59 protein-coding genes (1 of these 59 running past the window's edge) are annotated in these 57,671 nt (G+C 45.3%); 12 read left to right on the forward strand and 47 right to left on the reverse strand.

The features are described from left to right. Window positions 1-215: 215 nt before the first annotated feature. From QZ942_RS02185 to QZ942_RS02210, 6 genes are all read right to left on the reverse strand, one after another. Window positions 216-1,364 carry a hypothetical protein gene (locus QZ942_RS02185; protein WP_292992989.1) on the reverse strand — a complete coding sequence of 383 codons (1,149 nt, stop codon included), beginning with the start codon at window positions 1,362-1,364 and terminating at the stop codon, window positions 216-218. Continuing rightward, entirely contained in the window at window positions 1,361-1,864 is a 504-nt protein-coding gene (locus QZ942_RS02190) for a DUF4365 domain-containing protein (protein WP_292992991.1), read from the reverse strand. The genes QZ942_RS02185 and QZ942_RS02190 overlap by 4 nt, the downstream gene beginning before the upstream one ends. 281 nt (window positions 1,865-2,145) lie before the next feature. Next, complete coding sequence (locus QZ942_RS02195) at window positions 2,146-2,316, reverse strand: AIR synthase-related protein (protein ID WP_366835938.1); 171 nt, start codon at window positions 2,314-2,316, stop codon at window positions 2,146-2,148. Window positions 2,317-2,530: 214 nt separating this feature from the next. Continuing rightward, window positions 2,531-2,761, reverse strand: coding sequence for a hypothetical protein (locus QZ942_RS02200; RefSeq protein WP_292992993.1), 231 nt, complete (start codon window positions 2,759-2,761; stop codon window positions 2,531-2,533). A gap of 63 nt (window positions 2,762-2,824) precedes the next feature. Beyond that, a complete protein-coding gene (locus QZ942_RS02205) occupies window positions 2,825-3,355 on the reverse strand; it encodes a hypothetical protein (protein ID WP_292992995.1) in 531 nt (176 codons plus the stop codon). After that, window positions 3,352-3,951 (reverse strand): glycoside hydrolase family 19 protein, encoded by a 600-nt coding sequence (locus tag QZ942_RS02210; protein WP_292992997.1) that lies wholly within the window; start codon window positions 3,949-3,951, stop codon window positions 3,352-3,354. The genes QZ942_RS02205 and QZ942_RS02210 overlap by 4 nt, the downstream gene beginning before the upstream one ends. Window positions 3,952-4,055: 104 nt before the next feature. On the opposite strand from QZ942_RS02210, the gene mutL reads away from it, so the two are divergent. Next, window positions 4,056-5,849: a DNA mismatch repair endonuclease MutL gene (gene mutL, locus QZ942_RS02215; protein ID WP_292992999.1), complete on the forward strand. Its 1,794-nt coding sequence runs from the start codon at window positions 4,056-4,058 to the stop codon at window positions 5,847-5,849. A 20-nt stretch (window positions 5,850-5,869) separates the two neighbouring features. Here mutL and QZ942_RS02220 read toward each other — a convergent pair whose 3' ends face one another. Beyond that, window positions 5,870-6,649 carry a hypothetical protein gene (locus QZ942_RS02220; protein ID WP_292993001.1) on the reverse strand — a complete coding sequence of 260 codons (780 nt, stop codon included), beginning with the start codon at window positions 6,647-6,649 and terminating at the stop codon, window positions 5,870-5,872. Between the two features lie 271 nt (window positions 6,650-6,920). On the opposite strand from QZ942_RS02220, the gene QZ942_RS02225 reads away from it, so the two are divergent. Both QZ942_RS02225 and QZ942_RS02230 read left to right on the forward strand, forming a co-directional pair. Then, window positions 6,921-8,234 carry a hypothetical protein gene (locus QZ942_RS02225; RefSeq protein ID WP_292993002.1) on the forward strand — a complete coding sequence of 438 codons (1,314 nt, stop codon included), beginning with the start codon at window positions 6,921-6,923 and terminating at the stop codon, window positions 8,232-8,234. A gap of 297 nt (window positions 8,235-8,531) precedes the next feature. Next, the gene (locus QZ942_RS02230; RefSeq protein ID WP_292993003.1) at window positions 8,532-10,124 is read left to right on the forward strand and encodes an ATP-binding protein; all 1,593 of its coding nucleotides are present in this window, start codon (window positions 8,532-8,534) and stop codon (window positions 10,122-10,124) included. Window positions 10,125-10,276: 152 nt separating this feature from the next. On the opposite strand, the gene QZ942_RS02235 is transcribed toward QZ942_RS02230, so the two are convergent. From QZ942_RS02235 to QZ942_RS02245, 3 genes are all read right to left on the reverse strand, one after another. After that, on the reverse strand, window positions 10,277-11,107 hold the full coding sequence (locus QZ942_RS02235) for a pyruvate, water dikinase regulatory protein (protein WP_292993005.1): 831 nt from the start codon (window positions 11,105-11,107) through the stop codon (window positions 10,277-10,279). Next, a complete protein-coding gene (gene ppsA / locus QZ942_RS02240) occupies window positions 11,107-13,482 on the reverse strand; it encodes a phosphoenolpyruvate synthase (protein ID WP_292993007.1) in 2,376 nt (791 codons plus the stop codon). The genes QZ942_RS02235 and ppsA overlap by 1 nt, the downstream gene beginning before the upstream one ends. Window positions 13,483-13,544: 62 nt before the next feature. After that, window positions 13,545-14,504, reverse strand: a complete 960-nt coding sequence (locus tag QZ942_RS02245) for a LysR family transcriptional regulator (RefSeq protein WP_292993009.1) — start codon at window positions 14,502-14,504, stop codon at window positions 13,545-13,547. Between the two features lie 194 nt (window positions 14,505-14,698). Here QZ942_RS02245 and QZ942_RS02250 point away from each other — a divergent pair, with 194 nt between their 5' ends. The 5 genes from QZ942_RS02250 to QZ942_RS02270 all read left to right on the forward strand — a co-directional run bounded on the left by QZ942_RS02250 (window position 14,699) and on the right by QZ942_RS02270 (window position 19,398). Further along, complete coding sequence (locus QZ942_RS02250; RefSeq protein ID WP_292993065.1) at window positions 14,699-16,159, forward strand: ribulose-bisphosphate carboxylase large subunit; 1,461 nt, start codon at window positions 14,699-14,701, stop codon at window positions 16,157-16,159. Between the two features lie 20 nt (window positions 16,160-16,179). Then, the gene (locus QZ942_RS02255; protein WP_292993010.1) at window positions 16,180-16,614 is read left to right on the forward strand and encodes a ribulose bisphosphate carboxylase small subunit; all 435 of its coding nucleotides are present in this window, start codon (window positions 16,180-16,182) and stop codon (window positions 16,612-16,614) included. Window positions 16,615-16,797: 183 nt separating this feature from the next. Next, entirely contained in the window at window positions 16,798-17,739 is a 942-nt protein-coding gene (gene cbbX / locus QZ942_RS02260; protein WP_292993011.1) for a CbbX protein, read from the forward strand. 22 nt (window positions 17,740-17,761) lie between these two features. Further along, window positions 17,762-18,106: a hypothetical protein gene (locus QZ942_RS02265; RefSeq protein ID WP_292926478.1), complete on the forward strand. Its 345-nt coding sequence runs from the start codon at window positions 17,762-17,764 to the stop codon at window positions 18,104-18,106. Between the two features lie 38 nt (window positions 18,107-18,144). Next, on the forward strand, window positions 18,145-19,398 hold the full coding sequence (locus QZ942_RS02270) for a class II fructose-bisphosphate aldolase (protein ID WP_292993012.1): 1,254 nt from the start codon (window positions 18,145-18,147) through the stop codon (window positions 19,396-19,398). Between the two features lie 100 nt (window positions 19,399-19,498). Here the strand turns inward: QZ942_RS02270 and QZ942_RS02275 are convergent, their stop codons facing one another. The 4 genes from QZ942_RS02275 to QZ942_RS02290 form a co-directional block, all read right to left on the reverse strand. Continuing rightward, a complete protein-coding gene (locus QZ942_RS02275; protein WP_292993013.1) occupies window positions 19,499-22,360 on the reverse strand; it encodes a BPTD_3080 family restriction endonuclease in 2,862 nt (953 codons plus the stop codon). Then, window positions 22,360-22,749, reverse strand: coding sequence for a hypothetical protein (locus QZ942_RS02280; protein ID WP_292993014.1), 390 nt, complete (start codon window positions 22,747-22,749; stop codon window positions 22,360-22,362). Before QZ942_RS02280 ends, QZ942_RS02275 begins: the two co-directional genes overlap by 1 nt. Continuing rightward, window positions 22,679-25,393 (reverse strand): DNA methyltransferase, encoded by a 2,715-nt coding sequence (locus QZ942_RS02285; RefSeq protein WP_292993015.1) that lies wholly within the window; start codon window positions 25,391-25,393, stop codon window positions 22,679-22,681. Before QZ942_RS02285 ends, QZ942_RS02280 begins: the two co-directional genes overlap by 71 nt. 80 nt (window positions 25,394-25,473) lie before the next feature. Beyond that, entirely contained in the window at window positions 25,474-26,052 is a 579-nt protein-coding gene (locus QZ942_RS02290; RefSeq protein ID WP_292993016.1) for a plasmid pRiA4b ORF-3 family protein, read from the reverse strand. 450 nt (window positions 26,053-26,502) lie between these two features. Here QZ942_RS02290 and QZ942_RS02295 point away from each other — a divergent pair, with 450 nt between their 5' ends. Then, the gene (locus QZ942_RS02295; RefSeq protein WP_292993018.1) at window positions 26,503-27,228 is read left to right on the forward strand and encodes an RNA methyltransferase; all 726 of its coding nucleotides are present in this window, start codon (window positions 26,503-26,505) and stop codon (window positions 27,226-27,228) included. Window positions 27,229-27,351: 123 nt separating this feature from the next. Here the strand turns inward: QZ942_RS02295 and argB are convergent, their stop codons facing one another. Together argB and QZ942_RS02305 are read right to left on the reverse strand one after the other, a co-directional pair. Continuing rightward, window positions 27,352-28,239 (reverse strand): acetylglutamate kinase, encoded by an 888-nt coding sequence (gene argB / locus QZ942_RS02300; RefSeq protein WP_292993020.1) that lies wholly within the window; start codon window positions 28,237-28,239, stop codon window positions 27,352-27,354. Window positions 28,240-28,306: 67 nt separating this feature from the next. Next, the gene (locus QZ942_RS02305; RefSeq protein WP_292993022.1) at window positions 28,307-28,813 is read right to left on the reverse strand and encodes a chemotaxis protein CheW; all 507 of its coding nucleotides are present in this window, start codon (window positions 28,811-28,813) and stop codon (window positions 28,307-28,309) included. Between the two features lie 113 nt (window positions 28,814-28,926). On the opposite strand from QZ942_RS02305, the gene QZ942_RS02310 reads away from it, so the two are divergent. Both QZ942_RS02310 and QZ942_RS02315 read left to right on the forward strand, forming a co-directional pair. Further along, a complete protein-coding gene (locus QZ942_RS02310; RefSeq protein ID WP_292993023.1) occupies window positions 28,927-29,505 on the forward strand; it encodes a BON domain-containing protein in 579 nt (192 codons plus the stop codon). A 4-nt stretch (window positions 29,506-29,509) separates the two neighbouring features. Continuing rightward, entirely contained in the window at window positions 29,510-30,892 is a 1,383-nt protein-coding gene (locus tag QZ942_RS02315) for an FAD-linked oxidase C-terminal domain-containing protein (protein WP_292993024.1), read from the forward strand. Between the two features lie 92 nt (window positions 30,893-30,984). Here QZ942_RS02315 and cyoE read toward each other — a convergent pair whose 3' ends face one another. The 29 genes from cyoE to QZ942_RS02460 form a co-directional block, all read right to left on the reverse strand. Continuing rightward, entirely contained in the window at window positions 30,985-31,878 is an 894-nt protein-coding gene (gene cyoE / locus QZ942_RS02320) for a heme o synthase (protein WP_292993025.1), read from the reverse strand. Between the two features lie 84 nt (window positions 31,879-31,962). Beyond that, a complete protein-coding gene (locus tag QZ942_RS02325; RefSeq protein WP_292993026.1) occupies window positions 31,963-32,544 on the reverse strand; it encodes a hypothetical protein in 582 nt (193 codons plus the stop codon). Next, a complete protein-coding gene (locus QZ942_RS02330) occupies window positions 32,516-33,235 on the reverse strand; it encodes an SURF1 family protein (RefSeq protein WP_292926772.1) in 720 nt (239 codons plus the stop codon). Before QZ942_RS02330 ends, QZ942_RS02325 begins: the two co-directional genes overlap by 29 nt. A gap of 225 nt (window positions 33,236-33,460) precedes the next feature. Then, window positions 33,461-34,318, reverse strand: a complete 858-nt coding sequence (locus QZ942_RS02335) for a cytochrome c oxidase subunit 3 (RefSeq protein ID WP_292993027.1) — start codon at window positions 34,316-34,318, stop codon at window positions 33,461-33,463. Window positions 34,319-34,345: 27 nt separating this feature from the next. Continuing rightward, window positions 34,346-34,558, reverse strand: coding sequence for a DUF2970 domain-containing protein (locus QZ942_RS02340; RefSeq protein ID WP_292993028.1), 213 nt, complete (start codon window positions 34,556-34,558; stop codon window positions 34,346-34,348). A 10-nt stretch (window positions 34,559-34,568) separates the two neighbouring features. Further along, window positions 34,569-35,114 (reverse strand): cytochrome c oxidase assembly protein, encoded by a 546-nt coding sequence (locus QZ942_RS02345; RefSeq protein WP_292926778.1) that lies wholly within the window; start codon window positions 35,112-35,114, stop codon window positions 34,569-34,571. A gap of 120 nt (window positions 35,115-35,234) precedes the next feature. Continuing rightward, on the reverse strand, window positions 35,235-36,821 hold the full coding sequence (gene ctaD, locus QZ942_RS02350; protein ID WP_292993029.1) for a cytochrome c oxidase subunit I: 1,587 nt from the start codon (window positions 36,819-36,821) through the stop codon (window positions 35,235-35,237). A 12-nt stretch (window positions 36,822-36,833) separates the two neighbouring features. Further along, a complete protein-coding gene (gene coxB / locus QZ942_RS02355; protein ID WP_292993030.1) occupies window positions 36,834-37,655 on the reverse strand; it encodes a cytochrome c oxidase subunit II in 822 nt (273 codons plus the stop codon). A gap of 607 nt (window positions 37,656-38,262) precedes the next feature. Continuing rightward, window positions 38,263-38,526 carry a hypothetical protein gene (locus QZ942_RS02360; protein ID WP_292993031.1) on the reverse strand — a complete coding sequence of 88 codons (264 nt, stop codon included), beginning with the start codon at window positions 38,524-38,526 and terminating at the stop codon, window positions 38,263-38,265. 15 nt (window positions 38,527-38,541) lie between these two features. After that, complete coding sequence (locus QZ942_RS02365; RefSeq protein ID WP_292926786.1) at window positions 38,542-39,213, reverse strand: Bax inhibitor-1/YccA family protein; 672 nt, start codon at window positions 39,211-39,213, stop codon at window positions 38,542-38,544. A 114-nt stretch (window positions 39,214-39,327) separates the two neighbouring features. After that, entirely contained in the window at window positions 39,328-39,768 is a 441-nt protein-coding gene (locus tag QZ942_RS02370) for a hypothetical protein (protein ID WP_292993032.1), read from the reverse strand. Between the two features lie 25 nt (window positions 39,769-39,793). Further along, window positions 39,794-40,840, reverse strand: coding sequence for a Holliday junction branch migration DNA helicase RuvB (gene ruvB / locus QZ942_RS02375; protein ID WP_292993033.1), 1,047 nt, complete (start codon window positions 40,838-40,840; stop codon window positions 39,794-39,796). Between the two features lie 25 nt (window positions 40,841-40,865). After that, window positions 40,866-41,450 carry a Holliday junction branch migration protein RuvA gene (gene ruvA, locus QZ942_RS02380; protein ID WP_292993066.1) on the reverse strand — a complete coding sequence of 195 codons (585 nt, stop codon included), beginning with the start codon at window positions 41,448-41,450 and terminating at the stop codon, window positions 40,866-40,868. Then, window positions 41,447-41,980 carry a crossover junction endodeoxyribonuclease RuvC gene (ruvC, locus tag QZ942_RS02385; RefSeq protein WP_292993035.1) on the reverse strand — a complete coding sequence of 178 codons (534 nt, stop codon included), beginning with the start codon at window positions 41,978-41,980 and terminating at the stop codon, window positions 41,447-41,449. The genes ruvA and ruvC overlap by 4 nt, the downstream gene beginning before the upstream one ends. Window positions 41,981-41,988: 8 nt before the next feature. Beyond that, a complete protein-coding gene (locus tag QZ942_RS02390; RefSeq protein WP_292993036.1) occupies window positions 41,989-42,714 on the reverse strand; it encodes a YebC/PmpR family DNA-binding transcriptional regulator in 726 nt (241 codons plus the stop codon). A 152-nt stretch (window positions 42,715-42,866) separates the two neighbouring features. Next, complete coding sequence (glmS, locus tag QZ942_RS02395) at window positions 42,867-44,723, reverse strand: glutamine--fructose-6-phosphate transaminase (isomerizing) (RefSeq protein WP_292993037.1); 1,857 nt, start codon at window positions 44,721-44,723, stop codon at window positions 42,867-42,869. A 61-nt stretch (window positions 44,724-44,784) separates the two neighbouring features. Continuing rightward, entirely contained in the window at window positions 44,785-46,161 is a 1,377-nt protein-coding gene (gene glmU / locus QZ942_RS02400; RefSeq protein ID WP_292993038.1) for a bifunctional UDP-N-acetylglucosamine diphosphorylase/glucosamine-1-phosphate N-acetyltransferase GlmU, read from the reverse strand. 241 nt (window positions 46,162-46,402) lie between these two features. Next, window positions 46,403-46,825 (reverse strand): F0F1 ATP synthase subunit epsilon, encoded by a 423-nt coding sequence (locus QZ942_RS02405; protein ID WP_292993040.1) that lies wholly within the window; start codon window positions 46,823-46,825, stop codon window positions 46,403-46,405. Window positions 46,826-46,842: 17 nt separating this feature from the next. Next, window positions 46,843-48,222, reverse strand: a complete 1,380-nt coding sequence (gene atpD / locus QZ942_RS02410) for a F0F1 ATP synthase subunit beta (RefSeq protein ID WP_292993042.1) — start codon at window positions 48,220-48,222, stop codon at window positions 46,843-46,845. Between the two features lie 31 nt (window positions 48,223-48,253). Then, window positions 48,254-49,138 carry a F0F1 ATP synthase subunit gamma gene (atpG, locus tag QZ942_RS02415; RefSeq protein ID WP_292993044.1) on the reverse strand — a complete coding sequence of 295 codons (885 nt, stop codon included), beginning with the start codon at window positions 49,136-49,138 and terminating at the stop codon, window positions 48,254-48,256. Between the two features lie 2 nt (window positions 49,139-49,140). Next, complete coding sequence (atpA, locus tag QZ942_RS02420; RefSeq protein ID WP_292993045.1) at window positions 49,141-50,682, reverse strand: F0F1 ATP synthase subunit alpha; 1,542 nt, start codon at window positions 50,680-50,682, stop codon at window positions 49,141-49,143. Window positions 50,683-50,694: 12 nt separating this feature from the next. Further along, on the reverse strand, window positions 50,695-51,231 hold the full coding sequence (locus QZ942_RS02425; protein WP_292993046.1) for a F0F1 ATP synthase subunit delta: 537 nt from the start codon (window positions 51,229-51,231) through the stop codon (window positions 50,695-50,697). Then, a complete protein-coding gene (locus QZ942_RS02430) occupies window positions 51,231-51,704 on the reverse strand; it encodes a F0F1 ATP synthase subunit B (RefSeq protein WP_292993048.1) in 474 nt (157 codons plus the stop codon). The genes QZ942_RS02425 and QZ942_RS02430 overlap by 1 nt, the downstream gene beginning before the upstream one ends. A 40-nt stretch (window positions 51,705-51,744) precedes the next feature. Next, the gene (gene atpE, locus QZ942_RS02435; protein ID WP_013646518.1) at window positions 51,745-52,017 is read right to left on the reverse strand and encodes a F0F1 ATP synthase subunit C; all 273 of its coding nucleotides are present in this window, start codon (window positions 52,015-52,017) and stop codon (window positions 51,745-51,747) included. A 56-nt stretch (window positions 52,018-52,073) separates the two neighbouring features. Next, complete coding sequence (gene atpB / locus QZ942_RS02440) at window positions 52,074-52,883, reverse strand: F0F1 ATP synthase subunit A (RefSeq protein ID WP_292993050.1); 810 nt, start codon at window positions 52,881-52,883, stop codon at window positions 52,074-52,076. A 29-nt stretch (window positions 52,884-52,912) separates the two neighbouring features. After that, the gene (locus QZ942_RS02445; protein WP_292993051.1) at window positions 52,913-53,287 is read right to left on the reverse strand and encodes an ATP synthase subunit I; all 375 of its coding nucleotides are present in this window, start codon (window positions 53,285-53,287) and stop codon (window positions 52,913-52,915) included. A gap of 150 nt (window positions 53,288-53,437) precedes the next feature. After that, entirely contained in the window at window positions 53,438-54,616 is a 1,179-nt protein-coding gene (locus QZ942_RS02450) for an acetyl-CoA C-acyltransferase family protein (protein WP_292993053.1), read from the reverse strand. Window positions 54,617-54,982: 366 nt separating this feature from the next. Beyond that, window positions 54,983-55,504, reverse strand: coding sequence for a cytochrome P460 family protein (locus QZ942_RS02455; RefSeq protein WP_292993055.1), 522 nt, complete (start codon window positions 55,502-55,504; stop codon window positions 54,983-54,985). 93 nt (window positions 55,505-55,597) lie between these two features. Then, the gene (locus QZ942_RS02460) at window positions 55,598-55,963 is read right to left on the reverse strand and encodes a DUF6164 family protein (protein ID WP_292993056.1); all 366 of its coding nucleotides are present in this window, start codon (window positions 55,961-55,963) and stop codon (window positions 55,598-55,600) included. Between the two features lie 139 nt (window positions 55,964-56,102). Between QZ942_RS02460 and QZ942_RS02465 the strand changes: the two genes are divergently transcribed. Beyond that, the gene (locus QZ942_RS02465) at window positions 56,103-56,939 is read left to right on the forward strand and encodes an SDR family oxidoreductase (protein ID WP_292993057.1); all 837 of its coding nucleotides are present in this window, start codon (window positions 56,103-56,105) and stop codon (window positions 56,937-56,939) included. Between the two features lie 11 nt (window positions 56,940-56,950). Here the strand turns inward: QZ942_RS02465 and QZ942_RS02470 are convergent, their stop codons facing one another. Then, the gene (locus tag QZ942_RS02470; RefSeq protein WP_292993058.1) at window positions 56,951-57,451 is read right to left on the reverse strand and encodes a hypothetical protein; all 501 of its coding nucleotides are present in this window, start codon (window positions 57,449-57,451) and stop codon (window positions 56,951-56,953) included. 62 nt (window positions 57,452-57,513) lie between these two features. Continuing rightward, a protein-coding gene (locus QZ942_RS02475; protein ID WP_292993060.1) for a DUF3460 family protein crosses the window boundary here: on the reverse strand, window positions 57,514-57,671 show its 3' portion. 31 nt of this gene lie beyond the right edge of the window; only the last 158 of its 189 coding nucleotides appear in the window; its start codon lies beyond the right edge, outside the window; the stop codon is at window positions 57,514-57,516.

The following is a 57,671-nucleotide window of genomic DNA, read 5'->3' on the forward strand; positions in this document are numbered from 1 at the left end:
GACAGATTGAGTGATGCCGGATTGGCTCCAAAGGCCGTAATAGGAGCTGTCATGCGTAAACTGGCACATTTGATTTATGGGGTCATTAAATCAGAGCGGCCATTTGATGCAAACTTTAATCATTCAGCACTTGCAATTCAAGACGGTATCTGACCCCTTTCTGCGTGACCCCTTTTTGCTCGCGGCTTTGACCCGATCAATGACCGCGTCATAGACTAGAAAAGGTCTTCCATCTCGATTACGCCGAAGCTCTTCGGATTCAGGAGTTCAGCGGCCTTTGGCTTGATGTGCACGTCTCCCTGCACCCGAACCAATTTTCCCTGGTCATGGGCGATAACTGCCAAGTGATAGTCATCACCTTTCAACTCGACTCGAACCTTGCGCTCTACATCACCAATCATGGAATCCAGCGTGATAGTGCCGGCAGTCTCATCCTTTGGTCGAACTAGCTTCGTGATGTGGCCGGTTAGGACTCGATCAGGCAAGACGTAGTCGTCCTTGTAGTAGCTGGAGACTTGCTCCAGTACCTCGACATGGTTTCCATCAAACTCGAACTTGCGAGGCACGTTCTCGAACATCGGACCAGCCGCAGCTGTGACGGTAATCTCGAATGTTCGGTTGTGCTTCTCGCCACTGAAACCGAGCAACGCATCGCAGAGATTCGCACTAACGCCTGAGAGTACAGCGTCATCAAACGCTTTGAGGTTCCCTGTCTTCTCATACGTCGTGCTCGCTTTCGCAAGAGCATCTAGCCCAGTTACAAGACTCCACGTGATCGCCTGCGAGAGAGGTACGGCATCAGCGGTCTCTTGATCCGCAACAACTTGGTCGACAACAAAGTTCGCCTGGTTCGGCACGATCACATTGACAACGTAGCTGCCAATCTCTGTTTGTCCAAGCAGGAGCGTGTCGAGACATTCTCGAGCATCCTTCGGCGCGGGCCCGGAGAAATGCCTGCGCTTGGCGTAGATGGCCTGGGCGGCAGCTGACAGCATATCCTTTGCCTTTGAGATAAGTAGTACGCCATCGTTAATCGGGATAGTGCCGTCTTCCGTATCCGCGTGAATAACTCTGACGGTGATGGCGTTTAAGAAAAGTCTTTTGACGTCGCCAATAGCCTCAAAAACATCGCGCTTCTCAAACGATGCGAGGGCAATGAGCGCATCACGAACTCGTTGCTGAAAGTCCTTGGCATTTGAGGCCGGCAGCACGACCTCTGCATCCTCATCTTGGTGCCGATGCCAGATCGTCGCGACGTTCCGAATCTTGCCATCTTCGAACCATTGCTTTGACTGCAGATAGGCCTGCAGCTGCTCAACGGACACCGGCGGAGTATGACGATTGTGGCGCTCGTTTTCGCTCATAGCGACTCTCCCGCACTCGCACGGTCCATCATCTGCAAAAGTGTCGCGCTAGTCAGGCGTTGCGTAAGGGGTACGTCAATTGTGACTGAAGCTTCGTTATCGGTCGGTCCATAGTGTCGGAGCGACAACCAATGGCACGACTTGAACAAGGCGATGTGGTCATCGTGGTTGGCGATCCACTGATCCAGATCATCTGGCACAAGCAACACTGCAAGGTAACGCGGCACGACTACCTCCTCGCCGCGAAGGTCATTGTAGTTTTTGATCTTCAGCGGAAATTTGATGACGTCATCCGCAATTAGGTCTTGCGACGAGCACTTGAGTTGGATCTGAATCATTGGGCTGCGTATTCTGCCCAGGCCGAAGTGCCCCTTCGCTTGAAAAGTGATATCGATGCTGTCGTTATCAACCCGAAAGTCGCCACGGTTCAGCCCTGCATGAGCCGCTAGCGCACACACGTAAGCATACTGGAACTCCTCTTTTTGCCTTTGTTGATCCATACGTTCTCTAGCACCCCTCCAGAGAGTCTAATGTTACACGAGGTTGTCCGGAGTTTCGCGCAAAGCAGCCATTTTCATCATCTGTTGAATATGTCCGAAAAGGCCGAAAAGAAGCCTCTCGTGGCAAACGAAATGACCGACTCCAATGTGTCGCGAGCAGCCCTTGGCGAACGACTACCCCCGCAAAGTAGCAGAAATAGCGCTGGCGCATACCATTGGCGACAATGTAAACAACCCAGCGGGGTGTTAATCAGCCTCCAACAATTAGCATTCAGAATCTATCAGCGCACCGTTACTTGCGCATCCCCAGTCTGCATTGCGCCGATAACTGCGGCTTGGCCGAAACCATCAGAATTGAAAGCAGCCACTACTGCATCCGCACTTTCTGGCGCACAACTGACTAATAAGCCACCACTGGTTTGCGGGTCGCATAGCAGTTTGTGCTGACGCATAGGAAAAATAAACGCTCTTTTTTGCTAAAGTTCATTATACGCAAACCGGATGTTTAGGCAAATATGCTGCTGAACGATCAAAAAAGCATCTGATTTTGCTTAAAGGCACAATAAAAATCCTGGCAATTAGAAGCATTTTTGCCTTTCACGCGAAAGGCGCCCAAGCAGTATGCTCAGCTCAATCAAGAAGAGAGCTGAGAAAGAAGAGTTGGAATCAACTGGGATCGGAAAGACCCTGGACCTTCGCAGGTGATCGTGGCGGCGCCCGGGCAGATAAGCCGAAATGGTTAAGAATTTTAGTGATTGCGGTTCTCTCCAGGATGGCGGCGATGATTTTCATATTCCCGCCACAATGCGGGCAGTGCTCAATGTCGATCTTAAACACCCGTCTGAGCAAACGTGCCCGGCTGATACGCACGGAAGCCGAGGAATGCGGAACAGCCATGATCTCTGAGCGCAAATTCCATTCTCAAAGTATCGACTTCTCCGACTAGGTGAGCTGCTACAATCAGTCAAGACCGGGAATCTGGAATTCATTCTGATCAGCCGATAAACCGGCATGCGTGAAAAATGCTTCGTTCAACTTTGAAACCGGAATATCCTGGCATTCCAGATTGGCAATCAATTGGTTGTTCTTCTCAACGGCAACACCGTCTTTTGCGCCCCAACCCTTACCAATTGCGGTATACACAATGTAATGGTGTTGCCCGTTGATAAAGCGGAGATAACCCCCGCCACCGCCTGCAAACATCAGAGTTCGCGCTTGAACGGATTGAGCAGCCGGAGCTGATTCGGTCAAATTCGGAAATGCCAGTTCGAGCGCATCTTTTTGCCCGAATCGATACTGCAGATAACCGCTGTTGGCTGAGAAATCATTGGAAGCACACACTGAAACCGTTTTTTTATCGAGCGAGCAAGAAAAGATAACTTGCTCCTGCGCATGACAAAGCGATTCTGTCGCCCAAACAGGTAAGGCGGTCAGCGCGAGCAGACCGCCTAGGCAGGTAACAGCACTTAGCCTCACAGCAGCTCGCTTCAAGCCAACAGCGGATAATAATTTTTAAAATGTTTGATACGGTCATCTAAACCGATGACTCCGCCATTCACTTTTTTAGTTATCTTTGTCACCACGTCGTCGCTTGCCCCTTCATCGGCCAATTGATTGAGTAAACGAGAATTCCAGAACCAGGCTGCTGACAACAAAGGATATTTTGAAGCCACCAAATCGGGATTATTCAAAATATCATCACTGACAGTCTGAGCAAACTTGCTGTAATTGTCTTTTCCAGTCAGTTGAATATAACCTCTTCCCCGGTATTTATAGCCTTCTTTGCTGGCTTCGTCGCCATTCCCCATTCTGCCGCCATAGACCCTTGATGCAATCTTTTCTGGTTGGCGCGCATAACTATCCGCCAAATTATCAGGAAAGTATTTTGGAAAGATCTTTTTTAACCCATCAGCAGAATAGTTTAAATTCTCCTCGCGCGCTTTAAAATCCATACTTTCATGCGCACATTGCGCCAGAAAGTGCGCCAGGCGTAGTGGTGTATTGATAGCAAACTTCTCGGCGCAATCAGGGATTTGATCGAGCACGGCATCCGGAATGCTGGTTTTCAATCCATCTATTGATAACATTATGACTCCTCCAATGATTTAATAGAGTTAAGTAACCTACCCAAGTACAATTGAAGCATAGGTCCCAATAATATAATAGCAATCTTTAAAACTACAGTTTTCCTATGTCCACGATTAAGCCGCTCCCCGAGTTATTGATTAATCAGATCGCCGCCGGTGAAGTAGTCGAACGCCCTGCTTCGGCGCTCAAGGAGATTCTGGAAAATAGTGTCGATGCAGGCGCAAAGAAAATTACCGTGCAACTTCTGCAAGGCGGCGTCAAGCAGATTCGCGTCATGGATGACGGTATGGGCATCGCCAAAGAGGAATTGCTGCTGGCCTTGACACGCCATAGCACCAGCAAAATCAGCACGCTGGAAGATTTACACAAAATCACCAGCCTGGGTTTTCGCGGTGAAGCGCTGGCAAGTATCGCCGCCGTGTCGAGACTGACATTAGCCAGCCGCCAAGCCGGGCAAAGTCATGCCTGGCAGATACAGGTCGATGGTAAATCGATCTCGCAGCCAGAGCCTTCTTCGCTGACAAGTGGAACAACTCTAGACGTGAACGATTTATATTTCAATATCCCCGCACGGCGCAAATTCCTAAAATCGGAAGCCACCGAACTCGCGCACTGTGACGAAGTATTCAAGCGTATTGCGCTATCCCAAGCCGGTATCGAGTTTGTATTACAACATAATGGTAAGGTGCGCCGCCAGTTACGCGCAGCCAACTCAGCACAACGAATCCAATCGATATTGGGTGAAGAATTTGGCCAAACCGCTGCATTTGTTGATGAGCGGTCTATAGATATTTCTCTGCATGGCATGGTAGCGCTACCGGCCTATGCACGTTCATCACGGGATGCACAATATTTTTTCGTGAATAACCGTTTTGTCAGCGACAAGCTGATCTCGCACGCTCTGCGCGAAGCCTATCGGGATGTATTGCATTTGGACAAACATCCGGCTTTTGTTCTGTTTCTGGATATCGACCCGGAAGGCGTTGATGTGAATGTGCATCCGACGAAAACAGAGGTCCGTTTCCGTGAGTCACGCGCGCTGCATCAATTCATTTTTCATGCAATCAACAAGGCACTGGCTTCGCCCAACAAAGGAATGGAAACCGGCGAATCAATGCAAGCAACGCGGTCATTCCCTGCTTACCCCAGAGCCGCCCCTACACAGCCTAATACCGTGTCGCAACCGGCAAGCTTTTATCGCACGTTATTTGGTACGGAAGTTAATTCATACCAACCGGCGCCGATAAACACAGCGCCTGTCACACCCGTTGAGAAATCGGATCAACCCGGCATAGCGAAAGAAGAACAGGATAGCCATCCACTCGGTTTCGCGCTGGGACAACTGCACTGTGTTTATATTCTGGCGCAAAATACGCGCGGCCTGGTGGTTGTGGACATGCACGCCGCACATGAGCGGATTATGTACGAAAAGCTCAAGCAGGCGCTTGATCGTCATGAAATACCGATGCAGCCGTTGCTGATTCCGGTCACTTTTTACGCCGATGGGCTGGAAGTCGCTGTCGTGGAAGAAAATCAGACAACGCTGGATCAATTGGGATTCGAAATCGCAATCCTGTCACCCACCACACTGGCAGTCCGCGCAGTCCCGGCGACGCTACAACACGCCGACATTGCGCAGCTCACGCACGATATCTTGCGCGAAATCCGTGAATACGGCGCCAGTCAGATTCTAACCGCAAAACGCAACGAAATACTTGCCACCATGGCCTGCCACGGCGCAATCCGCGCCAACCGCAAACTGACGATCGAAGAAATGAACGCCTTGTTGCGCGAAATGGAAATTACTGAGCGAGCAGACCAATGCAACCACGGCAGACCGACCTGGTTTGAGACCAGCTTGGCTGATCTGGATAAGTTATTTATGCGTGGGAAGTAAAAGTGATATTTTTAGATTCTTCACTGCATGCTCTCGCGCAGCTCAATCAACACTTGATCAGCCGCATCTACCCGGATGATGCCAAACCGCGGATATTCTATGTCGAGGATGACATACACTGTGATGGCTGCCATTGCAGCAAATACGATAGGATGAACCCATCGATGCGGATTACTCCTGGCCATGCTATAGCCGCCTATAAACGAGCAACCGAATCCGAATACAAACAGTAGAACGAAGATAATCATTGGCGGATGCATCATCATAGCCATCTTCCGCGTCGTGGTGATATCAATCATCTCATTCAATGCAGGAAGGAGCACAACACAGGTAGACGGATTAGCCTGCATACGGCAAGCTGCTACCGCCTGAGTCCAAATCGTATTCTGCAGCACCACGCCTTTGGCCCATTCTTGTTGTGCCGCTTCCACATCGGGAAGCTTCTTATAAACTTCTAGCCGGGAATCCAAATATTGACGGAATAATTCTTGTAATGCCGCTTGCGCATCAGGAGCAACCAAATCTAACCTAAGGTAGGCAGTACCGATTGCATTGGTTTCCTCGGAAATCAGATGCCGTCGTTCGTCGAACCGTGATGCTGCACCGGAAAAGGTGAATGCAATCAGCAAGCCGAATAGCGCGAAAATGGCAGCTTCCATCGTTCCACTACTTGTCGCGTCTGCTTCTTCTGGATTCTTCGTTATCTGGCGAATGCCTATGCGTCGGCCAATTTCCTGGAATAGGAGCATGCCGAGAAACAAACCAATGCCAACCAGGATGGGAGTAAAAGTGTAGTTCATGATTTTATTCTTCTCTCCATAAAGATTGCGTCAGTTGAAGGAGATACTGGTAATGCGTTTAAAAGTGCTTTAAGCTCACTTAATTCTCGCAGCGGCTTTATTCGTAACTGCCAATTTTACAAATATAACAAATACTGTATCGCCAATTCCGCATAAATACGAGCTAACCTTAATAATCAGTTTAAAATTGTATCAGTTACGGGAAAGTTAAATCGCTCAGCAGTCATTAAGTTTCTTTTACCCCCATTAAATTTGCGAAAGGGTTAATACGATGAATACGGATAAAACACCTGATAGCGCTCAGACTACAGCCAGTCAACCCGATCAGCCTCCTGTTGTAAATACCGGTGTTGAGAATACAAAATCCCTATCTGGCAATCCGGGTTTGTTTGACCGTTTGATATCATCGATTCCTGAGCAAATAAAAAAGAGTTGGTTTTGGATTCTTGCCTATAGTTTTAATTTCGTGTATTTCATAGTGGCTCTGATACGTGCCAGTCAGGAAGCCGATGTTTCATTCACCATCCCGATGCTTCCTGGAATCATCTTTACCTGCATCATTTTCGTACAAATCTACGCAGATCCAATTGAACCGATTCCGGCCGATGGACTCAGTCGGGACGAAAGAGAGACGCTGGAAAAGAAAAGGTCGCACCAGCGGTATAAATGGATGATATTCGCATACAGCTTCATGCTGCTGTCATTAATGCTGACCTTCTATCCTTTCATCAATCCTTTTCATGACAAGAAGACTGAAACACTCCGTGATCAACCGATCGCGGTGTTTATTGGCTGCTCCTTAGATAACAAAGACAAGCATTTAAGTTGTTTCAAATCCAAATTGGCTAGCGAAGGAGAAAAACAACACGATGAACAGGTGATCGGAACATGGGTGATCAATATTGGCGGCTATATTAACCAATGCAAAGAGGAAAACGGAAATGCGGCGGCTTGTCAGGTCAGCGACGGCTTGCTGGTTCCACTCTATTTCATTATCCTGGCGCTGATGGGCGGCAGCATCAGCTTAACCCGGAGGCTCCCGGAACTGCAAAAACAGGTTAGCTCAGAGCATATCGCAACAGAACAGCAACCCAGGCTCACACAATATGAATTCCGTGAGCATTTGATTTTTCAGATCGTGCAGTTCATCTCGGCGCCTTTTCTTGCGATTCTTGCTTATTATCTGATTGAACCCAGCAACCTCACCAATTCAGTCGCCCTGGCATTCACAGCCGGATTTGCATCGGAAACAATTCTGCTCATGGTACGATCCATTGCCAACAAAGTCACCCCGGGAAGCGGCGAAGTACCGCAGTATGGCGCCGTCGCAGGTGTCGTTACCTTTAAAGACATAACGGCGAAAAAAGCGGAAGTATTCCTTTCCGAATCACCTCAAATCCACTCGATTACCGACGAGCAAGGATTTTATGTGCTGAGTAACGTACCGGTCGGTGAACATAGCATCAGCATCAAATCGGTCGACAATGAAGAAATTCTTAAAAAAGACACGGTAAAAATTGACCGCGCTCAGGCGATTGTTAAAAAGAATGTAATGATTATTGCGGAAGATTTGGTGCAAAAGTAATGCAAGTATCTTAGCCTTGCACGCACAATTTGACTAAACGCTTCACTGCATCATGCGGCTGGAAGAATGAAATCTGCGTATCAATAGAGGCCTCTGAATAACTGTCATTTCGAGCATAGCGAGAAATCTATGCAGCTGATTGCCAAAGATTCCTTTATGATTTTAAACTTTAAGAAATAAAGATCTTCTTGCTTGGCAATTCACTCATTTGGATAAATCGAACCACTGATTTACTATGATTCTTATTTAAAACTTTATGCTCATTAGAAACTCGGCTTCCGCCCATTGCTGTTACCTATGACAGTTATTTTAGTCGCATTCTCTCTCGCCTGTATCGGATACATTACGTATCTTCACAGCCGAAGTCATCGAGACTCTATTCGTACCCGGGCAATTGAAGCTATTATTGAAACAACGCGCTACGGTGTCATCGAAACAGATTTAAATGGGATTATTCTTATCTTTAATCCCGCTGCCGAGAAAATGCTGGGCTACCAAGCAGAAGAAATTATCGGAAAGGTGACACCGGCAATTCTCCATGCTGATGATGAAGTCATAGCCCGAGCTATGGAATTGGGTATAGCGCCTGGTTTTGATGTTTTTGTCAAAAATCCGCGAGAAAAAAGAGAAGTTGAAACCAAGGAATGGACTTATATTCGCAAGGATAAATCAACCTTTACCTCATTTCTATCGATTAGTGCGCTGAGAGATGCCAGTGATCATTTAATCGGTTATGTGGGTGTTTTTGAAGATATCACTAACTTAAAAGAGTGGCAGCAGGCTCAAAAAATGAAAGATGAGTTTTTAGCCAATGTCAGCCATGAGCTTCGCACGCCACTGAATGCCGTGATGGGACTATCAAAGCTAATTGAGGCGGAGATGGAATCCAATCCAGAAAAAATCAAAGATTATGCGCATGATATTCATTTATCTGGAAAACATCTATTAAATATCGTCAACGAGTTGCTCGATTTCTCAAAGATTCAGGCCGGTAAATTTCAAATTGAAAAAATGCAAATCTCCCTGAGAAGAGTCTTTAAGGATTGCTATGCAATTTTGCTCAGCTCTGCAAAGGAAAAATGCGTCACGCTTCACTGTAATTACCAGCAAATTGACGAAGATCAACACGTAGAAGGCGATGAGATCCGGTTAAAGCAGGTAATCAGTAACATTATCTCCAATGCGATCAAATTCTCTGAAAATGGAATCGTTGACATTGACGCGCAATATCAAGATCAGGTACTCGTTGTTGTCATTAAAGACAACGGTATCGGAATGAATGAAGAAGTAATCAAAAATCTCTTTAAACCCTTTTATCAGGGCGATGGTTCAATTACCAGAAAGTTTGGAGGCACCGGTTTAGGTCTGGCTATTTCTAAAAACATTATTGATATGATGGGAGGATTCATTGAAGTTGAGTCAGAGGCAGGAAAAGGATCCACCTTCAGATTAACCATCCCGCTTAAGCCAGTCAACCGCAAGGAAAATCCAGCCTCTCGAACTATCACAACTTTGCAAACGTTTGGTCATCGCTACCATGTATTGGTGGCGGAAGACAATCCAGTAAATCAATTAGTATTGGAGCAGATTTTATATAAATTTGAGTTAAATGTGACTAAAGTCACCAATGGAAAAGAAGCTTTTGATTTAGCACTGAAGAATAAGTTTGATCTTATCCTGATGGACATGCAAATGCCCGAAATGGATGGTATGCAGGCTACTCGAATATTAAGAGCCCATGGCGTGCTGGTCCCAATCATTGCCATTACTGCGAATGCGTATCAAGATGATAGAAATGCGTGCCTCGAATCGGGTATGAATGATTTTATTACCAAGCCAGTAGATCTCAATGCACTCAATACGATTCTAATGAAATACCTTAAGGCTTAGCACTTCCTGCTTTATTCCAGTTATTCAGCCCTTTCTTAACATATCACGCCAATACACAGGCACTTCAGATTTTCTGATACTCCCTAGAGGTTAATGGAAAGTAGCTTTAGAACATTCGTTGATTGAGGTTTATTTAACGCGTCAAGCCTGGATCATCCATACAACTGCCGCTTCAATCCGCAACGATTCAATAGGGTCGCGCTGATTTCCTCAATCGAAATGCGTGTCGTGTCCAGATAGGGAATATTGAATAATTGGAATAGCGATTCCTGCCATTGAATTTCCCGCTGACATTGCGCCAGTGATGCGTATTGGCTATTTGGACGGCGCTCCTGCCGGATGAAGTGTAGTTGTGCGGCACTGAGTGTCAATCCAAATAACTTGCTTCTGACATTTTCCAATACCTTCGGTAGTTGCAGAACAGGCATATCTTCTTCCGTCAGCGGATAATTCGCCGCGGCGATGCCGTATTGCAGCCCCAAATAAAGGCAGGTGGGCGTTTTACCGGAACGTGAGACACCGATCAAAATGATGTCAGCTTCGGCAAAATTCTTCGGATTGACGCCGTCATCATGCGCCAACACGTAATTGATGGCGGCAATCCTTTTGAAATACGACAAGTGATGTTGCAAGCCATGAGAACGTCCAGCCATGCGGGCAAAGGGCTGGTGCAATTCTTCTTCAATTGAGCGGACAAATGTCTCAAAGAAATCGAATAGGCGACAGTTCGCATGTTTGATGACTTCCAGAATTTCCGGTTTCAGCAAAGTACTAAACACCAGAGGCCGATACCCGTCGCACTCGGCAGCGTGATTAATCTGCGCTAACACGGTTTGGGCATTCTCGATATCGTCGAGAAAAGGTACGTTGATCGTCTCCCATTCGATACCGTCAAACTGCGTCAACAAACTGTGCCCGAGTGTTTCCGCAGTGATACCGGTGCGATCGGATAAATAGAAAACAGTTCTTTTTTGCTTGGTCATTATTTTTTCATGCTGGCGAGATGAAGCCACGTTTCCATGACGGAATCCGGATTGAGTGATAAGCTGCTGATCTCCTGCTCATAGAGCCAGGCAGCAAAATCCGGGTAATCCGAAGGTCCCTGTCCGCAGATACCAATATATTTCCCTTGCTTGTGGCAAGCATCAATAGCCATTTTCAGTAATTTCTTGACGGCTGGATTGCGCTCATCGAACACATGCGAAACCAAACTGGAATCGCGATCAATTCCGAGCGTGAGTTGGGTCATATCGTTGGAGCCAATGGAAAAGCCATCGAAGTACTGCAGAAATTCTTCCGCGAGTAACGCATTGGAAGGAATTTCGCACATCATGATCAAGCGTAAGCCGTTTTCTCCGCGCACCAGTCCTTGCGACGCCAGTAACTCGACTACTTGCTCGGCTTCTTCGAGTGTACGGCAGAAGGGGATCATGATCTCAACGTTGGTCAGTCCCATGTCATCACGCACTTTGCGTAAAGCACTGCATTCGAGCTCAAAACAATCCCGGAAAGCCGCTGCAAGATAGCGCGATGCGCCCCGGAAACCGATCATCGGGTTTTCCTCCTGGGGTTCGTAGCGGCTGCCCGCAATCAGATTCGCATACTCATTGGACTTAAAATCGGATGTGCGCACAATCACAGGATGCGGATAGAAAGCGGCCGCTAATGTGGCAATGCCCTCAACCAACCTTTCCACATAAAAGCGAACGGGATTCTCATAACCCGCGATACGGCTACTAATTTCAGCTTTCAGCACATCGGGTAACTGATCAAACTCCAAAAGCGCTTTGGGATGGATGCCAATCATGTTGTTAATGATGAATTCCAGCCGGGCCAACCCGACGCCCTGATTGGGAATGCGGGAAAATGTAAAGGCATGCGACGGATTGCCAATATTCATCATGATTTTTACCGGCAAGTCAGGCAATTGGCCAGTATCCGCCGAGGTATGCTCGAATGGCAATAGCCCTGCATACACATAACCCGTATCGCCTTCGGCACAAGAGACCGTGACTTGCGCACCTTCCACGATATGTGCTGTCGCATCACCACAACCCACCACGGCGGGAATTCCCATTTCCCTTGCGATAATGGCCGCATGACAGGTGCGGCCGCCTCGATTGGTAACAATCGCAGATGCCCGCTTCATGATCGGCTCCCAGTCCGGATCGGTCATATCGGTGACCAACACATCGCCAGATTGAACTTCGTGCATCTGGTCGACCCCCCTGATCAAGCGCGCTGTTCCCTGGCCAATTTTATGTCCAATCGCCCGGCCTTCTGCCAGCACTTCTCCTTTGTCACTGAGTTTAAATCGTTCTATGACTTGGTTAGCACGGCTTTCCACAGTTTCCGGGCGAGCCTGTACGATGTACAACTGGCCATCCAGTCCATCCAGCGCCCATTCGATGTCCATCGGGCGACTATAATGCTGCTCAATAATCAGCGCTTGACGCGCCAATGCCTCCACCTGGCTATCCGATAACGAAAAGCGCATGCGGCGATCCATTTCTACATCGCGCGTAAGCGTGAGCGCATCGTTGGCGATTTTTTGATCGGCATACACCATTTCTATGGCTTTGGTGCCTAAACGCCGCGAGAGAATGGCCGGACGACCGGCAGTCAACCCGCGCTTGTACACATAGAATTCATCTGGATTAACGGTACCCTGCACAATGGTTTCGCCTAGCCCATACGCGGCGGTGATAAAAATCGCATCGCGGAAACCGGATTCGGTATCCAGCGTGAACATCACGCCACTGGCGCCTAAGTCGCTGCGCACCATTTTCTGAATCCCGGCGGACAGATACACCTTATCGTGAGGAAAATGTTGATGAACCCGATAAGCAATGGCGCGATCGTTATACAGTGAAGCGAATACCACTTTGATCGCCGCAATAATCTGATCCAACCCGTGAACGTTCAACAACGTTTCCTGCTGACCGGCAAACGAAGCATCGGCCAAATCCTCAGCCGTTGCTGATGAACGTACCGCAAAGGAAACTTCATCATTATCACTGCTGGCCGCCAGTTTTTCATAGGCTTGCGACACCGCGTGCAAAATCGCATCCGGTAGCGTGGCGCTCAGCATCCAACCGCGAATGGTCTTACCGGCGGTGGTTAGCGCATTGATGTCGTCAATATCCAGCCCACCCAACACATGATTGATACGATCAACGAGCCCATTGGCAACCAGAAACTCTCGATAAGCTTCTGTCGTGGTCGCAAAACCTGCCGGCACATTCACACCTGCCTGTGAAAGATGGCTAATCATTTCTCCCAGCGAGGCATTCTTCCCGCCAACCAAGCCCACATCTCTCATCGTTAATTGATCAAACCAGGCGATATATTCAGTCATTGGGAAACTCCTATCGGCGAATAATTAACAAGTAACTTTTTATGGGCGATTGCGCAGCAAACTTAATGTTGGCCGTCTTTTAATAACGGGCAATGCCCGGAAATCGCATGGCGGCATGATAAATCATCCAGGTAATCGGATGCCTGCCGCAAATACTCCAAGAACGTCTGCGCTACAATCGACAATTGCTTGCCGGATGGATACGCAAAGTACCAATGCCGTTCAATTGGAAATCCTTCAACATCAAGTATCGCAAGCTGCCCCATCGGCGCATCAAGTGCCAGGGTATGCCGAGACAAGACGGCGATACCCAATCTACCGACAATAGCCTGCTTAATCGCTTCGTTACTGCCCAATTCCATGCGGACTTTCAATTTATGACTACGTTCCAAAAAAAAACGTTCTGTCGCCATCCTCGTTCCTGAGCCCGGTTCACGCATAATAAAGGGCTCATCACTGATGCGATCAACGGTAATTCTTTTTTCATTCGCAAGCGGGTGATCTGCCGCAGCAAGAACAACCAATGGATTATCCAGAAATACTTCCGCTACGGCATCAATGGCATCCGGAACTTGCCCCAAGATATATAGATCGTCTTGATTACTGCTTAATCTTTCCAGAACCCGCTCACGATTCGTCACTATCAGTGCGACGTCTATGCCGGGGTATTCCTGGCAAAACATCCCCAATAAACGTGGCGTAAAATATTTCGCGGTAGTAACCACCGCAAGCCGCAGTTTTCCAGATTTCAAGCCTTTCATATCCGATGCGATCATTTCGAAACGGGAAAAATGCTCAAATATGCCAAGACACGTCTGATACAACTCTTTCCCTGCATCGGTCAGATAGATTTTTTTACCGATTTGTTCAAACAAAGGCAGTCCAATCTCATCCGTCAGTTTCTTGATTTGCATCGATACCGTCGGCTGCGTCAAGAATAACTCTTCAGCTGCGCGAGTAAAGCTTTTCAAGCGAGCAATCGCTTCAAAAACTTCAAGTTGCCGCAACGTGCTGTGACGCATGAATCTCTCCTTTTATTATCTGTCAATAAAAAATCTATCATAGATAAGAATCTATCGCAATAATAGAAACATTTGATTGTTATTTATGGTTCAAAAATTCTACTATATTTTCACCCGCTGATGTCTACTTCCTAACTAAAGTTTATAGCGTGGGTTTTTCAATAACTCGGAGAAAAATTATGGCTTCAGAAACCATGAAAGAAGGTAAAGAACGTTACAAAGCCGGTGTCCTTCCATACAAAAAAATGGGCTACTGGGAACCTAGCTATGTACCCAAAGATACAGACGTTGTTGCGATGTTTCGCATCACGCCTCAACCGGGAGTGGATCATGAAGAAGCGGCAGCAGCGGTCGCAGGCGAATCTTCTACGGCAACATGGACCGTGGTATGGACTGACCGACTGACTGCATGTGAACTTTATCGTGCTAAAGCATATAAGTCTGAGCTGGTTCCAAACACAGGCCCAGGTACTAAAAACGAAGCGCAATACTTTGCCTATATCGCCTATGATATCGATTTATTCGAAGAAGGCTCAATCGCCAACTTAACCGCTTCGATTATCGGTAACGTCTTTGGCTTCAAAGCAGTCAAGGCACTGCGTCTGGAAGACATGCGTATTCCCGTTGCTTACCTGAAAACTTTCCAAGGCCCTGCAACCGGTATCGTGGTAGAACGTGAACGTTTAGATAAATTTGGTCGTCCGTTATTGGGTGCAACGACCAAGCCAAAACTGGGTCTTTCCGGACGTAACTACGGACGCGTTGTATACGAAGGCCTGAAAGGCGGCCTGGATTTCATGAAAGATGATGAGAATATTAACTCACAACCTTTTATGCATTGGCGTGATCGTTTCCTATATTGCATGGAAGCAGTCAATAAAGCTTCTGCCGCTACGGGTGAAGTCAAAGGTCATTATTTGAATGTGACGGCCGGCACGATGGAAGACATGTATGAAAGAGCGGAGTTTGCAAAATCTCTGGGTTCAGTCATTATCATGATCGATCTGGTGATCGGCTACACCGCGATTCAGTCGATGGCAAAATGGGCGCGTAGGAACGACATGATATTGCATCTGCATCGCGCTGGTAATTCGACCTATTCACGCCAGAAAAATCACGGCATGAATTTCCGTGTGATTTGTAAGTGGATGCGTATGGCGGGTGTCGATCATATTCATGCAGGCACGGTTGTTGGGAAGCTTGAAGGCGATCCACTGATGATCAGGGGCTTTTACGATACCTTGCGTGACACAAATACTGAAAAGAATCTAGAACACGGTCTGTTCTTCGATCAAGATTGGGCGTCACTTAATAAAGTCATGCCTGTCGCTTCAGGTGGTATTCATGCAGGCCAGATGCATCAGTTGATTGATTATCTCGGCGAAGATGTGATATTGCAGTTCGGTGGCGGTACGATCGGCCATCCTCAAGGCATTCAGGCCGGCGCAGTAGCAAACCGTGTAGCACTCGAAGCGATGATTTTGGCGCGTAATGAAGGCCGGGATTACGTCAAAGAAGGTCCGCAAATTCTTGCAGATGCTGCCAAGTGGTGTACGCCGCTCAAACAAGCGTTGGATACGTGGAAAGATATCACCTTTAACTACGATTCTACTGATACCGCTGACTTTGTGCCCTCCACAACTGCAAGCGTTTAACCATTTTAGGAGAAACAATCATGATGACCAATCCAGGTAATATTCTCACACAGGGGCAATTTTCTTTCCTGCCCCCATTGACCGACAAGCAAATTTCAGCTCAGCTCAAGTATGCGTTGAAGAATGGCTGGGCAATCGGAATCGAATATACGGATGACCCGCATCCACGTAACACGTACTGGGAAATGTTTGGCAATCCTATGTTTGATTTGAAAGATCCGGCAGGAATCTTGCTGGAAATCAATAGTTGCCGTAAGACTTTCCCAAACCACTATATCCGCGTGACTGCATTTAACTCAACACGTGGAGTGGAAAGTCCGACCATGTCTTATATTGTCAATCGGCCTAAGAAAGAACCAGGTTTTGGTTTGGTGCGTCAAGAAGGAGCTGGACGGAGCATTAGTTATACCATTCACTCTTATGCAACCGACAAACCGGAAGCTGAGCGTTACTAACAGTTAGTGTAAGATTTCTCTCTCTCCGTAAAGGAGGGAGAGAAATAGTGAGTAGTGTAAGCGTGATGGCATTAAAAATTTAATCGATTAAGCTATTCAATAGCAGCCTCTAAAGATTAAATGCACATAATTGATATGTATGCCACAGTATCTATCCCATGAGACCTCAATGAGTAATCAAACATGCCTAAGCAATCTAAAAACTTAACTTCGCCCAAAGATACCGTGATTGATTTGGATGCAGAGTTCCGGGAGTCTAATATCCAAGAAGTACTGGATAAACTAGATAGTGAGTTGATTGGCTTAATTCCTGTGAAGACTCGTATTCGCGAGACGGCTGCATTGTTGCTGGTCGATCGTGTTCGCAAACAAATGGGATTATCTGCGGAAGCACCCAGTTTACATATGTGTTTTACTGGAAATCCCGGTACTGGGAAAACAACAGTAGCCCTGCGCATGGCAGAAATCTTACATCGCCTTGGCTATGTGCGAGAGGGGCACCTGGTTTCAGTGACCCGAGACGACTTGGTCGGTCAATATATTGGACATACCGCACCAAAAACAAAAGAGGTGATAAAGAAAGCGATGGGAGGCGTTCTTTTCATTGATGAGGCTTATTATCTTTATAAACCAGAGAACGAACGTGACTATGGTGCAGAATCAATAGAAATTTTGCTGCAAACGATGGAAAATAATCGCGATGACTTGGTTGTTATTTTGGCCGGCTACAAAGATCGCATGGACAAATTCTTTCATAGCAATCCCGGCATGCGCTCGCGTATAGCGCACCACATCGACTTTCCGGATTATGGTGCAGATGAGTTAGTCGCGATTGCTAAGTTAATGTTAGAAAGTCAGAATTACTGCTTCAGTGCAGCCGGGGAAAAGGCGTTCGGGAAATATATCCGCCTGCGTATGAAGTCAGAGCATTTTGCCAATGCGCGCTCAGTTCGTAACGCGCTTGATCGTGCTCGGCTGCGGCAGGCAAATCGACTATTTTCCGGAACAAACAGATCATTATCCAAAACGGATCTCATCACATTAGAAGCGGAAGATATTTTAGCGAGTCGTGTTTTTCTTGAAAGTACCTTGGATAGTGAATCCAAAACAAAAAACAAAAAATAAAAATTACAATATATCGATAGCGATGGAAACGCTGACTCTCCCTTGGCGAATTTTCCCTAAAACGATCGAAGCGGCTTGTTATAACCGCGGGCGGCTTGCGCTGCTGCGACTAGGCTATCCTTTGCGAGTGACATTACAGCAGCATCGCGGATTAGAAGTCATTCTAGACAAGGCCATGTGGCTATGCGTAGATAGTAATAAAGACGATCAGCCCATTCTGGCATGGCGCGAGTTTCAGATTCGTGGACGACGTGGTTTACACCTACCCGTTTCTTGTGAATTGTGGCTATACCATAGCTATGCAGGTCTTATCATGGGGTCAGCTCTGGATGATTTGGATCAGGCACTTGAAAAAATCATGCATTGAGCTAATTTTTTTACACCCCTAAATTACAGAGGATAAAAATGCCACTTGTAGATATGCGCGATATGTTGAATCATGCTTATCAAAATAACTACGCAATCGGTGGTTTTGGACTGGTAAGTCTGGACTTCTTGGAAGCTATTATCACGACAGCCGAGTTTTGTCGTTCACCAGTCATTCTCAATCTTTCTGAGCCGCTCTTCCACCAACATGATTTTAGCCTGATCATGCCGGCTGTCGAACGAGCTGCACATTACGCCAAAGTGCCGGTTGCTATCCACTTTGATCATGCAAAGAAACATGAATCCATCGTTCAAGCGATTAATCTTGGTTGCAACAGTGTCATGCTGGATGTTTCTTCAGAAACATTCCCAGTCAATATCACTCAAACCAGCCGTGTGACAGAAGTAGCTCATGCCTGCGGCACAGCAGTTGAAGGAATACTCGGTTTTGTGGGCGGTGTGGAAGGAGAAAATGCAATCAATAACTTGGGAGAAGTCGTCTATACCTCTTCAGAAGAAGCTAAAGTGTATATTGAACGTACCAAAATTGATTTCCTTGCTGTTTCCGTTGGCACAATCCATGGCCGCCAGCCCAATCGCAGCACTAAATTAGACTTCAAACGTCTGAAACGTATTAACGATGAACTCGGCATTCCACTGGTGCTGCATGGCGGAAGCGGTTTAGTTGAAGAGCAGTACCATAAGTTGATTTTAAATGGCGTTGCTAAAATTAACTGTTACACGGAACTTTCCGATACCGCTGCCGCAGCAATTCGTTCCAATAGCCAAAAAAGCAGCAAAAAGGGCTATATTGAATCATTGCACGGTGTTAAAGAAAGCCTTCAAGAACAAATCAAATTGTATATGCATCTCTGGGGATCAGCGGGCCGCGCAGCGGAAGTTTTGATTCAGTGCCGCCCTTGGCAGTCTGTAGAACAAATCATTATTTGTAATGTTGAGAGCCGTTATCTACAGCAATTTGATACGCTGACTGAACAAGCACGTAAAACTTTAACGACAATTCCTGGTGTGCGCCAAGTTTTCTCAGGTTGGGCATTATCAGAACCGGGGCAATATCGCCTTTGTTGGCGAATCCAACTGGCACACGCAGATGTTATCAACAGTTACCAATCTCATCCGCACTATAACGCTTTCTACAATCAAATATCCCACTCGACTGATCCTAAAAAGATCAATATTACTTTTGTCTCGACTTTATCCAGTACGGAACATCAACTGAAGGAATTTGGAATACATAACTCGTCACTAAACTCCGCAGCAGCAGAGCTATAAGCAGCACTTGCAGCATGTCCTAAATTGAATGCAAGGATGTAAAGCCAGGTAGTATATGAAAAAGTGTGCAAAAGCCGAATGAGAAATTGATTAACAGGTATCAAACCGCTTTAAATATCTGATCGATCCCCGCATGCCTTAACAATACATCCCGGGTTCTCGCAGGTTCAAACACCACATCAAAACACCAATGACCAAAACCGCCTTGTTCATTGACGGCTTTAATCCAAGTTTCCATCGCAGCGCGTTTCGCCCGGTTTTGTTCGCTATCAACACCTTTCACTTCAAGAACCAGCGTTTTACCGTTATTCAGGCGAATTAAATAATCCGGAACAAAATTACGCGAAGAGCCGCGCCACAGATAGCGCACTATGAAATCCAGGTGATCATTCTTAGCCCATGCAACCACTTGCGGTATTTTCTCACAAAGATCCGCTACGGCTTTTTCCCATGCGCTGTCGTAAACCACATGGCTAATCTGTGACTTCTCAGTGGCTAAACAAGGCCGCGTGGTCAGCCAGGAGCGCATACGCGCAGTGGAACCGATGGGATTCAATTCATCAAATATCGCTTCAAGCTTTTCGGTATTTTGCGCGCTGACAAAACGGCTCACATGTGCGACCACCGTATCCATATTCAGCGCAAACAATATCTGCTTGCGTATCGGATCTTGATGCCAAAGGCTGGGAATATCCAGTTTGTCACTGTCGAGAAACGCTTCGACGATACGAATCAATTGCACCGCGAGAAATTGCTTGTCGCCACCGAAGCTATCCGCACTTTGTAAATACAACTTTCTGGCAGCGCGGAAAATAAGATTTTGCAGCCTAAAATCATCCACGGCTTTTTCCAGATCAATTTCTGATGCCATCGATAGATTCGCAAACCCGGTGAGTGATGGCGCCACTTCCGCATTGAGCGGCGTATTCATCGGATCGAGTGTCAATGGCTGAACATTCTCCCAATCCATAACCAATTCCTGCTTCAGCACGGCATCAATGCGTTGAATATTGGGCCATCGAATTTCAAGGTGATTACGGCCGGGTTCGACCTGTATGCGCACACTCGGTTTAGGCGGTGGCGGCGCTTCTCCTTCTTCCCCCACATCCTGAAAGATCGATAGCGGCACGCCAAAAATATTGACGTATTCCGGCAAAAACAATCCCTGCTCATCCATATCATGCGCCACACGCCGCAAACCCCGCCCGATCACCTGCTCACACAGCAACTGACTGGTAAATGCGCGCAATCCCATGATATGCGTTACATTCGCGGCATCCCATCCCTCGGACAGCATGGCGACCGAAATCACATTATGCAGCTTCTGACCGGGTTGGCCGCGCTTGCCGACCGTGTCCACCAAAGCGCGCAGTTGTTCCTGCTGCTTCAGCGCCAGCAAATCTTCCGTTTTATCCGAGGGCAAACCGGCTGCTTCGATAATCTCCGTCAAGCGCTGATCATAGTCTTTGTCTTTAGTGACAGACTCCCCGCGCTCAGCTTTTTCCAGCACCTTGGAATCCACCCGTAAAGTCCTATCTGGAACCTGAGTGTCCTTAATCAGGCAATCGCCGCTGTTGAAAAATTTTTCAATACGCGCTGCCGTCTCAGTCCGGTTGCAAACCGTTAATAAAACCGGCGGAATTTCGTGCCCGCTCTTGCTCCATTCCTGCGCCGTCAGTTGCCAATCATACGCCAGGATGGCATAAGCTTTTTGCACCAAATCCGGCAACGGGTCGGCGGCATTCGCTTTACGGTTTAAATCCTCTCTGACTTCTTCTTCGCGGTATAAATGATAGAGCTTGCTGCGATAACTTTTCGCATTCGGCATCGCGTCATCACGTACGACAATGCGCGGCGTTTTAACCAAACCCGCCTCAATCGCATCATTCAAGCCAAAATCGGAAATCACCCAGGCAAACAACCCCGCTTCGGTATTCGTCTTACCCGTCGGTGCAAATGGCGTCGCCGATAAATCAAAACAGCGGCGGATACGCCGGGTTTTATGAATGCGATCCAATCCCTCAATCCATCGCGTCGCCTCATTCAGATCGATACCCAATTCTTCCGCTTCTTTCTTGCTGACTTTCATTTCCGCGCGCTGGCGGTAGGCATGATGCGCTTCATCATTGATCACCACCAGATCTTTGCACGCCGCCAGCTTGCCCAATACACGTCGGGTAAAGGCCTCGTCGCTTTCCTCCCCCTTTTTATTAACAACGGATCGCTCCTGCTCTTTCAGCGGCATCAAGGTATGCCAGTTCTCAATCAATAATTCGACTTGATTGAGCTTTTGCCGCATCGCCTCGTTTGGACACAGGCGAAATTCATCATAGACATTCTTCTCATCACCGGGGTACAACACCTGCAAGCGGCTTTTTACCGTCAGCCCCGGCGCCACGATGAACACCGCCTTGGAAAAACGCGTATCTTTGGGATAATGCAGCGCATTCAAGGTTTGCCAGGTGATGATCAACGCCATCAGCGGCGTCTTGCCCGACCCCGTGGCCATTTTGTTACAAATGCGCTCCCACGGCCCGCCGTCGCCCTGTAAGAAAATGCCTTGTTTATGATCTTGCGGCGCTTCCAGCCACCAAATCAGCGATTCGATCGCTTCCAACTGACAAAAGTAAAAAGGATAATGCCTTGGCCCGCCAACCCAGCATTTTCCCTCACTGTCCCATTCACCGCGATCAAACCAATGTTCCAATAATTGCCGGGTAACACTGGTCACGCCGGGCCAACCGGCATCGCGCCATGCATCGACGCGTTCGCGTATGGCGTTGACCAGCTCCAGCTTTTCAACACGCCGCGTATTGGTGCGTGTGTCATACAACTCATACGCCGCGGGCCGCCGGCCTTGCGTGACCGTTAATAACTTGCCGTTCTCGTCCTGATCCCAATAACGGGCAGGTTTCTCGTACGGCGAATTGATAATCAGCGAAGAAGGGGTTTTATCAGGCATCAAACGGATATCCGATCCAGGTTAATCACTTTGAGCGACTCAATGCCGCGATCATCAACGATTTTCACCGCAATGCATTCGTTCTCCCCCGCCTCAAACGGCAACGACACCGTACCGTGGAATTGTTCCAGCAACTCTTCGTTGAGTTCGGCGCGAATATCCTTGCGCAGCTTGTTCCAGCCATCGCCACTTCCGGCCATCGGGAAAAACACCTGGCGCGGAAACAGCGAGCGGTTGTCGTAATCGGTATCCAGCGCCCACATCGCAATATTCTTTTTGCCGCCGGACTTGAGTTCGCCGGTTTTGGTATCAAAATAATCAAAACCGCGCACTTCCACCTGATAGCACCCGGCTTTGATCTGCTTGACCACCACATCCGGTTGCCCCATCAGCCAGAACGACTCGTTGCTGGCGCGCCCTTTCTTCAGGTCTTCCGTCAGCAAATCGGTATTCATCTGCACTCTCAGCGCGGTAATGCCTTTGATCGTATCGATATCCTTGGCGGCTTCCGGATCGAAGGTAAACGCACAAAACACCAGCATTTTCGGTAACGGAAACAGCTCGCCCGCTTCGCGCATCGCAATTTCCACCTGCCGTTGTTCCAAAGCCGCATGCGCCGGGCAGCGGCACCAGATCCAGCAATTGGATTTTCTGTCCGCCTTTGCCGCGGATCCCCGCTTTCAGCAATTCGTCACGCCATTGGCTTTGCCGCCAGGTCGCGCCCGAACGCGCCACGGCGATATCCGCTTCCTTGGGTTGCTCGGCTTCATCCAGCCCCAGCACCGTGGCAAACGGCACCGCTTCCACGGTGAACGGGCCGGTAATGCGCAATTTGCTTTTGGACACCGCCGGTTGGTCATACAGAATTTCCTGCCCCGCATGCGCGGCAATCGATGCGTCCATTTGCTTCTGCATCGCCTGACGCGCAGCATGGAAGGCGTCGAATGGTTTTTTTGCGGCTTCTGGCCAATCGACCGGAAAATCGAATGGCATTTCCCATTCTTTCAAACCACCCTCATTCCCGCTTTGACCTGCTGAATCGTCATTCCCGCGCAGGCGGGAATCCAGTGATGCAACAAAAACCTTGGATTCCCGCCTGCGCGGGAATGACGCTGAATCCGGAAGAATGGCATTCAATGCCGCCAATGCAGTCTCAACCGCCGGATGCATCCGTGCATAAATCTCGTCGATCTCCGGATTGTTGGCGATGGATTTGAGCGTGACATGCGGCACGGTTTTATAGATGAATCCGCTCCGCAAGCCTTCGTGCGGATATTTGAGTTCAAAATAATCATAGCTTGCGGTCATCAAGCGCTGCTTCGCCAGCGTCACGGCCACACGCGAAGTATCGGTGGTAATCCAACGCCGTCCCCATTTCTCGGCGACGAAAGCGGTGGTGCCGGAACCGCATGTCGGGTCAAGCACCAGATCACCGGGATCGGTGGTCATCAGAAGACAGCGTGCAATTACTGTCTCATTGGTTTGCACTACATAAGCCTTGTCTTGCGCTGGTGCAGTATCGTCCCAAGGTGCAGTTAGTTTTGCAAATTCAAAATCCTTGTGAAAAGTTACGAAGCGGGGAAATGCACCTTCGACAAAAAGTCGCCTTGCTTGCTTCAGGCGCTCCATTTTTTCGGGAGATGCAACCCAACATTGTCCGGAACTTGGTTGATACTGCCTACCTTCGAAAGAAAAAACAAAATCATTGGCCTCGGAATATGAGGGCGCCCACTGAGATACTGTACCAAAGATTGAGTCTGGAATTTTCCCGTCTCGAAATCCGGCTTTTTGCTCCTTGCTCAACCTGCGAAGATTAAGATCCCTATCGCACAATCCCGTCCAACGCCCCTTTGAATCTGGAACTGTTACGCGATACATGTGACGATATTTTGTTTTGGTTACATCGCGTCCATACCAGACCAGGAAGTCAGACATCTGTTCAAGAGTCTTAGCACCCAGCGGCATCAGCTTCTTTCTGAAACATACCAAAGAGACAAAGTTATCTTTACCAAATATTTCATCACAGATTTCCCGCACATGATGCACATTCTCATCCGAAATCTGCACAAACACGCTCCCTGACTCGTGCAACAGTTCCTTTGCCAGCAATAACCGGTCGCGCAAATAAGTCAGATAGGAATGAATGCCCAGTTCCCAAGTATCGCGGAACGCCTTGATCATTTCCGGTTCCTGCGTCAAATCATCGTCGCTGCGGTCTTTCACGTCGCGTTTGTTAACGAACGGCTGGAAATTGGAGCCGTACTTGATGCCGTAAGGCGGGTCGAGGTAGATCATCTGCACCTGCCCGGCCATGCCTTCTTTTTGCAGCAACGAATTCATCACCAGCAATGAATCTCCGGCGATCAATCGATTCGCCCAATCGCGGTCGTGCTTATAAAAATCGATGGCTTCACGCAGCGGCAGGTTTTCAAACGGCGCATGGAACAAATCCGGTTGAATTGCGGCGCTGGGTTTTCCTTTGCCGTCTTTGAGCTTTTTCTGCACCGCCGCCAGAATCGTCGCCGGATCAATGCGTTCGTGCACATGCAGTGACACAGTATCCACTGAGAAACTGGTGCGCTCGGCTTTGCCGCTCCAGTTCAAATACGGCGACTGCATGCGTTTGAGCTGCTCCAGCGCCGCTTGCATCTGCTCTTTGTCTCCCGATGCCAGCGCATCATCGATCAAGGTTTCAATCATTGCGCGGCTGCTATCGAAATTCAGCGCCGGATCGATATGCGGGTCGTATTGCCAAGCGGTTTTTCCTTCCACGCCGTCTGAATGCGTATCGACCATGCCGACATGCGGATTGTTGGTGCGTTTATCGTCATGGCGGTAACTGAGCACTTCGGAAGACTGATTTTTCTCTTTTCGTTGATCCGGTGTGCGTTTCCCAGAGGATTCTTTTCTCGGCATCGCTCTACTTGGCGATGCTTCCTGCAATTCGAGCGAAAATTCTTCATCCAGCATAGTTTCTTGCTGCGCTTTCTGGCTTGGTCCGCTACCTGCCGCCTTGTCGTCCTTAGTTGCCATAATTGGTTACAATTTCCTGATGAACGATTATCCATGTTGCCACACTTACTTTCCCGCGAGCGTCCCGCCAAGCCATCGCATTAGCCCTGCAACAGATTATTCACTTCAGCCAGATCAAAATATTCCGGGTCAAAATCACCGTCGATATCCTCTGCTATCCATTCCAGCATGCTTTCGTGTTCCGGATGTTCAGGATCTGAAATCGCATCCAGGAACATCGCATACCCTCCTATTCCGCCAATGTCCTCAGGCGGACAAGCCCCGCTGCCTTTGAGACACACCGGCAAAGCAATGCCTGTTTCAAACGGCAAGATTTTTTCCAGAACGACTTCATGCTCCCAGCCATCACCAAAATCATAAGTATAGATCAGCTTATCCTTTTCGTTCTTTAATACCTGATCAAGCCGGTATTTGGCTTCATCCAGAATATCCGAAGGAAAATCCGCATCTGGCACGCCATAACGATCGTCTCCCTTAGAGAACTCGTGCATATGGGAATCGGTCCATCCCATCACAATTTGCAAAATATCATGCACATCTTCCAGGCTGACTGTGCTTGCTACTAAAAACCTGCGCCATATTGACGGACGAAAACCCTTTAGGGTAATTTTAAGTTGATAGGTTGACCGTAAAGATTTTGTTGCCGCGCGTGTTCCCATCTCCATTACTCCCGAACAAAATTAATGATTGTGCCGGTTCGTATAAACACCGAACTTGCTGCGCTGCATACTTACCCACAGCACTGCTTAAGGAACCTCTGAATAACTGTCATTTCGAGCAGAGCGAGAAATCTATACTGTTGATTGCCAAAGATTCCTCACTACGTTCGGAATGACAAAGGTGAGTCATTCAGAGATTCCTTAAGTAACCGCTCATTCGGATTGTTACTTAGCCGCTACGAAACAACGAGTTTTTTATTATTAACTCATTGTCTCAGTAAAAACCCTCCTTGTCCGGCTGTTACCACACACTGCTTTCAATTCATACCTCTGTTAGAATCCGGTATCCGGAGTTGCATCGGCGGGAATCCTGGTCATGGCACCTCCATTTCTCGTATTGATTGATAAAATCAACAATCATTTCTTTTTTGGCAACAACCCTATTTCACTATGAATGCTCCTTGCCCGCTTGCTAATGTTCGCATCGTTCTCAGCCACACCAGCCATCCCGGCAATATCGGTGCGGCTGCGCGGGCGATGAAAACGATGGGATTGAGCGCGCTGTACCTAATCAATCCCCGGCTTTTTCCGGATCGAGAGGCGGATGCACGTGCTGTGAGCGCGCGCGATATTCTGGATAAAATCAAGGTTTGCACCGAATTGGATAAAGCGTTGGAAAACACCGTGATGGTTGCAGCAATGACGGCGCGACCACGCGACCTTTCGCATGATGTCTTCAATGCACGCCAGGGTGCACGGGAATTATTGCGTTATGCGCGGCAACAGCCGGTCGCATTGCTGTTTGGCGCAGAAACCTCCGGCCTGACCACCGCGGAAGTGAATAAGTGCCAGATCATTATTCACATTCCTGCCAACCCGGAATTCACTTCACTGAACCTGGCAAGCGCTGTGCAAGTGATGGCGTATGAGTTGCGCATGGCGCTGATAGAAAACGAAGAACCTGCATCCCCGATTGGATCACCAGTTAGTTTTAATGATCTGGAGTTATTTTATGCGCATCTTGAGCAGGCAATGATTGCCAGCGATTTTCTTGATCCGCAAAAACCCAAGCTGTTGATGCAGCGCATCCGCCGTTTGTTCGCACGGGCACGATTGGAAAAAGAGGAAGTGCAGATTCTGCGCGGCATTCTGACCGCATTGGGGAAGCGCTGGTAGCATTCCAAAGCTCTCTTGCACCTATAGAAATCCTGAATAACTGACATTGATCATTCCGGGCGCAATGAGGAATCTTTGAGGATTTCTCGCGATGCTCGAAATGACAATCAGTCAAAGATATATCTAGTTTTCCTTAATCAAAGTCCCCACACCTTGATCGGTCAATATTTCCAGCAGCAGCGCATGCTCTACCCGTCCATCAATGATGTGACAGGATTTGACGCCCTTCTTGACGGCATCCAGAGCGGAACCGATTTTGGGTAGCATACCGCCAGAAATGGTGCCATCGGCGAATAATTCATCCACCCTTTCCGCAGTTAATCCGGTCAGCAGGTTGCCTGCTTTATCCAGCACACCGGGGATGTTGGATAATAAAATCAGTTTCTCCGCCTTAAGAATTTCAGCCAGCTTACCGGCAACCAGATCTGCATTGATATTATACGATTCGCCTTCGGCGCCCACACCAATGGGCGCAATGACCGGGATAAAATCCTGCGTATCGAGCAGCGCAATCAAAGAGGGGTCAATCGATTCGATTTCGCCAACCTGACCGATATTGATCCATTTTCCCGCTGTCTCGCGATCTGCCATGAGCATCTTCTTAGCGCGGATAAAAGCGCCATCCTTGCCCGTCAACCCAACGGCTTTGCCGCCGTGGCGATTGATTAGGCTCACGATATCTTTGTTGACCGATCCGCCTAATACCATTTCAACCAAATCCATGGTTTCCGCATCGGTGACGCGCATGCCTTGGATAAATTCGCCTTGCTTACCGACACGCTTGAGCATGTCATCAATCTGCGGGCCGCCGCCATGAACCACCACCGGATTCATACCAACCAGTTTTAGCAACACGACATCGCGTGCGAATCCATGTTTGAGATTTTCTTCCACCATGGCATTCCCGCCATATTTAATCACAATGGTTTTGCCATGAAAACGTTGTATATAAGGCAGTGCCTCGGACAGAATTTTGGCTTTATCTTTTGCTACAGCGTGGGAAGTCGACATGATTCTCTCAATCACTTATCAAATAATTTGTAATAAAAACGTACCGGGAGCTGGTTCAGACAGCAATTCATTTACGCGCAATCTGCAAGAATTTTTCATCACGAATCAATTCATGCAGGCTTAATTCTCGCCATAGCCGCCCTTCTGTATCCTTATAATTTGCGATAACACCCTTGGGCAGTTTCTTTTTGGCCGATTTAACCGGGGTAAATTCAGATAAATTTCTGATACCCAGCATACTGTTGACGATGAAACCACCGAACATTTTATTCCCTGGAGAAGCAAGTAGTATTCGTGATTTTAGGTTGAATACCGTTGGATTGCCGCCCAGATAAACACCTAAATCCGTGATTCCATAAAGATTCCCGCGTACATTGGCCAAACCAAGAAACCAGGGCTGCGTTAACGGAACGTACGCTAATTTGGGTATTTGTATGACTTCACTGACTTCAACCATAGGAATCAAATAGCGATCTTCTCCCACTGCCACACCCAGCACGGTGGAAGAAGTATTATCTTTAATCGCGCTTTGTATTTGCTCGGTTAATGTATGTTGGTATTCTTCTATGCTCATAATGCCTATTAAGTCACTTTGTAATGCTGCGTTTTAGGCCATTGATTATTCGTGATCTGGCTATTTTACTGTATTATCCGGCATGAAATTTTGAATTCTGTGGAGTAAATTAAATGAAATATCTCAATCAAACTTGGCTGGCTCTTTTTTTATTCTTCCCCTTTCTGGTAGGTTGTGTTCCGATGTTTGCAGTTGGTACTGCAGCAGGAACCGGCGCATATATTTCCGAGGATCGCAGAACCAGTGGCATGTTCATTGAAGATGAGGGCATTGAATTAAAAGGGGCACGGCGTATTTATCAACAATTCGGCGATCAAGTACACATCAATATCACCAGTTATAATCGCATGGTTCTGTTAACGGGAGAAGCACCGACAGAAACCATCAAGGCGGATATTGAGAAACTAATTATGGGTGTTGATAATGTACGCAAGATCTTCAATGAAATTGCTGTTGCCGGAAATACTTCTCTGGCTTCCCGCAGCAATGACACACTGATTACTTCCAAGGTTAAGGCGCGGTTTTTAACTGAACGTAAGTTTCAGATTAATCACGTCAAGATTGTGACAGAAAATGAAGTGGTGTATTTACTTGGTGTGGTTACGCGACAAGAAGCCGATAACGCAGCGGAAATTGCCAGTTCTACCTCTGGTGTAAAGAAAGTCGTCAAAGTATTCGAATATTTGAATTAATTTCATGTTACCCGCTAATTTGATAGCAGATCTGCAGGGAACATTTCCTCCCGATCGCTTTTATACCGATCCGGTTGATTGTTATTCTTATGCCTATGATAACAGCCGCAAAATCTTTCCGCCTGATGCCGTCCTATTTCCGCTAACTGGTGAGGAAGTACAACACATCGTTACGCTATGCAATCAATATCAGGTTCCACTGATTCCGCGCGGACGTGGTACCGGTACAGCAGGCGGTAGCTTGCCAGAATTTGGCGGCATTGCTTTATCGATGGAGCGCATGCTCAACATCATTTCGGTCGATCCTGCGAATCGCGTCATAGTGGCTGAACCTGGTGTGTTGAATCAGGCCGTGCAAGATGCCGCTAAGCCATTTGGTTTTTTCTGGCCGCCTGATCCTTCCAGTGCCATGTTCTCAAGTGTTGGTGGAAATATTGCCACCAGTGCGGGGGGGCCTCATGCGGTTAAATATGGCACGACGCGGGAACATGTTCTGGGTTTGAAAGCCGTGACCGGTGCGGGAGACTTCATTACCACCGGCTGCTATACCACTAAAGGTGTTGTCGGCTATGATCTTACCCGGCTTTTGATTGGCTCCGAAGGAACGCTCGCTGTGATTACCGAAGCAACGCTTAAACTGACCGCTTTGCCCAGTGCCGTCGCTGGCATTACAGCACATTTCCACGATCTTTCAAGTTGCGCAGAAGCTATCGTTAATATTATGTCGCTACCACAACTACCAAGTGCTCTTGAATTTCTGGATTCCGGCTCGCTAAACTTAATACGTGGCCGCTATCCTGACATGCTACCAACGAATACAACCGCCATGCTGATGATTGAAGTCGATGGTTCCAAGAATGACATTCCTGATGCGTTATCCGCAATACTTGCGGCATGTAGAACCGGCGGATTGATTCATGCCAACCAGGTGAATGATACCGCAGCACTATGGAAAGCCCGCAAGGCTTTATCCCCTTTATTACGTGAAATTGCGCCCAAGAAAATTAATGAAGATGTTGTAGTTCCAGTCAGTACACTGCCCCAATTTTTACACGGGCTGACACAACTAAGTACGCAACATCACCTTCACAATGTAAATTTTGGCCATGCCGGAAATGGTAATATTCATGTCAATTTGTTGATTAACCCTGATGATGCTGAAGAAGTTACACGAGCAGAACGTTGTTTGGATGAGATATTTGACTTGGTTATCCATCTTCGAGGTACGTTATCAGGAGAACATGGCATCGGTAGCGAGAAACGTGCTTTTGTAACGAAAGAGATAGACCATGCAACGCTGGATTTAATGAGGAGCATCAAACATCTGTTCGATCCCAACAATATTCTTAATCCTGGAAAATTGTTTCCTAAAACTGAGTCAATCTGAGAAGTGCGTTTAATTTGCGCTTGTAATATGTGACAACCACATAATCGTCACATATTACAAGCGTAATATTTCTGATACTTAAAACTTAAGCTCTAAAAAAAGAAGTAGTGATCTACTAGTAGTGCTACGAATAGCAACGCTAAATAGAGTATCGAATAGCGGAACGCTTCTCGTGCCAGCTGATCACTATAGTTTCTGTAAATTTCTACTGCGTAGTACATAAAAATTCCATTTAACACAACCGAACTTCCCAAATAAATCAGTCCACTCATTTGAGTAATATAAGGCAGTGTTGTTACAATACACAAAATGATTGTATACAGCAACACATGCAATTTTGTAAATTGATCGCCATGTGTCACTGGAAGCATAGGCATCCCAATTGATGCATACTCATTTTTTCTGTATAGCGCAAGCGCCCAAAAATGGGGCGGTGTCCAGGCAAAGATAATCAAAAATAATAACAGCGCATCCGCCGTAACGTCACCCGTAACTGCTGCCCAACCCAACACAGGCGGCATAGCACCTGAGGCGCCGCCTATTACAATATTTTGTGGCGTTAGCGGTTTCAGAATCACGGTATAAATTATGGCATAGCCTACAAAAGTTCCCAATGTCAGCCACATAGTAAGCGCATTAACCCAGTGATACAGGACGAAAAGTCCCAACCCTCCGACAATCAATAGAAAGAACAAGGTTTCTGGAACACTTACTTTTCCTTGTGGGAGCGGCCTTCCTTTCGTTCGCGCCATAACAGCGTCCATCTTTTGTTCTACCAAGCAATTTAATGCTGCGGCAGCTCCTGCCACTAACGCAATACCTATCGTACCAAAGATCAAGATATCTAAAGGTACCGCTCCGGGTACTGCGAGAAACATTCCGATAACTGCGGTAAAAACAATCAACGATACAACACGCGGTTTCGTTAAACGATAGAACTGATTAATACGCGTTGCTGTTTCATGCCAAGTCATACTAGTAGACATGTCTTTGATCTCCTTTATCCATTTTCATTGAATATTTTTATATTTGATTCAAGCCAATCCTGTTTGCCGAAACACAATCAAATCTTAATGCTCTATTTGCGAAACATGTAACAATCTTTTTATGTCATGACCCATTTTTGTCCCATCTACGTTTTCTGGGAAACGCATCATCAAATTACCTATTGGATCAATTAAGTAAATGTGTTTTGTTTGAATTTCTTTTGTTTCAATAAAACCAAGAATCTCGCTATCCTGAGCTTTAACAAAGAATGTACCATCGTATTCTTTAACTAATTCTGCATCTGGAATGACATCGTCATTAATTAGCCAAAGCCGTTCAATTCGATGTTTTTGTTTTCCCTGCACTAACCTTACTTGCCGCATAAAATATAATTTTTTCTGGCAAGCTTCGTCACAGTGCCCAGAATCTACTGTCACCAGAACCCACTTACCATGCAGATCCTTCATTCGCAAGATCGTATTATCAGCTTGGTTGGTCGCTTTTCCTGTCACTTTAACGATCGGTATTAAATCACCATAGTGTTTACTTTCTGGTTTATATTCCAGAAAATATAAAGCATAAGAAATTACAACCGGTGCACACATTAGTGCCAGAAGTAATAAAAATTTACGCCTATTAGACTTTTGTATTTTTTCGTTTAACATTCAATACTAAGAAAATAATTATTGCTGTAGTTGCTAGTAAAAACCATTGAACTGCATAGCCTAAATTCTTGGCAGCACCTGAGTCTGGCCTATCCCAATCACGCATCAGTCCATCTTCTACATTATTCTTTTGCAATACCATCAGGGGTTGAATTTCTTGCCCTGTTTCCTCCTGATAGCGCTGCAGATTAAAGTCATTCCAGACCTTACCTGTTGTTACCATTTCAGACAGCTTGAATGTCCTCAATTCTGGTGCTACCACTAACCCAGTTACATTAATAACACCATTAATTTCATTGACATGCGGCAATACTGATCTGTCATATCCTGTCGCGACCCACCCTCTGTTGATCGCAACAAGTAACGCGCTATTCACAATCTTAAGTGGTGTAATAACGTGATAGCCCGCATGACCCTGATGAGTTTTATTATCCAGAAATATTGTGTGTTCAGAAAGAAATTCACCCTGCACTTCAACTTCTCGATACTGAAAATCTTCTAGCTTGACCAAAGTATTTGGCAATGTCACTGCGGGTTGCTTTGCATATTGTTCAAGAAGCTCATGCCGTGCATTTTTTTCATCAGCGCGAGATAACTGCCACTTACCCAATTCAATGAAAATGATTACAGACACTGCGGTAACTAAAACCACCCACAGCTTTGGTTCAAAGCGGTATCCCAATACAATCATTTTCTGTCTGTATAAATTTTGATACTCGATTGACTGTTATTTTTAGGAAATGTATGTCCTATATTTTTAGTCAGTTTTAGAAGAAATATTAACTGAATTTCTTATCTTTTAACTCGTAAATAAAAAATTCCAGACTTTTACACCTCACAAGAAATCTCTTCTTCTAACTAAATTCTTAGTATCAGTGTGCAAAAGCTGGAATCTTCTCTACCACCTCTGTTTCTTTTACATCAAATAAACGAAAATAAACAGTCCTAACCACACCACGTCAACAAAGTGCCAGTACCAAGCCACGCCTTCAAAACCGAAGTGATGCTCAGGAGTAAAGTGCCCGGCTAAGCTACGGAAGTAGATAACAGTCAACATAATTGCACCTACAGTTACATGGAATCCATGAAAACCTGTCAGCATAAAAAAGGTTGATCCATAAGCCCCGGTAGTTAATTTAAGATTTAAGTCGCTGTAAGCATGCATATACTCATAAGCTTGACAGCCTATAAATAAAGCACCTAAAAATATGGTTGCGAGCAACCAATTTTTAAGGGCATCACGTCTATTCTCTTTCAGTGCATGATGCGCCAAGGTACATGTTACACCAGACAACAAAAGCAGCATGGTGTTGAAAGCTGGCAAACCCCATGCGCCCATTGGAGTAAATTGTTCATGTACGCCAGGTCCTGCGGTCGGCCATGCGCCATTATACGAAGACCAGAAGCTATTTCCTAATACTGAGCTTTCTGCTTCTAACCAAGGAATCGAAAGGTTACGCATGTAAAACAATGCGCCAAAAAATGCGCAGAAAAACATTACTTCAGTCAAAATAAACCAGCTCATTCCCCAGCGAAAGGACATATCAACTTGTTTATTAAATTTTCCACTTTCACTTTCTCTTGCAACAGTTCCAAACCATCCAAATAACATATAAATCAGGATGGCGAAACCTACTGCTAAAACACCAGTCCCATACTCAATTTTATTCATGGTTAGGGCTGCGCCAGTCATAATACATAACAGCGCGGTCGATCCAATTATTGGATATGCCGATGGTGCTGGGACATAATAGTGTCCGGATTCTTGACTCATTCTTATCTCCTCCTACTTATGATTTATTTAATTTCTAACTACCAATTGAACTAATAACAACACACAGATTACAAATACCAAGCCTCCAATAATCCCGCCTATGACAACATGAACTGGCTTCAATGTTGCAGCATCATTCTCAAGATCACTCTTTGTGCGGATTCCCATAAATGCAGCCATGACAGCTTTAGCAATCTGCCAAATACTAACGCTACTTTGTTTTTCAGTAATCTTATTCACTTCCTCTGCCTCATTTTGTAGCCACGCTTCCACTACCGGGTAATTCAAAGAAAGTATATGAAATAGTCACCGTGTTTATCTCTGGTGGCAATCCAGGTTCAATTACGAATTGCACTGGCATTTGTCTAGTTTCATATGGCTTAAGCACTTGTTTTGTAAAGCAAAAACATTCAAACTTCTTCAAATGTTTATCCAGAAAACGTGGACTGTAACTGGGTATCGCTTGCCCGTTTATTTCACGATCTGAGTCATTTGTAATTTCGTACATCACACTGATTGCTTCACCAGGATGAATACGAGCGCTGGTTTGCAGTGGTTTAAATTGCCAAGGCAATCCTCTTGTATTGGCATCAAATTCCACTGTAATCCAGCGCTTTTCATCCACCCAATTCTCTTTAACCAGTACGTCAGGTTTTAGCAGATTATTAATTCCAGTTACTTCACAGAATTTTTCATAAAATGGTACAAGAGCATATCCAAAAACAAACATTATTAATGTGAAAACCAACAACTTTTTCATCATTACTACATTAGCTTTCGATAAGTTAGTTACCATATTGTTTGTAAATAACCGTTAAATAAAGTGCTACCACCGTAAATAACAGAAATAATCCAGTTCTTAGCTTTTTACGCTTTAATTCTGTCTCTTGTGACATACGCTTTTCTCTGACTGTCTTTACTTAACAATCGGTGGTGTTTCAAAACTGTGGTATGGAGCCGGTGATGGCAAATGCGTCCACTCCAGAGTTGTTGCACCATCCCATGGCGACTGAGGTGCTTTTTCCCCATTACGTATACAATCAATCACGAGATAGAGGAATAGAAGCTGCGTCAGCCCAAACCCAAACGCGCCAAGGCTAGAAATCATATTGAAATCTGCGAATTGCAAATTGTAATCAGGAATTCTACGCGGCATACCAGCTAATCCCAAGAAATGCTGAACAAAGAATGTCGCATTAAAGAAAAACATCGATAACCAGAAATGCCATTTACCAAGCGTTTCACTGTACATATGACCGGTCCACTTTGGAATCCAGTAATATACGCCAGCAAATAAGGCAAATAAGGCACCTGACACGAGAACATAATGGAAATGGGCAATTACATAGTATGTATCCTGTACTTGTATATCAATAGGAACAATTGCACAAATCACACCGCTGAAACCACCAATCACAAACAAGAATATGAAACCAATTGCGAATAACATAGGTGTTTCGAATGTCATCGAACCACGCCACATTGTAGCGGTCCAGTTAAATACTTTCACACCCGTCGGAACTGCGATCAGCATCGTTGCATACATGAAAAACAGTTGCCCAACTGTTGGCATACCTGCTGTGAACATGTGATGCGCCCATACTATACAAGATAAAATCGCAATGGATGCAGTTGCATAAACCATTGATGAATAACCAAATAATGGTTTTCTTGAAAAAGTTGGAATTATTTCAGAAACAATACCAAAAGCTGGCAAAATCATAATATACACTTCTGGGTGCCCAAAGAACCAGAAAATATGCTGAAACAGAACTGGGTCTCCGCCACCGGCTGCATTGAAGAAACTTGTGCCAAAATGACGATCTGTCAGCAGCATAGTTACGACACCAGCCAGAACCGGCATCACCAAAACCAGCAAATAGGCAGTGATCAGCCATGTCCATACAAACATTGGCATCTTCATCATTGTCATGCCAGGCGCGCGCATATTTAAAATGGTCGTGATGATATTAATTGAGCCCATAATTGAGGAAGCACCCAATACATGAACTGAAAAAATCATTAGATCCACACCCAGACCACCTTGGGTTGAAAGTGGCGGGTAAAATGTCCAACCACCTGCTGCTGCGCCACCTGGTACAAAAAATGAACCAACCAACATGGTAGCCGCCACTGGCAACAACCAGAAACTCCAGTTATTCATCCGAGCAAAAGCCATATCTGGCGCACCAATCATCATCGGTACTTGCCAGTTAGCAAAACCCACAAAAGCCGGCATGATGGCGCCAAACACCATTATCAGCCCGTGTAACGTAGTAAATTGATTAAATAGTTCTGGCTGTAAAATTTGTATGCCGGGCTGATATAGCTCTGCTCGAATTCCCATAGCCAAAAAACCACCCACCATAAACATAGCAAAACTAAACCAAAGATACATCGTACCAATGTCTTTATGATTGGTTGTTTTAACCCAACGCATTATTCCACTGGGATGATGATCATCATGTTCGTGACCATGTACGTCACCGTGTACTGCTGCCATAGTTATCTCCTTTTACTTATTTTCTATATGCATTGATGTCTTAACTGCAGATGCACTTAACTGTGCAGCCACCCATTTAGAATAATCATCTGCATTCATCACTTCGACTACAATTGGCATAAATCCATGATCTTTACCACACAATTCAGCACACTGCCCACGATAAATTCCCGGAGCATCTGCTGTGAACCATGAATCACGAATAAAACCTGGAATAGCATCTTGTTTAACGCCTAATGCTGGTACCCACCATGCATGAAGCACATCATTTGCTGTGATAATTACCCGCACCTTTTTACCTACCGGCACAACAACACGATTATCTACTTCTAGTAAATAATTTTCGCCCTTAGGTTCTTTATTTTCATATTGAGCTCTTGGTGTCGACAATTTACTATAGAAACTAATCCCCTCTCCTTCACCTTGAAGATAGTCATAACCCCACATCCACTGATAGCCCGTTGCTTTGATGGTCATATCAGGACTTGAAGTATCCTTCATCGAAATAACTGTCTTAGTCGCAGGCAATGCCATAACCACAAGAATAATACAAGGTATTACAGTCCAAATAATCTCTACTGTAGTACTGTGATGGAAGTTTGCTGCTTTGTATCCCACAGATTTACGGTGCTTGAGTATGGAGTAAAACATGACACCAAACACACCAATAAAAATAGCCAGACATATCCACATAATCCAAATATGCATATCATAGGTTTCTCTCGCTATGATACTTTGCGGCTCTGGAAAATTATATTTAGACCCTACTGCCATACTTGAGTACAAAGCGAGAGTGGATACCCCCGCCAGGGTTGCTACTAATTTACTTCTCATATTCCCCCCCACATGATTACTAATTTTACAGATTTCAGGTACGACTACGAACGCTACAAACCTGAACGCTTATCCTGTTCAGCCAGCTACGGAAGTCACACGCCAAAATCCTATTTGTTAAAACCACACCATTATTGACGATAGCTACATTTCCTTGGCCGAATTCCCTTACTATCCGCAACTTAGATTTTCTTAGTTATAGAATCTTCTACATGCTAATTAATCGAATGGAAATTCTAGCACGCCCCCGCTGCCCTAACAAGGAAAAATCATGATTTTTATAGCAATATTCCCCTGCTTATAAAATGGTATTCTTGTTTGAGTACACCTAAAGAGCATTGTTGGGATGCAGAATTCACTGCTTACTTTCTTCAGTGGATTTGGATATTCTCAGCTGAGTATAACTTTCACATTTCAGCGTCAAGTTTGACCTCTCGCTGAAAATTCACCACTTCAGTCATTTAAGATATACAGACATACTTAATACTCCAAACTGCAAAGCGACTTATTTAATGTGCATGATGCTCATTGAACATTAAATCTAACTGAGATGAGTCTATTAAAAATAAACTTTCTCTTAAATGCTTATCAGTGCAGCAAATCTGCATCACACTAATTTAACCAAAAGCATAATAAATAAAAAAACAACAACGACGGGAATAACAAAACTCATCCAATCCGCCGATGTGCCCTTTGAGCTATTCCTCATCATATCCCGGGTAGCTGGTAACAGGATAATAATAAACATCACTAGCGCCAAAGCAGAAACAATTTCCATCCAGTCCATATTGCCCTCTTCCTGAATGACTTCTTCTACAAAACCCTTTTGTCCAAAACAAAACCCCGGTTTAACCGGGGTTTGAATATTCATTCCTATCGCTGGAAATTAATCGTCATTTCCCATAATACCCAGTATTTGTAGCAAGCTAATAAAAATATTGAAGATTGTCATGTACAAGCCAATGGTCGCCAACACATAGTTAGTTTCACCACCGTGAATAATTCGACTAGTGTCATACAAGATAAAACCGCTCATAATCATGATAACTACAGCTGAAATCATCAATGACATGGCTGGTATCTGCAAGAATATATTCGCTAGTGCTGCCAATAGAACCAAAAGAAAACCCACCATCAAGAAGCCACCCATAAAACTGAAGTCTTTTCGTGTAGCCAGCGCATATGCTGACAATCCCATGAAAATGGCTCCGGTGCCTCCTAGCGACAACGTAATGATATTTCCACCATTAGGCAATGATGCATACATACTCAGTATTGGCCCCAATCCAAATCCCAGCATACCAGTAATGAGGAAAACAATTCCTATACCAGCTGATGAGTTAGCAAAACGAGGCAGAACAAACATGGCAATCACCATTCCACCAATAACAGATATCATGTATGTCATAGGTGGCATATTCATGAACATTGAAAGTGCAGCAGTAAGTCCACTGAACAATAATGTCAGGGATAAAAGCATATATGTACTGCGTAAAACTTTGTTTGTCGCAATGGCTGACGATGATCCTTGAGCAGCTGTTGAGTAATTTTGATTCATAAAAACCTCCACTATAAAATTAATCCAAGACTATTCTAACGACAAATAAGACTATCATAAGCCAGATATAGTTCAAGGCATAATAGCATGAATTATACTGATCTATTAATTACCCTATTCTTGTGTAGCTATTGCTAATGTAAAGTTGTAAACAAGAAAGAATCCTCCTCGTTCTAATAAAGTGATATTCATATTTACGGGCCCGGCATCAAATTTTGCAATGCCTGAATAATTGATGCGCCTCTCACCCACAAGTGAAAATGCACTGACTGTACGCGAAAAATTAAGTTCTTCAATAGACTGAAATCGACCAAAACCACGATACAGATTCATCAGTTTATCCAACTGCTCGTCACTCACTGTTTGCTTAGCTTCTGGTGCCAAATGAGTCAGAAGCACGTTCTTTTCCCAGCTAGATATTTCGGTCAGTATCCTGGCAACAGCTGGTTCTGCGCTCTTACTGTAATAATCTTTTTCTCGATTGGTATAGAAATACAACATAACAACCAATGTAAGTAATAAAGCTACGATGATGCGTAATGTTTGAATTTGCATAAGTCGTGAACGACAAAATGATTGATTATAAGTTATTCTCTTCCCAGAAAGCGCCATTTAACCCATTTCTCGGCAAAGCGATGCCAAAATGCTGATAAGTCGCTGCTGTTGCCATACGCCCCCTTGGCGTACGCTTCAAGAATCCTTGCTGAATCAAATAAGGTTCTAGCACATCTTCAATTGTGTCACGTTCTTCACTAATTGCCGCTGCGAGATTATCCACACCAACTGGCCCCCCACTAAATTTTTCTATTACAGCCAACAACAACTTTCGATCCATGATATCCAACCCGATCGCATCCACATCCAACATGCTTAAAGCTGCATCGGCTACTGCATGAGTCACGTGCCCATCAGCTTTAACTTCAGCAAAATCACGCACACGACGCAGTAATCGATTAACAATCCGTGGAGTACCGCGTGAGCGACGCGCAATTTCAAATGCGCCATCGGGTGATATTTCCACTTTCAATAACCCAGCAGATCGGATGACAATTTTGCAAAGCTCTTCCGGCGTGTAAAATTCCAAACGCGAAACAATACCGAAACGATCGCGCAATGGGTTAGTAAGCATACCTGCGCGCGTAGTAGCCCCGACCAGAGTAAATGCGGGCAAATCCAATTTCACAGAACGCGCAGCCGGTCCCTCACCAATCATGATATCGAGTTGGTAATCTTCCAGCGCCGGATAGAGTATCTCCTCGACCATCGGAGATAGGCGATGTATTTCATCGATAAATAAAACATCGTTAGGTTCCAGGTTTGTGAGCAAAGCTGCTAGGTCACCCGGGCGTTCTAAAACCGGACCAGATGTTTGGCGCAAATTAACGCCCATTTCTCTGGCTATGATATGTGCAAGTGTGGTTTTACCTAAACCTGGCGGGCCGAATAACAAAACATGATCAAGCGCTTCATGGCGATTTCTGGCTGCTTCAATGAATATCTGCAATTGCCCACGAATCTTTTCCTGACCGACATACTCTTCCAGTTGTTTTGGGCGTAGCGCTCGTTCCAGAATTTCTTCTTGGGATGACGCAGGTGCAGCAGCAACAAGTCGATCTGTTTCAATCATTCATTAGGTCCAAGTCACGTTCCGATTACTTTTCCTTAGATAATAGTTGCAACGCTTGCCGTATGCCATCGGACACGGTCGCATTCGATGCGATTTGCTTAATGGCCCAATCTGCTTCCCGATCATTATAACCTAGTGATAACAGTGCATTGAGTATGTCACTGCCATTAGTTGGCGTAGATGGGCTCTGATTTAAATTGATCCCTGTAGTGCCCAGCTTATCCCGCAACTCCAGCAGCAAGCGCTCAGCCGTTTTTTTCCCGATGCCGGGCACTCGGATGAGTCGCGTACTATCCTGATCTCCCACAGCACGATACAAATCAGGCACACTCAAACCCGATAAAAGAGCCAACGCAGTTCTTGCGCCTACCCCCGAAATTTTTATCAACTGGCGAAATGTCTGACGCTCTGATTCCGTTGCGAAACCAAATAACAGATGCATATCTTCACGTATCACAAGATGCGTATACAATGTTGCTTGCACACCTGTCGCCGGAAGATCATAAAAAGTACTCATCGGCACATCTATTTCATATCCAACCCCTTGCACATCCAACAATACCTGCGGGGGGTGTTTTTCCAGCAAAATGCCAGTTAATCGCCCAATCATACTAAACGCCCGCGTTTCATCCGGTAGCCCGTCGTCGCAATCTTCCCCAGACCCATTCCACCATGGGCGTGACATATCGCGCAAGCCAAAGCATCCGCTGCATCAGCACTTGGGCTGCCAACCAGATTAAGTAACCGCATGACCATTTCTTGTACCTGATCTTTTTTTGCATGACCATTACCCACTACGGCTTGTTTTATTTGCAACGCGGTATACTCTGCCACGATCAGGTCATTCATCACTGCTGCACAGATAGCCGCACCACGCGCCTGACCAAGTAATAATGTAGACTGGGGATTGATATTGACAAAAACTTGTTCGATAGCAACGTGTTCGGGCTGATATTGCGTGATGACTTCACTCAAATTATCCAGAATTAATTTGAGACGAGAAGGCAATTCACCTTCAAAGGTTTTAACACTGCCGCTGCTGACATAGGTTAAATTACTTCCAATTTTATCGATCACGCCAAAACCTGTAATACGTAAACCAGGATCTATGCCAAGAATACGGATTTTGTCACCTGACAATATAGCTCTTATTCATCAAGAATTGCTGTGGTGTACACATTCTGCACATCATCAAGATTTTCCAAAGCATCCAGTAATTTCTGCATTTTTACAGCATCATCACCAGATAATACAGCCTCATTGCTTGGCTTCATGGTCACTTCCGCCAGCTCAGCCTTAAACCCCGCTTTCTCCAATGCTTCTTTAACGTTTATAAATTCATAGGGATCAGTAATTACTTCGATACTACCATCCTCATTGCTGATCACATCTTCGGCTCCACCCTCCAATGCGACTTCTATGAGCTTATCTTCATTGGTTCCTGGTGCAAAAATTAATTGACCGCAGTGTTTGAATAAGAAATTGACGGAACCGTCCGTACCCAGATTACCACCATACTTTGTAAAGGCATGGCGCACATCAGCTACAGTCCGCACCCGATTATCTGTCATGCAATCAACCATCACAGCAGCACCCGCTATGCCATAGCCTTCATAACGAATTTCTTCATAATCAGCGCCGTCCAGAGTGCCGCTGCCACGTTTAATCGCACGCTCCACATTGTCCTTCGGCATATTCTGATCGTATGCCTTATCCACTGCTAAACGTAAGCGCGGATTACTATCCGGATCCCCGCCACCCATGCGGGCAGCTACAGTTATTTCCTTGATGAGCCGTGTAAACACCTTACCACGCTTAGCATCCTGTGCGGCTTTTTTGTGTTTGATATTAGCCCATTTGCTATGACCTGCCATTTATCTGCGCCCTTTACGAAAGTAAATTTATATTACCACTCCATAGCTTATGGATAAAGTACCAAACTCTAGTCGCTGATAATACAGCCATCTGTTTTGCACAGCATGTTACCAACTTTAAATACATTTAACCCGTTTTTATCAGATCGTATTTATTCCACTGTTACTGCTTTTGCTAGATTCCGTGGTTTATCAACATCAGTTCCTTTCTCTAAGGCAACATGATAAGCCAATAGCTGAAGCGGTATCGTATGAAGAATTGGACTGAGTAAACCAGCATGCTCTGCTAATCGGATTACATGCAGATTCTCGCCTTGCACTATCTGGGAATCTGCATCCGCAAACACATAGAGTTCGCCACCTCGTGCATGTACTTCTTGCAGGTTCGATTTTAGCTTACCTAACAGCTGATCATTGGGTGCTATTGCAACAACTGGCATTTCGCTATCTACTAAAGCTAACGGACCATGCTTTAATTCTCCAGCCGCATAGGCTTCTGCATGTATATAAGAAATCTCCTTGAGTTTAAGTGCACCTTCCATAGCAACGGGATAATGAACACCGCGCCCAAGAAATAATGCGTGGCGCTTTTGTGCAAAACTTTTAGCCCAAATCTTCACTTGCGGCTCAACTTGTAGTGCATGCTGCAAGGCTACCGGTAAATGACGTAGCGCCATAATCATCCGCTGCTCATCTTCGATAGATAATTTATGGCGCATCTTCGCCAGTGTCACCGCTAATAGTAAAAGTGATGCTAATTGCGTAGTAAACGCTTTGGTCGAGGCCACACCAATTTCTGGACCTGCCCGGGTGAGAAAACGCAGATCCGTTTGCCGTATCAGAGCACTTTCTGGGACATTGCAAATAGCAAGGCTGTATTGATGACCCAGTTTCTTCGCATAGCCCATTGCCGCCAGTGTATCTGCAGTTTCTCCCGATTGGGAAATGCCAACCACTAAAGTAGCTGGGTCTGCAATGGGGTCACGATAACGGTATTCGCTCGCTATTTCAACGTTACATGGCAGACCAGCAACAGTTTCCAGCCAGTAACGAGCAACCAAGCCTGCATGATAACTGGTTCCGCAGGCCAGTATCAGAATGCTGCTGGTTTTATTAAATACTTTCTCAGCTTCACTACCAAATAAATTGGGTGAAATAGACTGAGCACTAAATACCATTTCCAGCGTATTTGCCACAGCACTCGGTTGCTCAAATATTTCCTTCTGCATGAAATGTGCATACGGTCCCATTTCTATCGCCTCACTCGCCAGACTACTTTCGTGAACCGTGCGTTCCACTTCTTGCACTAAACTGCCATTAAGACAATTGACAATGCGATATCCGTTGCATGTCAGCTCAGCGACATCGCCTTCTTCCAGGTAAATCATATTCCTGGTTGCTTTTAATAATGCCGATGCATCAGAAGCCGCATAATTCCCGCTTTCACCCAAACCCAGTAACAATGGTGCTCCGTTACGTGCAACAACAAGCTTCTCAGGTCGAGCTTCTTCCATTACAGCAATTGCGTAAGCACCTTGTAATTCAGCGATAGACTCGCAAACCGCTTTTAATAAATCAGCGGTCCGCTTAAGATTAAATGCTATGAGGTGCGCAATAACTTCGGTATCGGTATCCGATATAAATTCAAATCCTTCTACCTGTAAGCGCTTGCGCATTATTTCATGATTTTCAATTATTCCATTATGCACGATAGCGATTCTAGTATCTGTACCTACAGTTCCGGAGAAATGGGGATGCGCATTACGTTCTGACGGTGCTCCATGCGTCGCCCAACGTGTATGGGCAATGCCTGCAAGTCCGTGTGTTTTCTGCTTTATTGTAAGCTTCTGCAATTCGATTACGCGATCTGTCGTGCGTAATCTCTGCAGGCCATTACACGTTACCACCAGTCCGGCAGAATCATACCCTCGGTATTCTAAGCGTAGCAATCCTTCCAGCAACATTGGAACAACATTACCATTGGCTACTGCACCAACTATTCCACACATAGTGCACTCTCCTTGCAACTAAGGCTGATAAATAAAAATCTACTACATCAATAATTCTACTCTATACTTTTGGCTTCTGCGGACGCTTCCAGCCAGCAACACTGATTTGTTTCGATCTGGACAAAGTAAGCTGACCTTCCGGCGTTTCCTTAGTGATAGTCGATCCAGCCCCGATTGTTGAACCTTTAGAAATTCTCACCGGCGCAATAAGCTGCGTATCAGATCCGATAAATACATCATCTTCTATGATCGTTTGATGTTTATTAGCACCATCATAATTGCAAGTAATTGTTCCAGCACCAATATTGACATTCTTTCCTACGATGGAATCACCAATATAGCTTAAATGATTGGCCTTACTTCCTAAAGCGATCTGGCTATTTTTCACTTCGACAAAATTGCCGATATGCACTTTGTTAGAAAGTTTGGTTCCAGGTCGAATCCGTGCATAAGGTCCAATCTTGCAGCTTCCACCTATCTCTGTATCTTCAATCATGCTGTACGGTAGTATAGTAGTATCTGCATCTACTATTACATTCTTCAATATGCAATGCGCCCCCACTTGAACAGAATCACCCAACTTAACCCTTCCTTCAAAAATACAACCAACATCAATTTCAACATCCGATCCGCAAACAAGCTCTCCTCTTATATCAATTCGCGACGGATCTATCAAACTGACCCCCAGATGTAAGAGCTTATCAGCGCAGTGTCTTTGATAAATTCGTTCAAGCTCTGCTAGTTGAGATTTGTTATTAATGCCCATTACTTCCCAGAGATTTGCTGCTTGTAACGATGCGACCTGAGCACTTTGCCTAACGGCCAAGGCAATGATATCAGTCAGATAATATTCATGTTGCGTGTTTTTGTTTTCAATTTTTGGCAGCCAATTATGCAAATAATCATTGGGTATCAGCATTATTCCGGTATTAATTTCATGAATCTCTTGTTGCTCAGTATTGGCGTCTTTTTGCTCTACAATAGCTTTAATTGTTTTTGTATCAGAATCGCGCACAATTCTGCCGTAACCAAAGGGATTCTCAACCTCAGCAGTTAACAACACACAGTACTTTTCTTCTGCTTTAGCTATTAATTCTCGCAATGTTTGAATGCTGATTAATGGCACATCTCCATACAACACAAGCGTCAAACCATCTCTATCGAGATGCGGCAGTGTTTGCATTAGTGCATGCCCGGTACCCAATTGCTGCGGCTGCAGAACCCAAGTTAAATCATCGCCGGCAACTGATTGTTTTACTATCTCCCCTCCATGCCCGATGACAATGCAGATTTTATCAGGTGATAGCAATCGGGCCGTGGTAGTAACATGCATTAGCAATGAACGTCCCGCCAAAGTATGCAATACCTTCGGGAGAAAAGAACGCATGCGTTTTCCTTCACCTGCTGCGAGTATTACAACATTAAGTTTTTTAGTCACAATATTGAACTCCCTTTATTTTTAAGTATATTCAATTCGATTCAATCAACTGTAATGAAATACACACCCTTCATTTATAAGGAGCATAGTGTGAGGATGATCAGGAACGCGTATTGTTGCTCAATACTTTATCACTTATTAAGTGGGCCAGAGAAACTTGGTAGAAAACAATCAGCAAAAACTCAGACAGCAGACACAAAAAAGGCGACATACGTCGCCTTTTTTACTTTCAGTTTTTTAATTAGTGTCCGCGTTTTCTTAGTTTATCAATTGCGGCCAATTGCGCCATGGCTTCGATTAATTCTGCCTGGGCTCTCGCATAATCTAACTCAGACTCTTTACTCTTCATAGCCTCTTCTGCTGCTCGTTTTGCTTCGATGGCTTTCGCTTCATCAAGATCATGACTGCGAACTGCAGTATCTGCCAGTATGGTAACAATATCAGGTTGAACTTCTAACATACCTCCAGACACGTATATCAGCTCTTCTTCTTTTAATTGTGCTTTGATACGCACCATCCCAGATTTGATTCTTGTCAACATCGGAGTATGACGTGGATAAATACCTACTTCACCCATTTGTGCTGGTGCAACCAAAAATTCCACTGGGCCGGAATAGATAGATTCTTCAGCACTAACGATATCAAGATGAAAAATGGTGCCCATTGATATTTTCTCTCAATTTATTGAAGGGTCTTGGCTTTCTCAACAGCCTCTTCGATGCCGCCAACCATGTAGAACGCCTGTTCTGGTAGATCATCATACTCACCTTCCACAATACCTTTAAAACCTTTGATTGTATCTTTAAGCGATACATATTTTCCTGGAGACCCGGTAAAGACTTCAGCAACGTTAAATGGCTGTGATAAGAAACGTTGAATCTTTCTCGCACGACTAACTGCCAATTTGTCTTCGGGTGATAATTCATCCATACCTAAAATAGCAATGATGTCTCTTAATTCTTTATAGCGTTGCAATGTTTGCTGTACAGCACGTGCAGTATTGTAATGCTCTTCACCCACAACTTGTGGATCAAGCTGGCGTGAAGTTGAATCAAGTGGATCCACAGCAGGATAAATACCTAAAGAAGCAATATCACGAGACAATACAACGGTCGCATCCAAGTGACCAAAAGTTGTTGCTGGAGATGGATCGGTTAAGTCATCAGCTGGTACATAAACAGCTTGTATTGATGTAATTGAACCTGTTTTTGTCGATGTGATCCGTTCTTGCAAACGTCCCATTTCTTCAGCTAATGTCGGTTGATAACCCACTGCTGATGGCATACGTCCCAGCAACGCTGATACTTCGGTCCCTGCCAATGTATACCGGTAAATATTATCAACGAAGAATAACACATCACGACCTTCATCTCGAAATGATTCCGCCATGGTCAATCCCGTCAGCGCCACGCGCAAACGATTTCCAGGTGGTTCATTCATTTGTCCATAAACCAGTGCAACTTTATCAAGGACTTTGGATTCTTTCATCTCATGATAAAAGTCATTTCCTTCCCGAGTACGTTCACCCACACCCGCAAATACCGAATATCCACTGTGCTCAATCGCAATATTACGGATCAACTCCATCATATTGACGGTCTTGCCGACACCTGCACCACCAAATAACCCGACTTTCCCGCCTTTTGCAAACGGGCAAATCAAATCAATCACTTTAATGCCCGTTTCTAATAATTCGGTCGATGCTGACAATTCGTCGAATGCTGGTGCTTCTCGGTGAATGGACATGGTTTGTTCTGCACCAATTTCACCCATTTCGTCTATTGGACGACCCAGCACATCCATAATACGTCCCAATGTTTTGGTTCCGACAGGTACAGTAATTTGTTTGCCCGTATTTTTAACCATCATTCCACGGCGTAATCCATCAGAAGATCCCAGTGCAATTGTACGCACCACGCCATCGCCCAGCTGTTGCTGCACTTCCAGCGTCAGTTCAGAACCTTCCATTATTAATGCATCATATACTTTTGGGATGGATTCACGTGAAAATTCCACATCAATCACCGCACCAATACACTGAACAATTTTTCCTTGACTCATCGTTGTTCCCTAACTAAATACTAAAAATGTTTTAAACAGCCGCCGCACCGCCGACAATTTCCGACAATTCCTTGGTAATTGCCGCTTGTCGAGATTTGTTGTAAATCAATGTCAACTCATCAATGACACTTCCTGCATTATCAGATGCAGCTTTCATCGCCACCATCCTTGCAGACTGCTCGGATGCCATATTCTCAGTGACAGCTTGATATATCAACGCTTCGACATAACGTACCATAATATCGTCTATAACAGGCTTTGCTTCAGGTTCATAAATATAATCCCATGTAGCTTTTGGTTTATCGTTAGTTTGATCTTCCTTCTGCATACGCTCATCCGTCAATGGCAGCAACTGTTCCATCACGGGCTCTTGCTTCATGGTATTGATAAAGCGATTATAAAAAACATACACTCGATCGAATTGGTCCTGCGTATAGCCATCCAATACAACTTTAACCGCACCTATGAGTTTCTCCATATCAGGAGTATCGCCTAACCCTATAACCTGCGACGTAACACTTGCACCGATACGGCTCATGAAACCCAGGCCTTTATTGCCTATGCAACAAACTTCAATTTGCTCACCATCCGCCTGCCAAGCCTTCATTTGATTAATAGCTTTACGTAGAACATTAGTGTTCAAACCACCACAAAGCCCTTTATCTGAAGTCACTATAATAATGCCAATACGTTTTACCGTATCCCGCTCTATCAAAAATGGATGTCGATATTCTGTATTTGCCCGACTCATATGTGCTGCGACATTACGTATTTTTTCACCATAAGGCCGCGCTTTTTTCATACGATCTTGCGCTTTACGCATTTTAGAAGCCGCCACCATTTCCATGGCACGCGTTATCTTTTGCGTATTCTTTACACTCTTTATCTTATTTCGTACTTCTCTGCTGCCAGCCATTATTAATATGTTCCGTTTTGCTTGAATTCTTTGATTGCAGCGGTCAAATCCTTCTCTGTTTCCGCATCTAGTTCTTTAGTATTTTCGATCTTATCTAGAATAGCTCCATGCTGATTACGTATATAGCTCTTCAGCGCAGATTCAAATGCCAATGCCCGCTTAACTTCAACATCATCGAAATAACCATTATTAATAGCAAACAAAGTAAGCGCCATCTCAGATACACTCAGTGTTGCATACTGCGATTGCTTCATCAATTCAGTTGCCATTTTTCCACGCTCAAGCTGCTTACGTGTCGCCTCATCCAAATCAGATGCGAACTGGGCAAATGCAGCCAATTCACGATATTGCGCTAATGCCAGACGTATGCCACCGCCTAATTTCTTGATAACCTTAGTTTGTGCCGCGCCACCGACCCGTGAAACGGACACACCTGCATTAATTGCCGGGCGAATACCCGCATTAAATAAGTCTGTTTCCAAGAATATTTGTCCATCTGTGATCGAAATCACATTGGTTGGCACGAAAGCAGTCACATCACCAGCCTGCGTTTCAATGATTGGCAGAGCAGTCAGTGATCCAGTCTTACCCTTTACTGCGCCTGCAGTAGCCTTTTCGACATATGCGACACTAACTCTTGCTGCTCTTTCAAGCAGACGTGAATGAAGATAAAACACATCACCTGGATATGCTTCACGCCCTGGCGGACGTCTTAATAACAATGAGATTTGCCTATATGCCCATGCTTGCTTCGTTAAGTCATCATAAACAATCAACGCATCCTGACCCTTATCTCGAAAATATTCACCCATCGTGCACCCAGAATAAGGTGCAATAAATTGCAGTGCTGCAGATTCTGACGCGGTTGCTGCCACTACAATGGTATATTCCATTGCACCATGTTCTTCCAGTTTACGTACCACGTTTGCTATTGAAGAGGCCTTCTGTCCAATCGCAACATAAATACAGAACATGTTTTGACCTTTCTGATTAATGATCGCATCAATAGCTACCGCAGTTTTCCCTGTTTGACGATCGCCGATAATCAATTCACGCTGCCCACGTCCAACCGGTACCATAGAATCTACCGATTTCAAACCTGTCTGAACTGGTTGATCGACAGATTGACGCCAAATCACACCCGGCGCTATCTTTTCGATAGGCTCAGACCTTACTGCTGTAATTGGTCCTTTCCCATCTATAGGTTGTCCCAGTGAATTCACAACGCGACCCAACAACCCTTCTCCAACAGGCACTTCGAGAATACGTCCGGTACATTTAACTGTATCGCCCTCGCAGATATGCTCATACGCGCCCATAATAACTGCACCCACTGAATCTCGTTCAAGATTCAGCGCCAAACCGAAGGTATTACCGGGAAATTCCAACATTTCACCTTGCATCACATCTGACAAACCGTGGATACGCACAATACCGTCCGTTACAGAAACAATAGTTCCTTGCGTACGGACTTCTGCTGTATCAACAAGTCCTTCAATCCTTTTTTTAATCAGTTCACTGATTTCGGATGGATTTAACTGCATTTCATTTAACTCCTAGCTTTTAAGGGCAACGGCCATGGCTTCAAGTTTACCGCGAACTGAGGCATCAAGAATCTCATCACCAATTTCAACTTTAATTCCACCTATTAATTCTGGATCCACACTTACTTGTGCCTCTATCTTGCGCTTAAATTTTTGTTCGAGATCATCGATCAATTTTTTCAGTTGCTTACTTTCCATTGTAAATGCACTTACGATATTCGCGTCCAACACACCTTCGTGTTGCGCTTTTAATTGCTCAAACAATTGATTAATCTGCGATAGTACTGTTATCCGTTTATTTTCCGCCAATAGCATCATCAGATTACGAGCATCAGAATTAAATTTATTTCGTCCAATCTCCAGAAACAATTCTCCGATCTGCTTTGCAGAAACCACCGGATTGCCAATGAGTGGCTTTACATGCTCATCTTCTGCAATCTCTACCGCAAGCTGTAACATTTTTGACCATTGATCCAAACTATCACTGGCAACTGCCAGCTTATAAACAGCCTCTGCATAAGGTCTTGCAACTGTAATCGCTTCAGCCATTATTTCAAATCTTCCCCAATAGAAGCGAGCATATCGGCATGCGCTTTGGCATCGACTTCACGTCGCAGTATTTTTGCTGCGCCGGCAACAGCCAGTTCAGCAACATGTTGACGTAGCGCTTCTTTTGCACTAAATACCTCATGCTCTATATCTGCCTTTGCGCCAAGAATTATACGATCGCCTTCTTCTTTTGCTGTTCTTTTAGACTCTTCAACAATCTCTGAGGCTCGTTTCTCAGCTTGCAAAATTATTTCTGAGGCACGCTGTTTGGCTTCTTTCAATACATCAGAAGAGCGTTGACTTGCCAACTCTAATTCATGACGTCCGCGTTCTCCAGCCGCCAATCCATCGGCAATAGTTTTTTGACGCTCTTCAATTGCACGCAATAACGGCGGCCATACAAATTTAACAGTAAACCAAATAAATACTGAAAAGGCTACCGCCTGAGAGATTAAAGTAAAGTTAATATTCATGACAAGCCTGTAAAATCTGATCTATCCAGCAATAACATTATTATTGAATAACTGCCAGCAATGGATTACCAAATGCAAACAGCATTGCCAAACCCACGGCAATAATAAAGGAAGCATCGGTTAAGCCGAGCAACAGAAATACCTTGCCCTGCAAAGTAGGTATCATTTCTGGTTGACGTGCCGCACCCTCAAGAAAACGGCTACACATCACACCCACTCCGATACACGCGCCTGCCGCACCAAGTCCAATCATCAAACCAATACCTATTCCGGTATATGCCTGAATCATTGCCAAATACTGCAAATTCTCCATTTTAGATTCCCTTTGTTAAAGATTAAAAATATACTACAAAAATAAAGCTTATAAATCTAGTGAGATTCATGTGCCATGGATATATAGACTACTGTCAGCATCATGAAAATAAAAGCTTGCAAAGTAACAATCAAGATATGAAATATTGCCCAACCTGCTCCTAAAATCGCACCAAAAATTGCACCCGAAACACCTGTCGCTGCCCACATACCCAGTAGCAAGAAAATTATTTCACCTGCGTAAATATTTCCGAATAGGCGCAACGAATGCGATAGCGGCTTAGACACATATTCTATGAAATTAAACAACAGATTCAATACCCAAAGCAATGGATTTTTTCCAAATGGCGTACAAAAGAGCTCATGCATCCAGCCCCCCCACCCTTTGACCTTTACATTAAAGTAAAGCATCAAGAACCATATTGAAAGAGCCAACGCGAATGTTGTATTTACATCAGTCGTCGGCACTGTCCGCCAATTATGCAAACCGAATGCATGCTCATAGATCCAAGCCATAATGTCTATTGGCAGAATATCCATAGCGTTCATCATCAAAACCCACACAAATATCGTTAACGCTGTAGGCGCAACAAACACATGCCGGTTACCATGAAATGTATTTTTAACTTCATTATCAATGAATTCAACCGCAAGCTCGACAAATGCCTGGCGTTTCGACGGCACACCAGGCGTTGCTTTACGTACAACCAGCCAAATAAATCCAAAACTAATAACACCGAGAATTAAAGATGTAACCAGGGTATCAACATGCAAAACCCAAAATGAACCTTCGCTGACTTGCGTTGTTAAATTAGTTAAATGATGATTAATGTACGATGTTGGAGTAAGTTCTGTATCTGATGCCATGCGCTGCCTGCTCTACCATTAAATTTATCTTATTTTGTATCGTCTGATACGAGTAACGCCATGCTATAGACCAAAACATTGAGGATAAATGTTCCAATAAATGCAAATGCATTTACATCCTCATAATTTTTAAACACCATCCATAACAGGCCTACAGTCAATATTATTTTTACTGCTTCAGCCCTTAATGCAGTTCTGATCGTCCCTTCAGCAGTATACCCTTTGTGCCGGGATATAATTATCGCAAATGCTGCCGAGGATATCACGCTTACTGCCCCGCCAAGTACTGCCGATACCGCGCCATGAATACCCAGAAAAAACCAAATCACAAATGCTGCCATTAATGTAACAAGCAATTGCAGGCGCAGAACAATATTGAGCGGTCTATTTTTTATCCAAGACATGCTTTATACCCGCCCTTGGAACAGACAGCGTTACCCACGCTTAAAAAAGGCGTAACTATAGCTGAACCACTCTACTCAGTCAATGTAAAATTCTGATCTATCAATCTACAACGGGCGGTTAAGTACTATCCGCGGTGTTAAGTCAAGCTTCTAGAGCCTTTCAAATATTGCGGCGACTCCCTGACCGCCGCCTATGCACATGGTCACCAGGGCATATCTGCCGCCACAACGATGCAGTTCATAAATAGCCTTAATCGTCAAGATACTGCCAGTCGCCCCGATGGGGTGGCCCAACGCAACAGCACCACCATTCGGATTAGTTTTTTCCGGATCAAATTGTAGCTCTTTTGCTACAGCACACGCCTGTACAGCGAAGGCTTCGTTGGATTCAATGACATCAAGATCCGCTATTTTAAGATTTGCACGCCGCAAAGCACTCTGAACAGCCGGTATCGGCCCGATGCCCATAAATTTGGGATCAACACCGGCATGACCATAAGAAACCAGCCGTGCCAACGGTTTCAAGTCGCATCTCTGCGCTGCTTTACTTTCCATGAGCACCAATGCGGCGGCGCTATCATTAATACCGGAGGCATTGCCTGCAGTTACGGTACCATTTTTTTGGAAAACAGGACGCAGTTTAGCCAAAGTTTCCATACTTGTGTTTTCACGGGGATGCTCGTCAGTATCAAAAAGGATTTTTTCTTTATGTGTCGTTATTGCAATAGGCAATATCTGCTCTTTAAAATAACCGTTTGTTATCGCATGCAGGGCGCGGCGATGACTTTCTGCCGCAAATTCATCCTGTACTTCACGGCTGATTCGCCATTTAGTGGCAATATTCTCGGCAGTAATGCCCATATGCACGTTATCGAATGGATCGGTCAATGCCCCGATCATCATATCCACCGTACCACCGTCATTCATGCGTTGCCCCCACCGCAGTGCAGGTAACAAATAGCCTCCCCGGCTCATGGATTCAGCACCACCGGCGACTGCCACATCGGTGTCATTCAGCAGAATATTTTGACTCGCCGATATGATCGCTTGTAGACCACTTCCACACAGCCGATTCACTGTCAATGCCGAAGTATGCTGCGGTAAGCCGCCGTTGACACAAGCAATGCGCGCCAAATACATATCACGAGATTCTCCATGTATCACGTTGCCAAAAACCAAGTGTCCAACTTCATCTGGATCAATCCCAGCTCGCAACACCGCTTCTTGCACAACCTTTGCCGCCAAGTCAGCTGGAGCAACCTGTTTAAGTGCGCCACCATAATCACCGATAGCCGTGCGTACACCACTTAGAATGACAACATCCCTCATGAGTTTTCCTTTATTGATCCCTTAGAGTAGCTTCGCAGGAAATACGAATTCCCTTAAAACTATGTACTTACATAGGATCTAATTGAGCATGGATCACGTTTGTCTTGATTCAGTAGAGAATTATTTGTTGAATAATTTTTGTTCACAGTATAAAAACTGGTTTTTGATTTGTTATTTTTCTACACAATTATTTGATCGAAATCGGCCAAATTGGAGTCAAGATGATGATTTGTGCAATTATTAGTTACGGTTGGAGGGCTTATGCTACGGATCATTCATCCATATTAATAGCTCAAAAAACATCGCACCATCTGTGAGAAGACGATCCGTACCAACAAGATTATCTTCTCAATTCATTTGGATATATTATTTCTTCACGAAATCAACCAATTTCTGATACGTGAACAAGTAATCCTGTGCTTGTAATGGTGTATGGCATTGCACGCAATTCAAATCGTTACTTTTTGCAGTACCATCCGGATTGTAAACAGCAAATCCCCAGTCACCTGTACGATTTTCCTTCGGAAAAGCGGCATCCCAATTGCCTCTCTTCTCCATCACAGCAACTGCTGCCAGTGAATCAATTTCAAAGGTACCGTCACTGCCAGCAATGGGCTTGCCATCCGCACCTTTTTTTGGCGTATATATTTCCATAATCATGACAGCACCGGAGGCGCTCATATTTCCTTGTGTATAACTGGAAATCGCAACCTCGTTGGCATACAACTTAGCAACCTGTGTTTGATTCGCGCGATTCATGGTTGCATATTTTGTAAAAGTTTTTTCATAACCTTCTGGAAATTTAACGTGTTCAGGATCTCCTCCCGCATGACCGTAAAGTGGAGCTATGACAAGTACTGCGGCAACTGCTTTCAAAGTAAACTTCATATTTTTCTCCTTCTTAGATGTTGTTTCTGGATTTGGACTACTATCATACCGCATTCGATGAATATTGATGACTGGGTTACTATTTTCGTTCTGCTATTTTGCAAGATCAAGGACCAGCGTGATAGACAAATAAATGACCAACAACGCAAGTGCCAAATGGATCGTAAAACGCACAGGATTCTGCGCAACAGAGTCCACGAAGGTTTTATTCTTTCCTTCTCGTTTTAAGCGATCGTACTCGTCCCGCATTCTGACCGTTCGTGCATTTTGATAAGCATCGAGTAATGCTTTCGCCTTCTCAAATTGATCGTCATCGCTGAGCCATATTGCCGGCATTGATACCCCCCAGTTACTCGACGATGTTTCATAAAAATCAATCGCATTGTTGGTTAACAATTCACGCACATCATTTGCCTCATCATCGGATACGCCATTTAAACGGAATAAAATTTTTGCCATAGACGGTCTTTTCTTATGTTATTTTCTACTGTCGAAAGGTTTGTATCGCTAATTGATGCTATCTTCGCATCAAGTCTGTTGTCAAGTTATGAAAAATAGCCGGTACATAAACTACCCATTCACAGGTTAATCTGAGCAAATGAAAAAAACCATACTTATTACAGGATGTTCAAGCGGGATCGGTTACTGTGTGGCCAAAGCACTGCATGCACGGGGTTATCGCGTGTTTGCCACAGCCAGAAAACGGGACAGTGTTGAAATGCTGCTGGCCGAAGGTCTGGAAAGCTTCCGTCTGGATTTAACCGATTCAAACTCGATTCACTTTGCTTTTGAAGAGGTTATGCGTCGTACGGATGGTGAACTGTACGCCCTATTTAATAATGGCGCATACGGATTGCCGGGTGCCGTGGAAGACTTGAATCGCGATGCCCTACGCGCGCAATTCGAGACCAATGTCTTTGGCTGGCAGGAGCTCACCAATCTTGCGATACCGGTCATGCGCCGCCAAGGCTACGGAAGAATTATTCAGAACAGCTCGGTTTTAGGTTTTGTTTCCCTACCTTTCCGGGGCGCCTACAATGCTTCCAAATATGCCATTGAGGGGCTCAGTGACACGTTACGACTAGAGCTACGAGGCACTAACATTTACGTCAGCCTGATTGAGCCGGGGCCGATCGCCAGTCAGTTTCGCATGAATGCCGTCAAGGCACTGGCAAAATACATCGATATTGAAAACAGCTTTCACCGTGAAAAATATCAGGGTGTATTAACGCGCCTGAACAAGCAGGGTCCAGCCGTTCCCTTCACATTGCCGCCCGAAGCTGTACTCAAGCGAGTAATCCACGCGCTGGAAGCCACCAAACCGCAACCGCGCTATTATGTGACATTTCCCACTTATCTGTTTGGCATTCTCAAGCGCATTTTAAGCGCACGCGCATTGGATGTGCTGCTGGCCAAATCCGGGAATAATAACTGACCAGTTTCTGGTTACGGAACCAACGGTTTGGTTGAAGAGACCACACACAACTGAAGGACTTTCCAGGCTATATCACCCATGAATGAATCTCCCTTCAGGGATGCGTTGACCGTTGTGTCATCAATTTTTTGTAGCAACAGAGCAAATACGTAAACAGATTTGTCGTTTTCACTGCGCTGCGCGGCTGATAAAATTTCCGGGGCCGGATTGCCATAGATGAGAATAGCGTCGGGATTCGATGGCGCATAAGTCGAATAAGCGTTATGCAGATACCTTGTATCGTACGCATGAATCTCCGATGCTTGCATATCCGGATATTGCCGGTTTCTGAATTGGAGAGCCCGCATAAATGACCTTCCATCGGACTGCAGTTTATTCGCCACGCAACTTGCAAGCGCGGCATGCTCACCCACAAACTTTTCTTCAAAAAGTTGGGCTTTTTCTTTTGAGTCGGATAAGTTCGCACAGGCCGCTATGAAGAATACGGTTAACAACATAATCAATATCTTCATAACAAACACTCCCGAAAGAAATCAGAGCAACTCCGCAGGAGCAGTCTGATCTTTACAAAATGCTATCCATTGAAATAAACATAGGGTTTCATGGGAACTGAAGATTCTTTAAATTCCTTGTTTTCTTCTCTATTCTGATTTTTATCCCACCACATACTTCTTGCGGCCAATCGCTGTTCTTGCACATGCGGATTCTTTTCCAGAAATTCACGCATAAATT

It is taken from the genome of Nitrosomonas sp. (assembly GCF_021731985.1).
Lineage (GTDB): Bacteria > Pseudomonadota > Gammaproteobacteria > Burkholderiales > Nitrosomonadaceae > Nitrosomonas.

Bases quoted from the DNA above. Each gene is read 5' to 3' on its own strand.
- QZ942_RS02335 (WP_292993027.1), bottom strand. From the start codon at position 34,318: ATGAGTCAAGAATCCGGACACTATTATGTCCCAGCACCATCGGCATAT.
- QZ942_RS02265 (WP_292926478.1), top strand. From the start codon at position 17,762: ATGGAAACGCTGACTCTCCCTTGGCGAATTTTCCCTAAAACGATCGAA.
- QZ942_RS02220 (WP_292993001.1), bottom strand. From the start codon at position 6,649: ATGAACTACACTTTTACTCCCATCCTGGTTGGCATTGGTTTGTTTCTC.
- QZ942_RS02270 (WP_292993012.1), top strand. From the start codon at position 18,145: ATGCCACTTGTAGATATGCGCGATATGTTGAATCATGCTTATCAAAAT.
- QZ942_RS02195 (WP_366835938.1), bottom strand. From the start codon at position 2,316: ATGCGTCAGCACAAACTGCTATGCGACCCGCAAACCAGTGGTGGCTTA.
- QZ942_RS02305 (WP_292993022.1), bottom strand. From the start codon at position 28,813: ATGAGCATAGAAGAATACCAACATACATTAACCGAGCAAATACAAAGC.
- QZ942_RS02280 (WP_292993014.1), bottom strand. From the start codon at position 22,749: ATGGGGCAACCGGATGTGGTGGTCAAGCAGATCAAAGCCGGGTGCTAT.
- atpB (WP_292993050.1), bottom strand. From the start codon at position 52,883: ATGGCATCAGATACAGAACTTACTCCAACATCGTACATTAATCATCAT.
- QZ942_RS02455 (WP_292993055.1), bottom strand. From the start codon at position 55,504: ATGAAGTTTACTTTGAAAGCAGTTGCCGCAGTACTTGTCATAGCTCCA.
- coxB (WP_292993030.1), bottom strand. From the start codon at position 37,655: ATGAGAAGTAAATTAGTAGCAACCCTGGCGGGGGTATCCACTCTCGCT.
- QZ942_RS02315 (WP_292993024.1), top strand. From the start codon at position 29,510: ATGTTACCCGCTAATTTGATAGCAGATCTGCAGGGAACATTTCCTCCC.
- argB (WP_292993020.1), bottom strand. From the start codon at position 28,239: ATGTCGACTTCCCACGCTGTAGCAAAAGATAAAGCCAAAATTCTGTCC.
- QZ942_RS02255 (WP_292993010.1), top strand. From the start codon at position 16,180: ATGATGACCAATCCAGGTAATATTCTCACACAGGGGCAATTTTCTTTC.
- cyoE (WP_292993025.1), bottom strand. From the start codon at position 31,878: ATGTCTACTAGTATGACTTGGCATGAAACAGCAACGCGTATTAATCAG.
- QZ942_RS02190 (WP_292992991.1), bottom strand. From the start codon at position 1,864: ATGGATCAACAAAGGCAAAAAGAGGAGTTCCAGTATGCTTACGTGTGT.
- atpD (WP_292993042.1), bottom strand. From the start codon at position 48,222: ATGAGTCAAGGAAAAATTGTTCAGTGTATTGGTGCGGTGATTGATGTG.
- QZ942_RS02425 (WP_292993046.1), bottom strand. From the start codon at position 51,231: ATGGCTGAAGCGATTACAGTTGCAAGACCTTATGCAGAGGCTGTTTAT.
- QZ942_RS02290 (WP_292993016.1), bottom strand. From the start codon at position 26,052: ATGGGAACACGCGCGGCAACAAAATCTTTACGGTCAACCTATCAACTT.
- QZ942_RS02360 (WP_292993031.1), bottom strand. From the start codon at position 38,526: ATGAATATTCAAACCCCGGTTAAACCGGGGTTTTGTTTTGGACAAAAG.
- QZ942_RS02230 (WP_292993003.1), top strand. From the start codon at position 8,532: ATGACAGTTATTTTAGTCGCATTCTCTCTCGCCTGTATCGGATACATT.
- QZ942_RS02345 (WP_292926778.1), bottom strand. From the start codon at position 35,114: ATGGTAACTAACTTATCGAAAGCTAATGTAGTAATGATGAAAAAGTTG.
- QZ942_RS02225 (WP_292993002.1), top strand. From the start codon at position 6,921: ATGAATACGGATAAAACACCTGATAGCGCTCAGACTACAGCCAGTCAA.
- atpG (WP_292993044.1), bottom strand. From the start codon at position 49,138: ATGGCTGGCAGCAGAGAAGTACGAAATAAGATAAAGAGTGTAAAGAAT.
- QZ942_RS02365 (WP_292926786.1), bottom strand. From the start codon at position 39,213: ATGAATCAAAATTACTCAACAGCTGCTCAAGGATCATCGTCAGCCATT.
- QZ942_RS02445 (WP_292993051.1), bottom strand. From the start codon at position 53,287: ATGTCTTGGATAAAAAATAGACCGCTCAATATTGTTCTGCGCCTGCAA.
- QZ942_RS02460 (WP_292993056.1), bottom strand. From the start codon at position 55,963: ATGGCAAAAATTTTATTCCGTTTAAATGGCGTATCCGATGATGAGGCA.
- QZ942_RS02330 (WP_292926772.1), bottom strand. From the start codon at position 33,235: ATGATTGTATTGGGATACCGCTTTGAACCAAAGCTGTGGGTGGTTTTA.
- QZ942_RS02430 (WP_292993048.1), bottom strand. From the start codon at position 51,704: ATGAATATTAACTTTACTTTAATCTCTCAGGCGGTAGCCTTTTCAGTA.
- ruvA (WP_292993066.1), bottom strand. From the start codon at position 41,450: ATGATTGGGCGATTAACTGGCATTTTGCTGGAAAAACACCCCCCGCAG.
- QZ942_RS02250 (WP_292993065.1), top strand. From the start codon at position 14,699: ATGAAAGAAGGTAAAGAACGTTACAAAGCCGGTGTCCTTCCATACAAA.
- QZ942_RS02465 (WP_292993057.1), top strand. From the start codon at position 56,103: ATGAAAAAAACCATACTTATTACAGGATGTTCAAGCGGGATCGGTTAC.
- QZ942_RS02325 (WP_292993026.1), bottom strand. From the start codon at position 32,544: ATGTTAAACGAAAAAATACAAAAGTCTAATAGGCGTAAATTTTTATTA.
- atpE (WP_013646518.1), bottom strand. From the start codon at position 52,017: ATGGAGAATTTGCAGTATTTGGCAATGATTCAGGCATATACCGGAATA.
- QZ942_RS02295 (WP_292993018.1), top strand. From the start codon at position 26,503: ATGAATGCTCCTTGCCCGCTTGCTAATGTTCGCATCGTTCTCAGCCAC.
- atpA (WP_292993045.1), bottom strand. From the start codon at position 50,682: ATGCAGTTAAATCCATCCGAAATCAGTGAACTGATTAAAAAAAGGATT.
- QZ942_RS02405 (WP_292993040.1), bottom strand. From the start codon at position 46,825: ATGGGCACCATTTTTCATCTTGATATCGTTAGTGCTGAAGAATCTATC.
- QZ942_RS02275 (WP_292993013.1), bottom strand. From the start codon at position 22,360: ATGCCTGATAAAACCCCTTCTTCGCTGATTATCAATTCGCCGTACGAG.
- ctaD (WP_292993029.1), bottom strand. From the start codon at position 36,821: ATGGCAGCAGTACACGGTGACGTACATGGTCACGAACATGATGATCAT.
- QZ942_RS02210 (WP_292992997.1), bottom strand. From the start codon at position 3,951: ATGTTATCAATAGATGGATTGAAAACCAGCATTCCGGATGCCGTGCTC.
- QZ942_RS02200 (WP_292992993.1), bottom strand. From the start codon at position 2,761: ATGGCTGTTCCGCATTCCTCGGCTTCCGTGCGTATCAGCCGGGCACGT.
- ruvB (WP_292993033.1), bottom strand. From the start codon at position 40,840: ATGATTGAAACAGATCGACTTGTTGCTGCTGCACCTGCGTCATCCCAA.
- cbbX (WP_292993011.1), top strand. From the start codon at position 16,798: ATGCCTAAGCAATCTAAAAACTTAACTTCGCCCAAAGATACCGTGATT.
- QZ942_RS02310 (WP_292993023.1), top strand. From the start codon at position 28,927: ATGAAATATCTCAATCAAACTTGGCTGGCTCTTTTTTTATTCTTCCCC.
- glmS (WP_292993037.1), bottom strand. From the start codon at position 44,723: ATGTGTGGAATAGTTGGTGCAGTAGCCAATGGTAATGTTGTTCCAATG.
- QZ942_RS02285 (WP_292993015.1), bottom strand. From the start codon at position 25,393: ATGGCAACTAAGGACGACAAGGCGGCAGGTAGCGGACCAAGCCAGAAA.
- QZ942_RS02245 (WP_292993009.1), bottom strand. From the start codon at position 14,504: ATGCGTCACAGCACGTTGCGGCAACTTGAAGTTTTTGAAGCGATTGCT.
- ppsA (WP_292993007.1), bottom strand. From the start codon at position 13,482: ATGACTGAATATATCGCCTGGTTTGATCAATTAACGATGAGAGATGTG.
- QZ942_RS02470 (WP_292993058.1), bottom strand. From the start codon at position 57,451: ATGAAGATATTGATTATGTTGTTAACCGTATTCTTCATAGCGGCCTGT.
- QZ942_RS02450 (WP_292993053.1), bottom strand. From the start codon at position 54,616: ATGAGGGATGTTGTCATTCTAAGTGGTGTACGCACGGCTATCGGTGAT.
- mutL (WP_292992999.1), top strand. From the start codon at position 4,056: ATGTCCACGATTAAGCCGCTCCCCGAGTTATTGATTAATCAGATCGCC.
- QZ942_RS02235 (WP_292993005.1), bottom strand. From the start codon at position 11,107: ATGACCAAGCAAAAAAGAACTGTTTTCTATTTATCCGATCGCACCGGT.
- QZ942_RS02390 (WP_292993036.1), bottom strand. From the start codon at position 42,714: ATGGCAGGTCATAGCAAATGGGCTAATATCAAACACAAAAAAGCCGCA.
- QZ942_RS02185 (WP_292992989.1), bottom strand. From the start codon at position 1,364: ATGAGCGAAAACGAGCGCCACAATCGTCATACTCCGCCGGTGTCCGTT.
- QZ942_RS02370 (WP_292993032.1), bottom strand. From the start codon at position 39,768: ATGCAAATTCAAACATTACGCATCATCGTAGCTTTATTACTTACATTG.